This is a genomic window from Desemzia sp. AGC72 (assembly GCF_057334175.1).
Genome location: NZ_JBHFIG010000002.1, coordinates 115,344 through 173,014, shown reverse-complemented (window position 1 = coordinate 173,014; position 57,671 = coordinate 115,344). Strand labels below are relative to the sequence as shown.

Annotated in this window: 60 protein-coding genes (2 of these 60 cut by a window edge); 4 read left to right on the top strand and 56 right to left on the bottom strand. The window is 36.8% G+C overall.

Going from position 1 to position 57,671, the window contains the following annotated elements; translation table 11 throughout:
• The 15 genes from mutS to ACE025_RS02345 all read right to left on the bottom strand — a co-directional run.
• Positions 1-178, bottom strand: the 5' portion of a protein-coding gene (mutS, locus tag ACE025_RS02415; RefSeq protein ID WP_485937100.1) for a DNA mismatch repair protein MutS. The gene continues 2,462 nt to the left of window position 1, outside the view; the window shows 178 of its 2,640 coding nt (coding positions 1-178); its start codon is at positions 176-178; its stop codon lies beyond the left edge, outside the window.
• Positions 179-219: 41 nt separating this feature from the next.
• Entirely contained in the window at positions 220-1,026 is an 807-nt protein-coding gene (locus tag ACE025_RS02410) for a TIGR00282 family metallophosphoesterase (RefSeq protein WP_485937098.1), read from the bottom strand.
• Positions 1,027-1,197: 171 nt separating this feature from the next.
• Positions 1,198-2,757, bottom strand: coding sequence for a ribonuclease Y (gene rny, locus ACE025_RS02405; protein WP_485937096.1), 1,560 nt, complete (start codon positions 2,755-2,757; stop codon positions 1,198-1,200).
• A 374-nt stretch (positions 2,758-3,131) separates the two neighbouring features.
• Complete coding sequence (recA, locus tag ACE025_RS02400) at positions 3,132-4,199, bottom strand: recombinase RecA (protein WP_485937094.1); 1,068 nt, start codon at positions 4,197-4,199, stop codon at positions 3,132-3,134.
• A gap of 137 nt (positions 4,200-4,336) precedes the next feature.
• Entirely contained in the window at positions 4,337-5,596 is a 1,260-nt protein-coding gene (locus ACE025_RS02395; RefSeq protein ID WP_485937092.1) for a competence/damage-inducible protein A, read from the bottom strand.
• A gap of 141 nt (positions 5,597-5,737) precedes the next feature.
• Positions 5,738-6,319: a CDP-diacylglycerol--glycerol-3-phosphate 3-phosphatidyltransferase gene (gene pgsA, locus ACE025_RS02390; protein WP_485937091.1), complete on the bottom strand. Its 582-nt coding sequence runs from the start codon at positions 6,317-6,319 to the stop codon at positions 5,738-5,740.
• Between the two features lie 79 nt (positions 6,320-6,398).
• Positions 6,399-7,304 carry a helix-turn-helix domain-containing protein gene (locus tag ACE025_RS02385; protein ID WP_485937089.1) on the bottom strand — a complete coding sequence of 302 codons (906 nt, stop codon included), beginning with the start codon at positions 7,302-7,304 and terminating at the stop codon, positions 6,399-6,401.
• A gap of 160 nt (positions 7,305-7,464) precedes the next feature.
• Positions 7,465-8,190, bottom strand: coding sequence for an elongation factor P 5-aminopentanone reductase (gene ymfI, locus ACE025_RS02380; RefSeq protein ID WP_485937087.1), 726 nt, complete (start codon positions 8,188-8,190; stop codon positions 7,465-7,467).
• 4 nt (positions 8,191-8,194) lie between these two features.
• Positions 8,195-9,487 carry an EF-P 5-aminopentanol modification-associated protein YfmH gene (gene yfmH / locus ACE025_RS02375; protein ID WP_485937085.1) on the bottom strand — a complete coding sequence of 431 codons (1,293 nt, stop codon included), beginning with the start codon at positions 9,485-9,487 and terminating at the stop codon, positions 8,195-8,197.
• A complete protein-coding gene (yfmF, locus tag ACE025_RS02370; protein WP_485937083.1) occupies positions 9,484-10,749 on the bottom strand; it encodes an EF-P 5-aminopentanol modification-associated protein YfmF in 1,266 nt (421 codons plus the stop codon). The genes yfmH and yfmF overlap by 4 nt, the downstream gene beginning before the upstream one ends.
• Positions 10,750-10,983: 234 nt before the next feature.
• Positions 10,984-11,943 (bottom strand): ABC transporter permease, encoded by a 960-nt coding sequence (locus ACE025_RS02365; protein WP_485937081.1) that lies wholly within the window; start codon positions 11,941-11,943, stop codon positions 10,984-10,986.
• 1 nt (position 11,944) lies between these two features.
• Positions 11,945-13,021 carry an ABC transporter permease gene (locus ACE025_RS02360; RefSeq protein WP_485937079.1) on the bottom strand — a complete coding sequence of 359 codons (1,077 nt, stop codon included), beginning with the start codon at positions 13,019-13,021 and terminating at the stop codon, positions 11,945-11,947.
• Positions 13,011-14,576: an ABC transporter ATP-binding protein gene (locus tag ACE025_RS02355; protein WP_485937077.1), complete on the bottom strand. Its 1,566-nt coding sequence runs from the start codon at positions 14,574-14,576 to the stop codon at positions 13,011-13,013. The genes ACE025_RS02360 and ACE025_RS02355 overlap by 11 nt, the downstream gene beginning before the upstream one ends.
• Positions 14,577-14,946: 370 nt before the next feature.
• Positions 14,947-16,023, bottom strand: a complete 1,077-nt coding sequence (locus ACE025_RS02350; protein ID WP_485937075.1) for a BMP family lipoprotein — start codon at positions 16,021-16,023, stop codon at positions 14,947-14,949.
• A 222-nt stretch (positions 16,024-16,245) separates the two neighbouring features.
• The gene (locus tag ACE025_RS02345) at positions 16,246-18,648 is read right to left on the bottom strand and encodes a DNA translocase FtsK (protein ID WP_485937073.1); all 2,403 of its coding nucleotides are present in this window, start codon (positions 18,646-18,648) and stop codon (positions 16,246-16,248) included.
• 319 nt (positions 18,649-18,967) lie between these two features.
• On the opposite strand from ACE025_RS02345, the gene ACE025_RS02340 reads away from it, so the two are divergent.
• Both ACE025_RS02340 and yidC read left to right on the top strand, forming a co-directional pair.
• Positions 18,968-19,243, top strand: coding sequence for an acylphosphatase (locus tag ACE025_RS02340; protein ID WP_485937195.1), 276 nt, complete (start codon positions 18,968-18,970; stop codon positions 19,241-19,243).
• 69 nt (positions 19,244-19,312) lie between these two features.
• A complete protein-coding gene (yidC, locus tag ACE025_RS02335; protein ID WP_485937071.1) occupies positions 19,313-20,242 on the top strand; it encodes a membrane protein insertase YidC in 930 nt (309 codons plus the stop codon).
• Between the two features lie 81 nt (positions 20,243-20,323).
• Here the strand turns inward: yidC and ACE025_RS02330 are convergent, their stop codons facing one another.
• The 3 genes from ACE025_RS02330 to gndA all read right to left on the bottom strand — a co-directional run bounded on the left by ACE025_RS02330 (position 20,324) and on the right by gndA (position 24,292).
• Positions 20,324-21,862: a HAMP domain-containing sensor histidine kinase gene (locus tag ACE025_RS02330; protein ID WP_485937069.1), complete on the bottom strand. Its 1,539-nt coding sequence runs from the start codon at positions 21,860-21,862 to the stop codon at positions 20,324-20,326.
• Positions 21,859-22,551: a response regulator transcription factor gene (locus tag ACE025_RS02325; RefSeq protein ID WP_092479794.1), complete on the bottom strand. Its 693-nt coding sequence runs from the start codon at positions 22,549-22,551 to the stop codon at positions 21,859-21,861. Before ACE025_RS02325 ends, ACE025_RS02330 begins: the two co-directional genes overlap by 4 nt.
• 304 nt (positions 22,552-22,855) lie before the next feature.
• Positions 22,856-24,292 carry an NADP-dependent phosphogluconate dehydrogenase gene (gene gndA / locus ACE025_RS02320; RefSeq protein WP_485937066.1) on the bottom strand — a complete coding sequence of 479 codons (1,437 nt, stop codon included), beginning with the start codon at positions 24,290-24,292 and terminating at the stop codon, positions 22,856-22,858.
• Between the two features lie 218 nt (positions 24,293-24,510).
• Here gndA and ACE025_RS02315 point away from each other — a divergent pair, with 218 nt between their 5' ends.
• Complete coding sequence (locus ACE025_RS02315) at positions 24,511-25,473, top strand: magnesium transporter CorA family protein (RefSeq protein ID WP_485937064.1); 963 nt, start codon at positions 24,511-24,513, stop codon at positions 25,471-25,473.
• A gap of 284 nt (positions 25,474-25,757) precedes the next feature.
• On the opposite strand, the gene recN is transcribed toward ACE025_RS02315, so the two are convergent.
• From recN to ACE025_RS02130, 37 genes are all read right to left on the bottom strand, one after another.
• Positions 25,758-27,470, bottom strand: a complete 1,713-nt coding sequence (gene recN, locus ACE025_RS02310; RefSeq protein WP_485937062.1) for a DNA repair protein RecN — start codon at positions 27,468-27,470, stop codon at positions 25,758-25,760.
• Positions 27,471-27,501: 31 nt separating this feature from the next.
• A complete protein-coding gene (gene argR, locus ACE025_RS02305; protein WP_485937060.1) occupies positions 27,502-27,951 on the bottom strand; it encodes an arginine repressor in 450 nt (149 codons plus the stop codon).
• 247 nt (positions 27,952-28,198) lie between these two features.
• Entirely contained in the window at positions 28,199-29,014 is an 816-nt protein-coding gene (locus ACE025_RS02300) for a TlyA family RNA methyltransferase (RefSeq protein ID WP_485937058.1), read from the bottom strand.
• Positions 29,011-29,928, bottom strand: a complete 918-nt coding sequence (locus ACE025_RS02295) for a polyprenyl synthetase family protein (RefSeq protein WP_485937056.1) — start codon at positions 29,926-29,928, stop codon at positions 29,011-29,013. Before ACE025_RS02295 ends, ACE025_RS02300 begins: the two co-directional genes overlap by 4 nt.
• 17 nt (positions 29,929-29,945) lie before the next feature.
• Entirely contained in the window at positions 29,946-30,200 is a 255-nt protein-coding gene (locus ACE025_RS02290; protein WP_188204386.1) for an exodeoxyribonuclease VII small subunit, read from the bottom strand.
• Positions 30,193-31,533, bottom strand: coding sequence for an exodeoxyribonuclease VII large subunit (gene xseA, locus ACE025_RS02285; protein WP_485937054.1), 1,341 nt, complete (start codon positions 31,531-31,533; stop codon positions 30,193-30,195). The genes ACE025_RS02290 and xseA overlap by 8 nt, the downstream gene beginning before the upstream one ends.
• 16 nt (positions 31,534-31,549) lie before the next feature.
• On the bottom strand, positions 31,550-32,401 hold the full coding sequence (locus ACE025_RS02280) for a bifunctional methylenetetrahydrofolate dehydrogenase/methenyltetrahydrofolate cyclohydrolase (protein ID WP_485937052.1): 852 nt from the start codon (positions 32,399-32,401) through the stop codon (positions 31,550-31,552).
• Between the two features lie 205 nt (positions 32,402-32,606).
• Positions 32,607-34,067: an FAD/NAD(P)-binding protein gene (locus ACE025_RS02275; protein WP_485937050.1), complete on the bottom strand. Its 1,461-nt coding sequence runs from the start codon at positions 34,065-34,067 to the stop codon at positions 32,607-32,609.
• A gap of 120 nt (positions 34,068-34,187) precedes the next feature.
• Positions 34,188-34,622, bottom strand: coding sequence for a transcription antitermination factor NusB (nusB, locus tag ACE025_RS02270; RefSeq protein ID WP_485937048.1), 435 nt, complete (start codon positions 34,620-34,622; stop codon positions 34,188-34,190).
• Positions 34,619-35,044 (bottom strand): Asp23/Gls24 family envelope stress response protein, encoded by a 426-nt coding sequence (locus ACE025_RS02265; protein ID WP_485937046.1) that lies wholly within the window; start codon positions 35,042-35,044, stop codon positions 34,619-34,621. The genes nusB and ACE025_RS02265 overlap by 4 nt, the downstream gene beginning before the upstream one ends.
• Positions 35,045-35,105: 61 nt before the next feature.
• Entirely contained in the window at positions 35,106-35,663 is a 558-nt protein-coding gene (gene efp / locus ACE025_RS02260; RefSeq protein ID WP_485937044.1) for an elongation factor P, read from the bottom strand.
• Positions 35,664-35,746: 83 nt separating this feature from the next.
• Positions 35,747-36,808: a M24 family metallopeptidase gene (locus ACE025_RS02255; protein ID WP_485937042.1), complete on the bottom strand. Its 1,062-nt coding sequence runs from the start codon at positions 36,806-36,808 to the stop codon at positions 35,747-35,749.
• Between the two features lie 186 nt (positions 36,809-36,994).
• The gene (locus tag ACE025_RS02250) at positions 36,995-37,366 is read right to left on the bottom strand and encodes a hypothetical protein (protein ID WP_485937040.1); all 372 of its coding nucleotides are present in this window, start codon (positions 37,364-37,366) and stop codon (positions 36,995-36,997) included.
• On the bottom strand, positions 37,359-37,868 hold the full coding sequence (gene comGF, locus ACE025_RS02245; RefSeq protein ID WP_485937038.1) for a competence type IV pilus minor pilin ComGF: 510 nt from the start codon (positions 37,866-37,868) through the stop codon (positions 37,359-37,361). The genes ACE025_RS02250 and comGF overlap by 8 nt, the downstream gene beginning before the upstream one ends.
• Positions 37,804-38,151 carry a hypothetical protein gene (locus ACE025_RS02240; protein WP_485937036.1) on the bottom strand — a complete coding sequence of 116 codons (348 nt, stop codon included), beginning with the start codon at positions 38,149-38,151 and terminating at the stop codon, positions 37,804-37,806. The genes comGF and ACE025_RS02240 overlap by 65 nt, the downstream gene beginning before the upstream one ends.
• Positions 38,138-38,575: a competence type IV pilus minor pilin ComGD gene (gene comGD / locus ACE025_RS02235; RefSeq protein ID WP_485937035.1), complete on the bottom strand. Its 438-nt coding sequence runs from the start codon at positions 38,573-38,575 to the stop codon at positions 38,138-38,140. Before comGD ends, ACE025_RS02240 begins: the two co-directional genes overlap by 14 nt.
• Positions 38,576-38,590: 15 nt before the next feature.
• Positions 38,591-38,920, bottom strand: coding sequence for a competence type IV pilus major pilin ComGC (comGC, locus tag ACE025_RS02230; RefSeq protein WP_485937033.1), 330 nt, complete (start codon positions 38,918-38,920; stop codon positions 38,591-38,593).
• Entirely contained in the window at positions 38,917-39,987 is a 1,071-nt protein-coding gene (comGB, locus tag ACE025_RS02225; RefSeq protein WP_485937031.1) for a competence type IV pilus assembly protein ComGB, read from the bottom strand. The genes comGC and comGB overlap by 4 nt, the downstream gene beginning before the upstream one ends.
• Complete coding sequence (locus tag ACE025_RS02220; protein ID WP_485937193.1) at positions 39,941-40,486, bottom strand: ATPase, T2SS/T4P/T4SS family; 546 nt, start codon at positions 40,484-40,486, stop codon at positions 39,941-39,943. Before ACE025_RS02220 ends, comGB begins: the two co-directional genes overlap by 47 nt.
• Positions 40,487-40,898: 412 nt before the next feature.
• Positions 40,899-41,909, bottom strand: coding sequence for a peptidoglycan-binding protein (locus ACE025_RS02215; RefSeq protein ID WP_485937029.1), 1,011 nt, complete (start codon positions 41,907-41,909; stop codon positions 40,899-40,901).
• Positions 41,910-41,911: 2 nt separating this feature from the next.
• Positions 41,912-42,193 carry a phage holin gene (locus ACE025_RS02210; RefSeq protein ID WP_485937027.1) on the bottom strand — a complete coding sequence of 94 codons (282 nt, stop codon included), beginning with the start codon at positions 42,191-42,193 and terminating at the stop codon, positions 41,912-41,914.
• Positions 42,183-42,521: a hypothetical protein gene (locus ACE025_RS02205; RefSeq protein ID WP_485937025.1), complete on the bottom strand. Its 339-nt coding sequence runs from the start codon at positions 42,519-42,521 to the stop codon at positions 42,183-42,185. Before ACE025_RS02205 ends, ACE025_RS02210 begins: the two co-directional genes overlap by 11 nt.
• A gap of 62 nt (positions 42,522-42,583) precedes the next feature.
• The gene (locus ACE025_RS02200) at positions 42,584-43,066 is read right to left on the bottom strand and encodes a hypothetical protein (RefSeq protein WP_485937023.1); all 483 of its coding nucleotides are present in this window, start codon (positions 43,064-43,066) and stop codon (positions 42,584-42,586) included.
• Between the two features lie 69 nt (positions 43,067-43,135).
• On the bottom strand, positions 43,136-44,890 hold the full coding sequence (locus tag ACE025_RS02195) for an SGNH/GDSL hydrolase family protein (RefSeq protein ID WP_485937021.1): 1,755 nt from the start codon (positions 44,888-44,890) through the stop codon (positions 43,136-43,138).
• 35 nt (positions 44,891-44,925) lie between these two features.
• Positions 44,926-46,521, bottom strand: a complete 1,596-nt coding sequence (locus ACE025_RS02190; RefSeq protein WP_485937019.1) for a phage tail spike protein — start codon at positions 46,519-46,521, stop codon at positions 44,926-44,928.
• A 1-nt stretch (position 46,522) separates the two neighbouring features.
• Entirely contained in the window at positions 46,523-47,242 is a 720-nt protein-coding gene (locus ACE025_RS02185; protein WP_485937017.1) for a phage tail protein, read from the bottom strand.
• Positions 47,235-50,159 (bottom strand): phage tail tape measure protein, encoded by a 2,925-nt coding sequence (locus tag ACE025_RS02180; protein WP_485937015.1) that lies wholly within the window; start codon positions 50,157-50,159, stop codon positions 47,235-47,237. The genes ACE025_RS02185 and ACE025_RS02180 overlap by 8 nt, the downstream gene beginning before the upstream one ends.
• A gap of 49 nt (positions 50,160-50,208) precedes the next feature.
• Positions 50,209-50,430, bottom strand: a complete 222-nt coding sequence (locus ACE025_RS02175; protein ID WP_485937013.1) for a hypothetical protein — start codon at positions 50,428-50,430, stop codon at positions 50,209-50,211.
• Between the two features lie 11 nt (positions 50,431-50,441).
• Positions 50,442-50,834, bottom strand: coding sequence for a hypothetical protein (locus tag ACE025_RS02170; protein WP_485937011.1), 393 nt, complete (start codon positions 50,832-50,834; stop codon positions 50,442-50,444).
• A gap of 3 nt (positions 50,835-50,837) precedes the next feature.
• Positions 50,838-51,497, bottom strand: a complete 660-nt coding sequence (locus tag ACE025_RS02165) for a hypothetical protein (protein WP_485937009.1) — start codon at positions 51,495-51,497, stop codon at positions 50,838-50,840.
• A 2-nt stretch (positions 51,498-51,499) separates the two neighbouring features.
• Positions 51,500-51,877 carry an HK97-gp10 family putative phage morphogenesis protein gene (locus ACE025_RS02160; RefSeq protein ID WP_485937007.1) on the bottom strand — a complete coding sequence of 126 codons (378 nt, stop codon included), beginning with the start codon at positions 51,875-51,877 and terminating at the stop codon, positions 51,500-51,502.
• Entirely contained in the window at positions 51,870-52,211 is a 342-nt protein-coding gene (locus tag ACE025_RS02155) for a hypothetical protein (RefSeq protein WP_485937006.1), read from the bottom strand. Before ACE025_RS02155 ends, ACE025_RS02160 begins: the two co-directional genes overlap by 8 nt.
• Entirely contained in the window at positions 52,201-52,533 is a 333-nt protein-coding gene (locus ACE025_RS02150) for a hypothetical protein (RefSeq protein ID WP_485937004.1), read from the bottom strand. Before ACE025_RS02150 ends, ACE025_RS02155 begins: the two co-directional genes overlap by 11 nt.
• On the bottom strand, positions 52,505-52,786 hold the full coding sequence (locus ACE025_RS02145) for a head-tail connector protein (RefSeq protein ID WP_485937003.1): 282 nt from the start codon (positions 52,784-52,786) through the stop codon (positions 52,505-52,507). The genes ACE025_RS02150 and ACE025_RS02145 overlap by 29 nt, the downstream gene beginning before the upstream one ends.
• A 6-nt stretch (positions 52,787-52,792) precedes the next feature.
• Positions 52,793-54,163 (bottom strand): phage major capsid protein, encoded by a 1,371-nt coding sequence (locus tag ACE025_RS02140; protein WP_485937001.1) that lies wholly within the window; start codon positions 54,161-54,163, stop codon positions 52,793-52,795.
• A 2-nt stretch (positions 54,164-54,165) separates the two neighbouring features.
• Positions 54,166-54,738, bottom strand: a complete 573-nt coding sequence (locus ACE025_RS02135) for an HK97 family phage prohead protease (RefSeq protein ID WP_485936999.1) — start codon at positions 54,736-54,738, stop codon at positions 54,166-54,168.
• The gene (locus ACE025_RS02130) at positions 54,710-55,933 is read right to left on the bottom strand and encodes a phage portal protein (protein ID WP_485936997.1); all 1,224 of its coding nucleotides are present in this window, start codon (positions 55,931-55,933) and stop codon (positions 54,710-54,712) included. The genes ACE025_RS02135 and ACE025_RS02130 overlap by 29 nt, the downstream gene beginning before the upstream one ends.
• A gap of 65 nt (positions 55,934-55,998) precedes the next feature.
• Between ACE025_RS02130 and ACE025_RS02125 the strand changes: the two genes are divergently transcribed.
• On the top strand, positions 55,999-56,187 hold the full coding sequence (locus ACE025_RS02125) for a hypothetical protein (protein ID WP_485936995.1): 189 nt from the start codon (positions 55,999-56,001) through the stop codon (positions 56,185-56,187).
• Between the two features lie 56 nt (positions 56,188-56,243).
• Here the strand turns inward: ACE025_RS02125 and ACE025_RS02120 are convergent, their stop codons facing one another.
• Positions 56,244-57,671, bottom strand: the 3' portion of a protein-coding gene (locus ACE025_RS02120) for a terminase large subunit (protein ID WP_485936993.1). It continues 300 nt past the right edge of the window; the window shows 1,428 of its 1,728 coding nt (coding positions 301-1,728); the start codon falls outside the window, past its right edge; it ends in the stop codon at positions 56,244-56,246.

Here is a 57,671-nt window from a genome sequence, read left to right as displayed (position 1 = left end):
CAGCGTTTTTATTTCGACTAGTCAATGTTACTTCCAGTACTTGAGAAGCTTTTACAGCATCTTCATTAAACATTTCATAAAAATCGCCTAAACGATAAAAAAGAAATGCATCAGGATATTGTGCTTTGATATGCAAATACTGTTCCATCATTGGGGTATTTTTTGTTTTTTGCGGCATGTTGATTATTCCCCCTATTTCTTTTCATTCTATATTAACTGTTAACGGTCCAATCCAAAAGGACGATCTTCATTGATCATAATGGGCTCGATTTTTTTAGCTTTTCCTGTCACATCATCTATTTCAATGTAACAAGCAGATAAGATTTGTCGTCCCTCATTGGGCACTTCGAATCGTGTCGGCATTTGCGTTAAAAATTTGCGCAATACTTGTTCTTTTTTCATCCCTAAGACCGCATCATAAGGACCGGTCATCCCTGCATCTGTCAGATAAGCGGTTCCTTCCGGCAAAATACGTGCATCGTTGGTTTGCACATGGGTATGTGTACCTACCATAGCAGATGCTCGACCATCCAAGTACCATCCCATAGCTTGCTTTTCACTCGTCGTCTCTGCATGGAAATCAACGAAAATTTTATTGGTGCGCTCTTGAGCTATTTCAATCAATTCATCAACTTTTCTAAAAGGATCATCTACATCATTCATAAACACTCTACCGTGAAGATTGATAACCGCCAGCTCTTGTGTATTTACTTTTACAAATGTCATTCCCTCTCCTGGAGTCAGTCCTTCAGGATAATTAGCTGGCCGAATCATTTTTTTAGCATCATCTATAAATTCAAATATTTCTCGATTATCCCAAGTATGGTTTCCCATCGTCACAACATCTACACCATCTTGTAAAAATCCTTTGTATATTTTTTCAGTGATTCCACGACCAGACGCTGCGTTTTCACCATTTAAAATGGTTACTTGTGGTTTATATATTTTTTTTATTTTTGGCAAGTACTCATGAACCATATCTCTTCCAAGTGAACCTACGACATCTCCAACAAAAATTAACCTCATTAAAAATCCTCTTCTCTCATATCTTATGTATCGTAAGATAACCGATATCCTAGTTTTTACTTCTTTTACTATCCCTCTAATTTTAACAAGAATTCTATCGAAAAGAAAGGCTCTCTAAAAGCAGCAAAAAAAAAGGAGCTGGGAATGCATCCCTGCTCCTTTTATCATCTTTTATTTTGCGTACTCAACAGCTCTCGTTTCACGAATAACCGTTATCTTGATATGTCCAGGATAATCTAATTCTTCTTCGATCTGTTTACGTACTTCTCGCGCTAAGGTTACAGCCGTCAAATCATCAACCACTTCTGGTTTAACCATGATTCTAACTTCACGACCTGCTTGAATAGCATAACTTTGCTCCACCCCTTCGAAATCTTTAGCGATAGATTCTAACTTCTCAAGTCTGTGGATGTAGTGCTCTAATGATTCGCTTCTTGCACCTGGTCTAGCGGCAGATAGGGCATCTGCTGCAGCTACCAATACAGAAATAACGGATGTTGCTTCGATATCTCCGTGATGAGAAGCAATAGCATTGATCACTGTTTCGTTTTCTTTGTATTTTCGGGCGATTTCTGCACCGATTTCAACGTGAGAACCTTCTACTTCATGATCTAAAGCTTTACCGATGTCATGCAATAGTCCAGCTCGTTTTGCCAATGTGATATCTTCTCCTAATTCAGCAGCCATAACACCTGCTAATTTTGCTACTTCAAGAGAATGAGATAACGCATTTTGACCATAACTTGTTCTAAATTGTAAACGACCTACAATTTTGATCAAATCCGGATGTAATGAATGTACCCCTACATCAAATGTAGCTTTTTCCCCAATTTCGCGAATATGGTCATCCATTTCTTTACGAGATTTCTCAACCATTTCCTCTATGCGTGCTGGGTGTATTCTTCCATCTTGAATCAGTTTTTCTAAGGTCATTTTAGCAATTTCTCTACGAATTGGATCAAATCCACTAAGTACAACAGCATTAGGCGTATCATCGATGATCAGATCCATACCAGTTAATGACTCAATCGTACGGATGTTTCGACCTTCACGTCCAATGATGCGGCCCTTCATATCGTCATTCGGCAACGTTACAACAGAAACTGTTGTTTCAGACACTTGATCAGCAGCACTACGTTGAATAGCTGTAGCAATCAAATTCTTCGCTCTGCGATCTGCTTCTTTCTTAGCTTCATCCTCAAGATTCTTGATCATTACAGCTGTTTCATTAGACAATTCTTCTCGAGTTTCTGCCATAATGATTTCTTTGGCTTCTTCTCTGGTAAGAGCTGCAATACGCTCTAGTGTTTCTTGTTGATCTGTAATCAAATCTTTTGCCTTGTGCTCTAAATCGTTAATTTGTTGTTGTCTCGAACTTAGTCGATTCTCGTTCGCTTCAATATCGCGTTCACGTTTTTCCAACCCGCTACTTTTACGATCGAGTTTATCTTCTCGTTGAACTAATCGATTCTCTTGTCTAGAGATTTCTGCTCTTCTCTCTTTCAGTTCAGCTTCAATTTCAGTTCTATATTTGTGGCTCTCATCCTTCGCTTCTAACAACGCTTCCTTTTTCATGGTTTCTGCTTCTTTTTTTGCATTCTCCAAAATACCAGTTGCAGTGTTTCTAGCATCATCCAATTCTTTTTCGTAAGTTGTTTTGCGGATGATGTATCCAACAAACAGACCGACAACTAAAGTAACGATAGCGAAGGCTATATTTAAAAAGTCCAATTTAACACCTCCGTATCCATTATTTAATTTGTCTTCATCATTTTCATTTTACCAGCAAATCCCTATTTTTTGCTGAATTTATATCTATTTAGATTATCTTTTAATAGATAACCTAATTTTAATTGTAGAAAGTTGACATGTCAACTCAAATAAAGAAATGCCGAGTAATTCTTATGCATATAGTAAAGGAAATGGTCAATTTTTATCCATTTGTTTGTGTCTGGGGAAGTTTATTGGAAATATAAAACTTATTTACATTTAAAAACACTAGGTTTCATATACCTTTAAGTGCAAAAACATCCATTGGAACGAATGGATTATTCGCTCTAATGGATGTTGACTAACGGACTATAATGTATAAATATTCAATTGGATTAATCTTCTAATAATTCAATTTCTTTACTTTCTGTTACTTCTTCACTCGATACTTTACTTTTATCAGCAGGTACGTATTCACCAAAACCGTATGCAGCGCGAACTTGTTGTTCCACTTCTGCTCTTAATTCTGGGTGGTCAAGGAAGTATTGTTTCGCATTTTCACGGCCTTGTCCAATTCTTTGATCCCCATATGAATACCAAGCTCCTGCTTTATCAATAATTTCTTTTTCGGCTGCCAAGTCTACCAGCTCGCCTACTTGAGAAACTCCTTTTCCATACATAATATCTACTTCTGCGACTTTGAATGGAGGTGCAACTTTGTTTTTTACAACTTTGATACGAGTACGGTTACCTAAAATATCTTGCCCTTGTTTGATTTGTTCAGCTCTTCTAACATCCAAGCGAATAGTACTGTAGAACTTCAATGCTCTACCTCCTGGAGTTGTTTCAGGGTTTCCGAACATGATCCCAATTTTTTCACGGATTTGGTTGATAAAAATAACTGTTGTTTTAGTTTTATTGATTGAACCGGATAATTTACGCAATGCTTGAGACATCAAACGAGCTTGTAATCCCATATGAGAATCGCCCATCTCACCTTCGATTTCCGCTCTCGGTACTAAAGCTGCAACAGAGTCGACGATTACAATATCAACAGCTCCACTAGAAACTAGTGCATCTGCGATTTCTAATCCTTGTTCACCTGTGTCTGGCTGAGACAGCAATAATTCGTCGATGTTTACACCTAAAGCTGCTGCATACTGAGGATCCAATGCGTTCTCTGCATCGATAAACGCTGCAGTTCCGCCTGCTTTTTGTGCTTCAGCAACAGCGTGCAATGCAACTGTTGTTTTACCTGAGCTCTCTGGTCCGTATATTTCGATAATTCTACCTTTAGGGTAGCCGCCGACGCCAAGTGCGACATCAAGTGATAATGATCCTGAAGAAACAGTAGAGATTTGTGTATCTACTTTATCCCCCATTTTCATTACTGAACCTTTTCCATAATTTTTCTCAATTTTTTTCAACGCTGCGTCTAATGCTTTTTTACGATCTTCTGACATGTAATGTCCTCCCTGATATCTTTTTTTCTTTAGAATTCAATTTTTAAGTGGTTTATAAGTTATTTGCTACTTCACTAATTATACCTTTTTAAAGAATAATAAGCAAGGAAAAAGCGAACAAACATTCGGTTAATTTGTTATTTTTCGCGGCTAGGCAATTCTAATAATAAGCGTCTGACAAGGTCAAATCCTGTCAAAACTGATCGTTTTCTATTGCCATTCCGGTCTTTTCCAAAATGATAATAGTAAGTTTGGGTTTCTCTTCCAGTAACGGCAAGTCCGATCCAAACAATACCAGCTTTTTCTCCGTCAACTTCTTTTGGACCGGCATATCCTGTAAACGAAATTCCGATATCTGCATCGAACATTTCTTTGACTTTATCTGCCATTTCTTCAGCACACTCAGAGCTGACCACACCATATTGTTCAATTGTTTCTTCTGATACTCCTAAGACACTTTCTTTTATACCCTCACTATAGGATACTAATCCCCCAATAAAGTTCAAGCTCAGTCCTGGTATATTAACTAGGGAACTTTGGAATAATCCGCCTGTTAAACTTTCGGCAGCAGTTAAGCGATAATCTTTATTCACTAACAAATCCCTTACTACTTGCGCTAAAGAGGTCTCACTGCCTATACCGTAAATATAGTCCCCCACAATATCACGTACTTGATTTTCCATTTTATCAATCAATTGGTTGCATTGCTCTTCGTTCTTTCCTTTAGCAGTGATTCGAATAGACACTTCATTTTCCTCTGCATAAGTCGCAATAGTAGGATTCGTTTGACTATCGATGATGTCTTCTAATTTTGCGGCTAACTGGGATTCTCCTATCCCAAACAAACGCAACACTCGAGATACAAGTTGATCACTATTTTCTGTCAACTTAGCCAGAATAGGCTGCACTTCCTGTTCAAACATTGGGTGAAGTTCATTAGGAGGACCAGGTAAGAGAATATATTTTTTCCCTTTATATTCTATATACATTCCTGCAGCTAACCCTGTCTCATTTTTCAGAATCGTTGATCCATCAATAATCACTGCTTGTAATCGATTATTTTCTGACATTTCTCTTTTCATATCTGCGTGATATTGAACAACTTTTTGTTCCGTATCTTTATCCATAATCAAAGGCAGCCCTAGATGATCTGCTACTACTTGCTTTGTCATGTCATCTTTTGTAGGACCTAAGCCTCCTGAAAATATCAAAATATCCGCTCTTCCCTCAGCTATTTTGATAGCTTCTTTCATTCGCTTGTCGTTATCCCCCACTACAGTATGGTTAAAAACATCGATTCCTAATAATGCCAACTCTTTAGATAAATAGCTTGCATTGCTGTTCACGATTTGTCCTAATAGCAGTTCAGTTCCGACTGCAATAATTTCTGCATTCATATACATTTGTCTCCTCCCTAAACTTACTGTACGCATTGAAGCTTTTACATTTTTAATTTTATCATACTTCCTTAAAATAACATGCAAAAGAAGCTGTACTGAAACACAATGGTTTCAGTACAGCTTCTTTTATTCATTTATTTACATTGACCCTTTGAAAACTTGACTGTTTTTGATAAAATAATCTGCTCCTGAATAAATCGTAAAGAACAAACAGATATACAGCATAACCGTTCCAATAGAAAACGGTAAAAATCCTAATGGGAAGTCGTTTAACAACAAGAAGATGATCGCAAACATTTGCGTATTGGTTTTTATTTTACCTGGCCAAGCAGCAGCTAGTACTGTGCCGCCCTGCTCAACAAGAAGCAATCGCAACCCTGTTACAGCTAGTTCCCGCATAATAATCACAGCTACTACCCAAGAAGGCGCTAAATTTTGTCCTACTAAAACGATCATAGCGGTAGCGACAAGCAACTTGTCTGCTAAAGGATCAGCAAACTTCCCGAAATTGGTGATTAAATTTCTTTTACGAGCTATTTGACCATCCAACCAATCTGTCAAACTTGCTACAATAAAAATGATCGTTCCCACCAATTGCGTAACTTCAATAGTAGATCCTAAGACCGTTAGTTGTCCCCAATCAAAAGGAGCTAAAACCACCAGCATAAAAACTGGGATCAAAATAATCCGAATGACGGTTAATTTATTTGGTAAATTCAAGAAAGACCCTCCTTAAAATAACAAGAAAGTCCCGGGCACAATACCACAGGACTCCTTACTGTTGGTTTAGTTTTTATCTTTATTCTTCAGAACTTGTGTCAGATTCTGAAGCATCTGCTTCGAATTGCAATTCAATCTCTTGACGCACATTTTCAGAAGCTTCTGGTGCATAAGGTACTTCATTGCCGTTCAATTGAATAACAGTGTTCGGCGCACTTCCGATAACCATTTCGACAGAAGAAGTTCCAGTTGGAATTTCAGCTTCCAATGTCTCACCATCACTTACCAACCCTTGTTCAAGTGTGGTACCATCAGCTGCAATACTCACCCATGTGTCTCCACCATCAGCTATTAAAGCCACTGTATTCGTCTCAGATTGACTGGAAACTGCATAAACAGAAGATGACCCCGTTGAAGAGACGATCTCAACACTGTCTTCAGTCTCAGTTTCTTCTGATTCACTTTCACTGCTTTCTTCTGATGCGGACTCTTCCGTCTTCTCAGCCGAGCTTTCGTTTTCACTAGAAACAACCGTACTGGAGGAATCTACCGAGATCATGTCTTCATCAGCATTATTTCCTGCTGAATTAGCAACGGCTAAATAGATAGCTACAATAATCGCTAAAACTAATAAAACGATTAAGATCGTTGGTAAATTGTCTTGGATTTTTTCAATAAAAGAATTTTGCTTTTTACTGCCTGACCTTGTTTGACTGGAAGATACTTTTTCTACAAATTCTTCATCATGTGTATGTGGAACAGTATCATCGTATTCTTCTAATAATTGATCTCCGTTTAATCCTACAGTGTCAGCATATTGTTTAATAAAGGCGCGTGCATAAAATTTGCCCGGCATCACATTGTAATTGCCTTCTTCAATAGCGATAAGATAACGTTTTTGGATTTTAGTAATTTGTTGTAAATCGTCTAACGTATATCCTTTAGCTTTTCGCGCTTCTTGTAATTTTTCTCCTACTTCTGCCACAGAGTTTCTCACCTTCCTATTCTGCGAAATTAGTGAGCATACAAATCTCATTCATTTAAGAGTATAACATAACGCTATATCGAGAAACATCTTTTTTGATGTTTTTTTAGAAATTACTTAACATTTAAAAAGACATTCTCTTTGAAAAAAATTCATTTGCTTATTTCAACCAGCCGCCGCTTATATTGATCGTTTGACCAGTTATATACCCACTTCTTTGATCTAATAATTGTTTCACCCAAAAACTGACATCTCTGGGTGTACCTAATCGACCTGCTGGAATCTCTTCCAGTAAGCTTTCTCGTTCTTCTTGTGAAAAGTCTGAAATCATTTTTGTGTCCACTGCACCAGGAGCTACTACATTCGCTGTGATATCAAGACTAGCCACTTCTTTGCTGTAAGCTTTGACAAAAGCTGATTGAGCTCCTTTAGCTGTGCTATAAACAACTTCCATTGCACTTCCTGCTTCGCCGTAAACAGAACCGACAAACACGATTCTGCCTAAAGCTGAACGGGCCAATTTATCTTGAAGCAATTGAATTAGTCGTATCGGAGTCGTAACATGAACAGCAAATAAGTCGTGCATTTCTGTTGCGCTGACTTCTGTGAGCAAGTGGTATGTCGCAAATCCACTTGAAAAGACCACAGCATCTACTTGGAACAGATTGGAGGCTAACTCGTCAGTTTTCCCTTCTTTTGTCATATCCATCTGTATGCTGAAAAAATCTTGTTTAGGATACTTTCCCTGCAGGTAGACCAACAGTTCTTCAATGCTTTGTTTTCCTTTATGATAGTGTAAATAAAGAGACCAGCCATCCTCTGCCAATTCATTGGCGATCGCTTTCCCGATATCTCCACTAGCTCCCATAACTAATGCAAATTTCACTACTTTATTCCCCTTTTGGCCAAATCGTAAAAGTACTCATATGTTCTTCAACCATGAACTCATCTGCCAACTGTTTCAATTCTTCCAATTGTATATTTTCAATGATCGGCACCATATCAAATAAAGCAGCCTCTCCAAACAATTGCTGACTGTATTGATTGGCAATGTATTCTAACGAATTCAACGATTGCAGATGTTGTCCGATCATCCTTTTTTTGATCAACAATAGATGGTCTTCTGTCAATTCTTTGCTGTCTTTAGCTGTCAACAACAACTCTTTTATTGTTTGATTGAAGGTCTCAGGATCTTTCGTATCGCTTCCCACCTCTAAGAAATGGAAGGAACGATCTACATTGAATTCAAACGAAAAACTATCATCAATTAACCCATTGTCATATAATTCCAAATAATTTCGAGAAGTCGAACCAAACAGCAATCGCAAGAGAACATTCATTTTTGTTTTGAATACTAGCCCTTCTCGTCCGGAAGGAACTTCACTGATCCCTTTGACGCCTAGAATACTTTTTGAACGATTCACAGGCATCGAGATAGAGCTTTCTTTTACAATATCGGCAACTGTTTCTTCTGGAAAATGGCGAATGATCTTCTCAGGTTCTGCAAAGGTTTTTGCTACTTGATTGTCTTTTATAAGCTGCATCATTTCTTCTGGATTTAAGTTCCCTACCACAAAAAGATTCATATTGCTTGGATGATAAAAAGTATTGTAGCACTGATATAAATATTCAGGTGTAATATCCATGATGCTGTCCACAGTACCGGCAATATCAATATGCAGCGGATGATTTGGATACAGGTTGGATAAAATACCAAAGAATAATCGCCAATCAGGCTCATCTTCATACATTTGTATCTCTTGTGCGATGATGCCTTTTTCTTTATTGACTGTTTCTTCCGTAAAATAAGGATCTTGTACGAAATCAATCAATGTCAATAAGCTTTCTTTTATATTTTCTGTACTGGAAAATAAATAACTGGTTTGAGTAAAACTGGTAAATGCATTTGCTGAAGCTCCCAGTTTGCCGAATAGTTGAAAAACATCGCCATCTTCTTTTTCAAATAGTTTATGTTCTAAGAAATGAGCAATTCCGTCTGGTACGGTTATCAGCTCTTCGCCGCCTAAAGGAATAAAAGTGTTATCGATAGAACCATAATCAGTCGTAAATAAAGCATACGTTTTGTAGAAATCATTCTTTGGCAGTAAAGTTACTGTTAATCCATTTGCAAGTGTTTCGGTATAAAGCGTTTCTTGTAATTGGTCATAGTCGATTCGTTTCATTCTGTAGCGCCTCCTGTCAAAAAGAATGTTGCTTTCAACTGTACTTGTTCAGCAACAGCTATTACCTCTTCTTTAGTGACTTGGTCAATATTTGTGATCCAGTATCGGATTTCGATAACTTCTCCTAAAGCTAAATGATTTGCATATATCCGTTCAATGATGGAACTAGGATTATCTTCAGACTGCATAACACTATTTTTCAACATACTTTTTGTTTGTTCAAAATCTTCTTGGGAGAAGTTCCCTTCTTGTATCTCTTTTAACTGTTGAGCTACAATATTTTTAACCTTATCCACTGCTTTACTGTCTATACCCGTTTGGACAACCATTGTTCCATCAAATGTATTTAAAGAACTGGATGCGTAATAAGCTAAACTTTCTTTTTCACGAACATTCACAAACAATTTAGAATGCGGATATCCGCCAAACAAACCATTGAAAATTTGACCAGCATAATACTGTTTCCCATGATATAAGACAGGAGACGTGTAACCAAGATTGTATTTGGCTTGGGTAACTTCTTGACGCTCAATTTGTTCATTAACTGATGAAGCTGCTTCTTCCTGGTAAAAAACAGGTATCTTATTAACTTCACGATCCCTAAAACTTAATACTTTAAGTACTTCCGCAACTTTTTCTTCTTTCACATCGCCTAATACGTAGATATCTATTTCATCCTCTTTTATCATCTCTTGATAATCTTTTAAAAGAGTTTCATTCGTCATCGACATCAACTCTTCTTTCGTTCCGATGCTAGGGAGTTGTTGGTTTCTATCTTCAAACATTAATCGCTGCAAAGCTAATTTAGCATAGGTTTGTTTGTCATCAAATAAACTATCATAATCATCAGCAAGCTTTTCTTTTTCTCGATTGAAAGTTGCTTCGTCGAATCCTGTATCAGTTGCATTAGGATGAAACAGGATCTCGTTTAAAAAATCAACAGCTTCTTTTAATAAATTGGATTCCATGTTGATAAACTTATCATTCACAATATTAATGCCTATAGATAAAATATGATAATTCCCTTTTTTGGAAACATTCGTACCGAATCCCGCTCCATATAATTCAGACAGTTTGGTTCTTAATGCCGTTTGAGTAGGATAATGTTTACTGTTGATTTCTAATAAATTGGCTACCATTGTTCTTTTAGTAGCTGTACCATTTTTTAAAGGTGTTTTAAATTTCATGCTCAATTGAATCGTTTTATATTTTGTGGTTGGTAATACATGTAAATGCACACCTTTGGCCAAATTGATCGCCATGTGTTTTCCTCCTCTACCAAATAAACTGCACCTCTTCATCTTAGTAGAAAAACCCTTAAAAATAAAGGGAAAGTTCCTTTATTCCGCTTTTATTTCCCGCTTAAGGTATAAGCTTGTTCATCGTCCAATACTTCTTTCAGCTTTATGAGCACGGACAAAAAAAGTCCTGCCGATTTTAACAAATGGCAGGACTGAGTTGAATGCTTTATTCGGTTAATATCTATAACAGTACTTTTATTTCGATTTGATGTATGTGACACCATTGGCCGCAGGACCTTCGGACTTTCCGATGACTCCTACAAGCACTACAATTGTGATGACATAAGGGGCAATGTCTAAGAATACGCTAGGCACTGTATTGATAACAGGAATGTAGGCACCTGTAACAGCTAAACTTTGAGCTAATCCAAAGAAGATAGCAGCTCCCATAGCACCTAATGGATTCCATTTACCGAAGATCATTGCTGCCATAGCCATGAACCCTTGTCCAGCAATTGTTGTAGCAGCGAATTGAGAAGAAATCAATTGAGCTTGGATAGCTCCACCCATTCCGCCTAATAAACCAGACATCAATACTCCTGCATACTTAATCCCATAAACACTGATACCTAAAGTGTCTGCTGCTTGAGGGTGTTCACCAACCGCACGTAATCTCAATCCAAAACGAGTCTTGAATAAAATGAACCAACTTAGAATAGCCACAAAGATACCAAAGAAGGCTGGTAAATATGTGTTATCGAAGAATATATCTCCAATAATCGGAATATCTACTAGTAATGGAACATCAGCAATACCGAAGTTTTCAGCGATAAAGTCTGTTTGTCCTCTGCCTTCATACATGACACGCGTTAAAAAGATTGCTAACGCTGGAGCAAGCAAGTTGATTACTGTACCAGAGATGATGTGGTCAGCTCTTAAATTGACAGTAGCTACTGCATGAATGATTGAAAAGATTAATCCAAACAATCCACCAACAATCATACCGATCCAAGGTGTCCAGTTACCGAATTGTCCAGCAAAAGTAAGGTTGAATACAACTGAAGAAAAAGCACCAATAACCATGATACCTTCCAACCCAACGTTTACGATTCCACTTCTTTCGGAGAAAGTTCCGCCTAATGCTGTTAGAATTAGAGGAGCAGAATACATTAAAGCTGAGGAAACTACTAGTTGTAATAATGAGATAATATCCATTTTACTCAACTCCTCCTTTTACATCTTTTCCACGTGAGAATTTTTCTATAAAGAAACGAATCAAGTAGTTTGCTCCGACAAAGAAAATAATAGATGCAATAACAATATCTACTACTTCAGTTGGTACGCCAGATCCAAGAGGCATACTTGCTCCACCTATTTTCAACATAGCAAACAATAGTCCGGAAAATACGATTCCGATAGGGTGGCTTAATCCTAATAAGGCAACAGCTAATCCATCAAAACCGATATTCGGGATCCCAGCTTGTACAAAGATGTTGCTGAACGTTCCTAAACCTTCTAAAACTCCACCTAGACCAGCTAATCCTCCACTGATAAGCATAGATAGAATGATATTTCTTTTAGCGTTCATCCCTGCATATTGAGCAGCAAAAGAGTTTAGCCCAACCGCTCGGATTTCATATCCCATTGTTGTTTTAGTCATAAATACCCAAACTAAAATAGTAACTGCGATAGCGATAAATACTCCAGCATTGATTCTTGATCCTCCAGCCAATTGAGAAAGCCAGTCCATTCGCAGACTTGCTTGTTCTGGAATACGAGAAGTTGCATCCGAAGAATCTGTCAATACATTACGAATCAAATAGTTTGTTAAATGTAACGCTGTGTAGTTCAACATGATTGTAATGATAACTTCACTTGTTCCAAAGTAAGCTCTTAGAACACCGGCAATACCGGCCCAAATCGCTCCAGCTAGAATACCAGCCAGAACACTTAGAGGAATCAATATGAAACCAGACACATTAGGCAAACTGATGGCTACCCATACAGACACCAGCCAGCCCATCAACGCTTGTCCAGAAAGCCCGATATTAAAGAATCCAGCTGAATTAGCCACTGAGAAACCTAAACCGATAATAATCAAAGGACTAGCGTAGCGTAACGTTTCTCCAATATAAAACGGACTACCTAACGCGCCTTTTAACATAGATTGGTATCCTGCTATAGGATCATAACCAAATCCCAGCATAATAACAGCTCCTAAGACCAGTCCTAATACAACTGATAATAGAGGAACCATTAAATTGGTTAATGTTTTTTTATTCTCACTTAACATGCGCTGACTCCTTTCCGTCTTGACTTCCCAAAGCTTTTTCCAAAGAAGAACCAGCCATTAAAAGTCCTAATTCTTGTTCAGTAACTTTAGCAGGGTCAACGATTCCTACGACCTTACCTTCATACATAACTGCGATACGATCCGAAACATTCATGACTTCATCTAATTCAAAACTCATTAATAGTACAGCTTTCCCATTATCTCTTTGTTCTACTAAACGTTTATGAATGTACTCGATTGCTCCAACGTCTAACCCACGAGTCGGCTGAGCTGCAATCAAGAATTTCGGTCCTCGAGAGATCTCACGAGCAATGATAGCCTTTTGCTGATTTCCACCAGATAAAGATTCTGCTGTATTGTTTTCATCTTGAGTTCTTACATCATATTCTTCAATCAAATGACGAGCACTTTCTTTCATAGCCTCTTTGTTCAAAAAACCATTTTTACTGAATGGTTGTTTATAATAAGTTTGCAACGCCATATTTTCATAAAGGGTCATCGGCAAAATAAGTCCGTATTTATGTCTATCTTCAGGTATGTGTCCTAAACCAGTTTCAGTGATATCTCTTGGAGGCAGATTTTGAATTTCTTTTCCTTCCAATGTGATCGTTCCTGATTCTACTTTAGTCAACCCAGCAATAGCATGGATCAATTCGCTTTGTCCATTTCCATCGATTCCTGCAATTCCTAAAATTTCTCCTGCTCGAATCTCTAAACTCAAATCTTTTACAGCTTCAAGACCGCGGTGTTCTTTAACGACCAGATTTTTTATCGTTAAAACTGGTTCTTTCGGGTGAGCTGGTTTTTTGTCTACTTTAAAAGATACTGAACGTCCGACCATCAAATCAGCCAATTCTTGCTGTGATGTTTGTTTTACGTCAACTGTATCGATACTTTTTCCGCGGCGAATAACTGTACAACGGTCTGCTACTTGTTTGATTTCTTCAATCTTGTGAGTGATGATAATAATTGATTTACCTTCGTCTGTTAATGATTTCAAAATATTCATCAATTCAGTAATTTCTTGAGGAGTTAACACAGCAGTCGGTTCATCCAAGATCAAAATATCATTTCCACGGTACAAAGTTTTCAAGATTTCTGCACGTTGCTGCATACCTACTGAAACAGACCCTACCCTAGCTGAAGGATCTACAAATAGTCCATAACGCTCAGAAAGTTCTTTAATTTCTTTTTGTGCAGCTCTTCTTTCTAAAAAGCCTAATTTAGTCTTTTCAGTTCCTAGTATGATGTTTTCCGTAATCGTAAATTTATCGACCAACATGAAATGTTGATGAACCATTCCGATACCTAATCTAGAAGCTGCACTTGGAGAAGTGATGTTAACTTTCTTTCCATTAACGATGATTTCACCTGAAGACGGTTCTAACAGCCCAGATAAAATATTCATCAAAGTAGATTTTCCTGCCCCATTTTCTCCTAATAAGGCATGAACTTCTCCTTTTCTTATTGTCAAATTGATATTATCATTTGCTTTAAAACTGCCGAACTGTTTTGTAATGCCATGCATCTCAATAACATTTGCTGTGTCGGGCATGTTGATTGCACTCCTTTGTTATTTATGTACTTTGGTCAAGTTTACAAACAGTAATTTTCTGCTGCGGATCCCAAAAGAGATACCCTAAACGTTAACTCTAGTACTGCTTTGACTAATGAATAAATTCTTATTCTTTGCATTATTAAAGGGGGGTATCCTTTGGTTCCCACGGGTCCCCCCCATAAAGTTTGTTTATTTAAATTTTTTACGGGTATAAAAGTAAAAACAACGCTCTTTTAAAATAAGTGAAAACCCGAACCTTCTTATAGATGCACTGAATATTGTGACATAAATGCACTTGTACAATATAGCAACTATAGAATTTACGGGTTTTACACTTGGTTAATGCAAGATACTTTTAGGAAAGATGTTATTCAGCTTTAACGTCAGCTGGATTTTCAGGAACTACAATCTCTCCATCAATGATTTGTTGTCTGTAGTCTTCTACGACAGTCCAAACATCTTCAGAAAGGTTTCCTTCAGTTAAGTCGACTCCATCTTCAGCTAAACCAAAGTTGCTTACTTCGCCGCCTTTGAAGTTTCCTTCCATTGATTCATTAGAAATATCTTGAACAACTTGGCCTACACCTTTAAGAGTAGATGTAAGTGTTAAGTTTCCACCATCATAGTTACCTTCGTCAGTTTGGTCACGGTCAACACCGATTACCCAAATTTGTTCATCCGGATTTGCATTCATACGGTCTTTAGCTTCTGTAAATACTCCATTACCAGTATCTCCTGAAGCATGATAGATGACGTCAGCGCCATTTGAGTACATAGCTGCAGCTAATTGTTTCCCTTTAGCAGCATCACCAAATGATCCGGCATATTCTACATCCACTTGGATATCAGGGTTTACAGCATAAACACCTGCTAAGAAACCAGCTTCAAAACGGTCGATAACTGCACTTTCTTGTCCTCCAACAAATCCAACGTGATCTGTTTCAGTAGTTGATGCAGCTGCCACACCTGCTAAGAATGCAGCTTCATGGTCTTTAAACAAAACAGATGCAACGTTATCTGCTTCAATAACATCATCAATAATTACAAAATGTTGATCTGGATTTGAACTTGCTACATCTTCCATAGCTGGTTTTAATTTATAACCGATTCCATAGATCAAATCAAAGTCGGCGTTAAGCGCTTGGTTCAAGTTAGGTACAAATTCTGAATCCTCATTAGATTGGATGTATGCATATCCTTGATTTTCTTCTTTGCTATTTTCTTCTCCCCAAGCTTTCATGCCTTCCCAAGCTGATTGGTTGAAAGATCCATCGTCTACCCCACCGATGTCTGTTACCATAACGATCGAGAAATCGTCGCTAGATGCAGCTTCTTCCGTTCCAGCACTTGACTCTTCAGTGTCTCCACCGTTTCCGCAAGCTGCTAATATCAATCCTGTTGTTAATCCTAAACCTAATAATTTCTTAAGATTACGATTTTTCACTATATTTTACCCCCGTAAAGTATTTTGTAGTTTGAATTAATATTCTAATTCATCCTCGAATCAATATTACCACCAATATCTTAAAAAATAAATAACAAAACGATAATTGAAACCGTTTTTAGAATAAATTGTTCATTTTTTTATCATTTTCTAATCTTTAAGGACTTTTGTCCTGTCCTTAAAGATCAAACTATCATTTTATTACATATTCTTTTTGATTATTTATTCATTTGGAAGTGAATTTTCTTCTAAAAATTCCGTATCTTTAGCCAAGTTAACTTTTCTCGGTTTGCTTCCTTCAGAGGGTCCTACAATTCCTCTCATTTCCATTTCATCCATTAGTCTTGCAGCCCTGTTGTAGCCAATACGAAAACGGCGTTGAAGCATTGATATACTAGCAGTTTCCATGTCTACTACCAAGTCAACTGCCTCTTCAAAAAGTTCATCTTCTGCTTCTGCATTCGTACTGTTTTCTGGCTCATCAGAAGGCATCATTTCTTCCACATAATTAGCTTCTTGCTGATCGGTAACAAAGGAAACGATTTTTTCTACTTCAGAATCCGATAAGAAAGCACCTTGAACACGAGTAGGTTTGTTTTGACCCATCGGCAAATACAACATATCTCCTCTTCCGAGTAATTTTTCTGCTCCATTGCTGTCTATAATCGTTCGGGAATCGGTTCCGCTTGAAACAGCAAATGCAATTCTTGAAGGGACGTTCGCTTTAATAATTCCGGTGATAACGTCCACACTAGGTCGTTGAGTAGCTAAAATCATATGGATTCCTGCTGCTCGCGCCATTTGAGCTAACCTGGTGATTGCATCTTCCACTGCATTACTGGCGACCATCATTAAATCAGCCAATTCATCTACTATTACAACAATAAAAGGAAGTGTCGGCTGATTCTCCCCGTTTTCTGCATTTTTTTCATGAACATATTCGTTGTAACCCGTAATATTTCTCATACCGGTCGTGGCAAATAATTCGTAACGACGTTCCATTTCCTCTACAGCTTTTTGCAAAGCCTGAGCAGCTTTTTTAGGATTCGTCACAACTGGTGTCAACAAATGTGGAATGCCGTTGTACACATTCAATTCGACTTTCTTAGGATCAATCATCATCAACTTGACTTCATTTGGTTTGGCTTTCATCAGCAGACTAGTAATGATTCCGTTAATACAAACAGACTTACCGCTTCCTGTTGATCCAGCAATCAACAAATGAGGCATTTTCGTTAAATCCGCTACAGCAACATTACCTGAAATATCTCTGCCTAATGGCACTTCAAGCATTTTTTCTTTGTTTTCTACATAACTTTCCATCACATCTCTAAAAGATACGACATTTACTTCGCTGTTTGGAACTTCGATTCCAATGAAGGGTTTTCCAGGTATAGGCGCTTCCATTCGAATATCTTTAGCAGCCAAAGATAAAGCAATATCATCACTCAAATTGACGATTTTACTCACTTTTACTCCTACAGCTGGTTTTACCTCGTACTTTGTAACAGCTGGGCCTAATCTAGCTTTAACAACTTTGGCATCTACGCCAAAACTATTGAAAGTTTCTTCTAGTTTTTTTACATTTTTCTCAACAATTTTGTATTCGCCAGATTGATCTTGCGGTTTAATCTCATTTAGTAACGTAAATGGCGGCAATTGATAATCTTCATTTTCTGCTTCTGCAGCAATTTCAAATTCAAGAGGTGTGGCATCATTTTTTTCTTCTCCAGCATCATTGCTTTTCTCCGCTTTAGCAGCCGCGGGATTTATTCTGTCCCTTTCTGGCGGCGTTTTAGCTTGCAGATTTTTTTGGTAACTATCTATTTCAAGACCTGCAGGTTCCAGCTCTTTTCGTGTTTTGTTTTCTACCATATTTTTTGCTGTCTCAACAGGAAGAACTTTGGTTGATTCTGTCTGTTTAATATTTGATCTCGTTTTTTTCTCGATTGGTTGTTTCTCTTTTTCTTTTCGTTGTTTTTTATGTTCAGCGGTTTTAGCTTTTGTTTGTTTGACCATAAAATCAGCCAATTCTTTACTCTTATTTAAAACAAATTTCAAACCGGAACGGATGAGGTTAAGAGCTTCTTTGAATGACAGTTGGAAGATGAAAAATATTCCTACTATACAAAGAACGAATGCTGACAAATAACTCCCCCACTGTGCGCCTAGGAAATAACTGGCCGCATAAAGTAATGAACCAATCATTCCACCGCCTAAAGGTTGAGTCAACTCGCTATTGCTCACATCCACTTTAAAAAATCGATAAGTTGCGCTGATCACACTTGTTTCTGGTTTCATGACATCTGCAAAAAGAAGGGCATGAAGCCATAATAAAATACCTAAGTATAATATAAACAACCCGATCAATCGCTGGTTTTTGAATGGAGGTTCCGTTCCTTTCAATAACAAATATAAACCATATAAACCTAACAATACTGAAGCTCCTATATAAGTATCCCCGACAAAAAATCGAAATGCATTTGCACTCAATACACCGATGAAGCCAACACTTGTAAGGGAAAATAAACTTAAAATAATAAAAATAAATCCGATAATTTCAATTGAAACGCTTTGTTTCTTTTGAACACTTCTTTTAGTTGTCTTTTTTCTTTTTGTAGCCAAGGGTATGCTCCTTTCAATGTCTTTCTAATATATTATACACAAAATCAAGGAACTAAGGAATCTAAGAAAGTATTTGTTCTAGAGTTTTACAGCGGTATTGTTTGACCATTCTCCCATATTTTCTATAAAATGAGTTTAAACTAAGTTGAAGATTTTCTTTTGTCCCATTACATATTTTTTATAATCAGGAGGTTTTATGATGAACAAGTTTTTTTATCAACTAAAAAATTTATTGAATGGAGATCCTAATTCAGAAAAAGAGGTTGCACCAATCTCTTCTTCCACCACCACTCCAATGAATGAACCAAATAATTTAAACATAAAAAAAATCCGCCTGATCGTGGAAGGTCGCGTACAAGGAGTCGGCTTCCGTTATACCACAAAACAAGTCGCTGATCGTATTGGAGTATTCGGAATCGTCCGAAATGAGAATGACGGGTCTGTCTACATTGAAGTTAATGGTGATCCTCAAAAAGTGGATAGTTTTATTGAAGAAATCAGACACTCTCCATCCCCTAGCGGAAAGGTGGCTCATGTTACATTAGAAGAAGATGCAAGTATTGAAGAACGTGTTAAATTTTCTATAACTAATTGAAAACCTGCATCGATTCCTGTATAGTTAGCCTTAGTATTAATTTTTAAACTATACGAAGGATTGTGAAAAATGATAAAAAACAAAAAATTGCAATTAACAGCAACACTTATGGGACTTATGCTTTTCCTTTCAGGATGTATGAGTTACGACACTAATGGAAATCCAACCGGCGTCATTTACGAATATTTAGTTGTTCCTTTACAACAATTGATCATTCGATTAGCTGATTTATTCGGCGGAAACTACGGTTTAGCGATCATCGCTATTACGATCATTGTCCGAATCATCATTCTGCCTATGAACTTAAGCCAATCTAAAAAAGCTATGGTCCAACAAGAAAAAATGGCCTTGGTCAAACCGGAAATGGATGAAATACAAGCAGCATTGAAAAATGCTGAAACGAATGAAGATAAAGCGGCTATCCAACAAGAAATGATGGAATTTTATAAAGCTAACGATATCAACATGCTTGGCGGAATCGGTTGTTTGCCACTATTGATCCAATTACCTGTCTTTACTGCGATGTACCAAGCGATCAATTTATCAAATGAAATCGCCAGCAGTACTTTCTTGGGCATCAACTTAGGACAACCTTATATTTTATTTGCTATCGTGGCAGGTGTGATTTATTTAGGACAAGCTTATGTTTCAATGCTGGGTATGAGTCCTGAACAAAAGAAACAATCTCGTACGATGATGTTTATGAGTCCTATCATGATTACAATGATTTCTTTCACTTCTCCAGCAGGTTTAGCTTTATACTGGATCGCAGGCGGAATTTTTGCTGTCATCCAATCTTTAGTCACTAACATGATTTTTAAACCAAAATTGAAAGCTCAGTTAAAAGAAGAATTTAAAAACAAACCAAAAGTAGAAGTCACTAAAAGACGTCCTACAACTAAAGAGCCTATCAACAATCAAAGTACTACACAACTTTCTTACCGCAACCATAATGGTCAAGGAAGAAATGCTGGGAAACAACAAAGAAACGAACGTTAATACGTAAAAAATCGTCAGTTGAATTTCAACTGACGATTTTTTTGTCTTCGTGAATAAATAGAAAAAGTGAGTGTTTTGTTTTTAAAGCTCAGAATCAATCTCTTTATAGATTGGAAGTGTGATTCTAAAAATAGAACCGTGATTCAATACACTATCTACAGAGATATTCCCCTTATATCCATGCAACAACTCTTTAGCAATAGACAAACCTAACCCATTTCCACCTTTATGTCGGCTTCGTGCTTTGTCTACTCTATAGAATCGATTAAAAATTTTATCTGCATCTTCAGGCGTCATTCCTTCGCCGAAATCTTGTATAGCAACATGGACAAATTTATCATCAGAAGCAATCGAAATATGCACTTCATTTCTGTCAGTTGAATATTTAACGGCATTATCCAACAATATGATTAAAATTTGTTCTAAGTGATGACGATAAATACTTACATAAATTTCTTCATTCAAATCGTCGTCCAAGTTAAAAACAAAGTTTGGATACAGCATTTTAAAATTGTTGTAATTTTGATGCACCACCTGCTTAATAGGTGTTTTTTCATTTTTATAATGAATCTCCACCTGCTCAGCTCGTGATAAATCCAGCATTTCTTGTACAAGAGTCTTCATACGCTCAACTTCCTGTAAGGATGCTGATAAAGACTCATCCAATATTTCCGGATCTTCTTTCCCCCAACGGTTCAACAATTTCAAATGCCCCTCCATGACCGCTACAGGAGTTCTTAATTCATGCGAAACATCCTCAACAAATTGTTTTTGTTGTTCGATATAGAGCTGCATTTTGTCAAGCATGTCATTGAATACTGTAGACAAATGAGCTAGCTCATCATTCGTATTTCCTAATGGAATCCGAGATTGAGATTGAGTATCTTTTCGGATGTCGTTCATGGTCATAGTCATCGTTTTTAATGGTTTTAAAAATTTGCTGGCTAACAAGAAACCGGTTATCCCGCTAAACAAAAGAGCAAAAAAACCAATAGCAAAAACGGCTGAAACGATTTGATCTGACATATGATGATAATCTTCTAAAGCATTTGTCACATGCACATACCCGATCAAAATACCGTTTTGGCTAGAATAGACCGGAGCTATGCCGGATATCCCTTCTTTGCCGTTGATATCGATCAACTGTACAGTTAGTTTGGCTTCTGGATCAAAGGATACATCACTAGGTCTAGATTCAAACAATAAGCGTGAAGTTGGACTATAAACTCTTACGACTACGCCTTCTTCGCTCATTTCAGCATATAGCGTATCTTGGTAATTTCCATCTTGACCAATAATCAGATTGCGTTGATCAAAATTTTCTTCGATTTCAAGAGCTGAAGGTGTGTAGGTCGGACTCAACGACTGATAGACGGTTGCTTTTGTCAAAACTGCTGATTCCACGTTCAGCCGGTTGGTTACACCGGTGATGACTTCTTTAACATTTTCATCTTCTTGACTAAACATGATTTGTCTAAAACTGTAAAAAATAGTCACAGAAAAAATCATATAAGTAAGGAAAATAGCAATTGCAACGATCAGCGACCATTTCCATTTCAGCGACGAAACACGTTTCGGTTTATTGCCTTCTTTATTCCTAGTTTTTAGGAAATTTTTCACGAACGCATCACATAACCTGTTCCGCGAACTGTTTGAATATAGCTTTCGTTTCCTGGAACATCAAGTTTATTACGTAAATAACGGATATAAACATCTACGACATTCGTTTCTACTTCTGTTTCGTAGCCCCACACTTTATTCAATAAAACATCTCTTGATAAAACGATATTTACGTTTTCCATTAATTCTAATAACAATTCGTATTCACGTTTTGTTAATTCAATAACCTCTTCGCCTCTGCGAACAATACGGTTCTCTTTTTCCACCACTAAATCGCGATAATGTACTGTAGTTTGTTTTGTCATATTTTGTTCGCCTTCGATATCGATACGACGTAACAATGCGCGTAAACGAGCCAGCAATTCTTCGATTGCAAAAGGTTTTACAATATAATCGTCTGCCCCATGATCTAATCCCGAAACTCTGTCTATCACTGAATCACGTGCAGTCATCATGATAATAGGCACGTTGCTGACTTGACGAATACGACGACAAACATCGATTCCGTTCAATTCCGGCAACATCACGTCTAGTAAAATGACATCCCACGATTCTTTCTCATCTAATGCAGCTTCCAACCCATTACGACCATCATAACGAACGTCAGTTTCATAGCCTTCATGTTTCAGTTCTAATTCTACAAATCTTGCCAAGTTTTTTTCATCTTCAATAATCAGTACTCTACTCATAGAGATAATCTCGCTCCTTTTTTATCCGCATGTATAACACGCCTTTGTTACAATAGCACTATTTATTAAACTTCTCAATGGGATTTTTCATTTCTCTTTTATTATTTTACCATAAATTAGAATAAAATGAGAATAACAATTCTTTATTTCACACCTTTTCTTTCAAACATGGCGGAATTTTAAACAAATAAGTGAATCATGCGGAGTCAACTTATTCCTAAACATTCGTAAAGACAGGATTAGGAATAATGCCCTAATCCTGTCTTTACTATAATACTTGTCTAATTTGACCTTTTTGTACTGATTACAGTTCTTCTTGACCTTTATCTCCATACCAGTCAAAGTGGAATGTACCCTCTTTGTCTTTACGTTCATAAGTGTGTGCTCCGAAGTAATCGCGTTGAGCTTGAATAATATTAGCCGGCAAATCTGCACTACGATAAGAATCGTAGTAAGCAATTGCTGAAGAGAATGTTGGGATCGGAACACCAGATTTAACAGCGATACCGATGATATCACGAACAGAATCTTGATAGTTCTTAGTAATATCCATGAAATATTCATCTAAAACCAAGTTTTTCAATTCAGGATTGCGATCATATGCATTAGTGATTTCTTGTAAGAAACGAGCGCGAATAATACAACCCGCACGGAAAATCTTCGCGATTTCTCCATATTGCAAGTTCCAATCGTATTCTTCACTAGCTGTACGCATTTGTGCAAATCCTTGAGCATAGCTCATGATCTTGCTGAAGTACAATGCTTGACGAATTTTTTCGACCAATTCTTTTTTATCACCGTCAAATGAGTATGCAGCAGGTTTTGGCAATACTTTGCTCGCTTCTACACGTTCACTCTTCAAAGCAGAAATATAACGAGCAAATACAGATTCAGTGATCAATGGAAGTGGAACACCTAGATCTAATGCACTTTGAGAAGTCCATTTTCCAGTTCCTTTGTTTCCTGCACGGTCTAAAATGATTTCTACCATCGGTTTACCTGTTTCAGGATCTTTCTTAGTCAATGCATCTGCTGTGATTTCAATCAAGAAACTGTCTAACTCACCTTGGTTCCATTCTCTAAAGACTTCTGCGATCTCTTCGACAGATAACCCCACAACTTCTCGCAATAGATGATAAGATTCAGCAATCAATTGCATATCTCCGTATTCGATACCATTGTGGACCATTTTTACATAGTGCCCTGCACCGTTTGGTCCAATATAAGCCACACATGGCTCGCCATCGCTTGGTGCTTTAGCAGCGATTTGTTCTAAAATAGGTGCTACTAAATCGTAAGCTTCTTTTTGTCCACCTGGCATAATAGCCGGTCCTTTCAAAGCTCCTTCTTCCCCACCTGAAACTCCAGTTCCGATGAAATTGATGCCTGATTCAGCTAATTCTTCGCTGCGGCGAATCGTATCTTTGAAGAAAGTGTTTCCTCCATCAATCAAAACATCGCCTTTGTCTAAATGCGGTAATAAAGACTGGATCACTAAATCAGTACCTTTTCCAGCTTGAACCATCAAAACAATACGTCTTGGTGTTTCTAGTGAATCCACAAATTCTTCAATCGTTTCAGTCAAAACTAATTTTTTCCCTGGATTTTCTTCGATCACTGCTGTTGATTTTGCAGTCGTACGGTTGTAGATGGAAACAGAGTAACCTCTGCTTTCAATATTCAACGCTAAATTTTTTCCCATTACAGCCATACCTACAACACCGATTTGTTGTTTATTCATGTAATATATTCTCCCTTCAAAGCTATCAGTATCTTATTTATGAAGCTAAACATTCCTTCTTAATTCTAGCAGACAATCACTAAATATTAAAGCTACATTGTTTTTTTTATTTAACAGCTGCTAAACAAAAAAACGTTAAGCAATGCTGATACTAGTTTATCGTTTATAAGGTACAATAGCTATAAGGCTTTCAATATAAAATACGGCGGTGTATAAATATGATTCATTACTTAAATCGAGATGAAAAAGGCAGTTTCCTGCCTAATAATGATCCTGAAACAACTTCTTCCGATTGGATTCACATCAGTCAAGCAAATGAAGAAGATATCCTTCATTTAGCGAATATGTATCACTTTCCAAAAGACTACCTGACAGGAGCCTTTGATATCGACGAGATTTCACGTTACGAAAAATTAGGCAAACAATATGATGATACTCCTAGTTTAATCGTTCTCTTATACCCTTTAAAGACAAAAAGCCAATTAAATCTAACAGAATATGTTACTCGTCCTTTATCTATCATCACGGCGGAAGATACTCTGATCACAGCTACACATGACACGCCTGAATTTTTAAAAACCTTTATGCATTATGATGAAGACAACCTCAATAATTTTGAAACAGCTGATCAATTTGTCTTAAAAGCAGCTATGCATATTGCTTCTTTATTTATTACCTATTTAAAAGAAATCAATGAATCTACAAATAATTTAGAGATTCAATTACAATCTTCTTCTAAATCGCAATATTTATTTGATTTGATGGAGCTGCAAAAAAGTCTCGTGTTCATTGATACTGCTTTAAAAAGCAACCATCCTATTATTGATCGCTTAAAAGAGCTGGAAGACTTTACTGCAAATCCAAAAGATGACGAACTGCTGCGAGATGTCATGGTAGAAAACCGCCAAGCCGAAATGATGGCTTCTCAAACTTACCGTCTACTGAATCAATTAAGCAGCACTTTCTCGTCCGTTATTTCTAATAACTTAAATATGGTTGTAAAATTTCTAACTTCTATTACTTTCATTTTTACCATTCCTACACTGATTGGTTCACTTTGGGGAATGAACGTACCTGTTCCTTTTGAAGAATCCCCCTTTGGCTTTTGGATTCTTCTTTTTGGGACTTTAGTTATACTAGCTGTGACAGCTTATTGGATGAAAAAGAATGAGTTTTTCTAAAGTTTCTTTAAAGTCCCTTGTAAATATGCGAGCAGTTATTGTAAACTAATCAAAAGCGCGTATGGAAGTGAGGAGAATCTGCTTGAACAATCAAAAAAAATCAAAGAAAACAAATAAAGGCTTAAGAATTTTCATTCTAATCATCATATTTGCCATGTTAGGTTCTGGCCTTTTATCAGTCCTTTACACATTAATGAATTTTGTTTAGTCTATAAACCACTTAACAAACAGAAAAGTCGTACGAAAACCTTAATCGGTTTTTCGTACGACTTTTTTTATTTGATCTATTTTTGTCTTTTATTTTCACGTTTTTCTTTGTATGCCAATTCTTTTAGTTCTTTAGCATGTTCTATCGACAATTTAGTGATTTCTGTACCAGCCAACATGCGAGCCAATTCATTGATTTGTTCCGCACTTTTCAGTTTGTTCACACTGGTTTCTGTACGATCTTCCACGACAGCTTTTGATATATACAAATGATTATCGGCCATTGCGGCTACTTGAGGAAGATGAGTAATACAAAGCACTTGTGAATGCACAGCTACTTTATAAATCTTATTCGCTATTGCTTGTGCAACTCGTCCGCTCACTCCTGTATCCACCTCATCAAAAATAATACTGGTAATGCCTTGAGTTTTTGAGAAGACTGTTTTTAAAGCCAGCATTACACGGGATAATTCTCCTCCTGAAGCAACTCTTGCTAAAGGTTTTAAAGGTTCTCCCAAATTGGTAGCAATATAAAATTCAACATGATCCAGTCCAGACTCATAGATAGCCTTCTCGCCTTCTTTTGACGAAATAAACCGCGCTTCGAATTGGACTTTGTCCATATACAATTCTTTTAATTGTTCTTGGATAGCTGTTTGTAGTTGGTCGGCTGTTTCTTTTCTTTTGCGAGTCAACTGCTTCCCTTGATTGATCACTTCTTTTTTGATCGTATCAAGTTCTTCTGTTAATTTTGATAAATGAGTTTCACGGTTTAAAATATTTCCCAATTCAATCGAAATCTCTTCATAATAGTCCAAGATTTCTTTTATAGTTTCCCCATATTTACGTTTTAATTGTTGAATCGTTTCCAATCTTTTTTCGATTTCATTCAATCGATTTTCATCGTAAGCTAATTGATCTTGTTCTTTTAGAATGTCACTCGCTGCTTCTTGCAGTTGAAAGTAACTATTAGATACAACCTCTGAAATCCTTTTATAAGAAGGATCGATATCTTCTATTGATTCAAGCGATGACATAGCATTTCCTGCTAAATCGACGCCTCCATATTCTTCTCCTTGTAAAGCTTCATACGCTGTACTCAAAGATTCTACGATTTTTTGGTAATTGGTAAGCAGATTTTTTTCTTCTTCTAATGTAATGTCTTCTCCAACCGACAGTTCTGCCATTTCGATTTCATTGGTCTGGAATCGCAGCATATCTACTCGTTGAGCAAGTTCTTGTTCACTAGATTGGCTATTTAAAACCTTTTTTTCGATTTCTTTGTACTCTTGATAAATCTTACTGTAAGTTTTCTTTAATGCAATTAATTCTTCATCGCCAAATTGATCGAGCATATTCAAATGTCTTTCAGAATGCATCAATTCTTGATGTTCACTTTGTCCATGAATATCAATCAGGCTTTCACCGATCTCGCGTAAAGTAGCAATATTCACTAAGCGCCCATTCACTCGGCAAACGTTTCGACCACTTCGATGAATATCTCTTTGAATGATGAGAGTTTCTTCTTCGATATCGATTTGATATTTATCCAGTAAAGCATGAGTAGCAGGATTCCCCTCTACTGCAAATTGTCCTTCTAAGGTGCATTTTTCTGCGCCATGTCGAATAAACTCGCTGGATCCTCTGCCTCCAGCGATCAGTCCTACAGCGTCGATAATGATGGACTTCCCAGCACCTGTTTCACCTGTAAGTACGGTCATTCCTTTTTCAAAGCTCAAAGCTAAGTCGTGAATAATAGCAAAATTCCTAATAGCTAATTCTTGTAACACACTAACTACCTCCATTAAACTTCTCTAGCAGTTAAATCAATTGAATAATCTGTTCTTTTAAATTCAAGGCATCTGCTGAAGAACGACAAATCACCAACAACGTATCATCTCCGGCTATCGTTCCAAAAACTCCCTCAAAATTGGATGCGTCCATTAAAGCGCCTAAGGCAAATGAATTTCCAGGTATAGTATGAATAATCACAAAATAATCTTGGTAGTCTATTGAAATAAAAGCGTCATGCAACAATCGTTCTAACTTTTTTGAAGTATCATAATTCATGTCCGGAGGCATACTGTATCTGTATCCTCCAGCTGGAGCAGGTATTTTTATCAGGTGCAGTTCTTTGATATCACGAGATATTGTAGCTTGTGTCACTTCAATACCTTTCTCATGTAATATACGCACAAAATCCTCTTGTTTTTCAATGACATACTCTTCAATAATTTCTTTCAACAACCGATGACGATCCTTTTTCTTCATACTCCCCCACCTCATCTTATGCAAACTATGTATTGATTTTTTTCTTTATTCTATCCTACTTGTTTAAAATTAGAAAGATAAATTTAAAAAGAATCTTGATTTTGAGGTAAATGTGAGCATATTTCGGCCTTTTAGTGAACACTCGTTTTTTATTGAATACAATTTAGTACTTTGAAAAAAAGTAAAGGATTTTGCATATTAAAAAGCAAAATCCTTTATCGTAATTGATTGTATTTTATTATAGTTGCTAAATAAACCGTTGATGAGCTCTGTCGATGACTTTCGAGATATCTACCGACTCACTGGTTTCACCTGTATCCTTTTTTGAAGACCTCAAATGTGCCAAGAATTCGATGTTTCCTTCTCCACCTGTAATAGGCGAAAAATCCAATCCCAATACATCGTATCCTTCTTGAACTGCAAAATTTAAAATACTGTCTAAAACTTTTTTATGAATGTTTCTATCCTTGACAATTCCTTTAGGTCCGATTTCATCTCTGTCTGCTTCGAATTGAGGCTTGATTAACGCAAAAACATCTCCGTTTTCTTTTAGGATCTGTTTTAAAACCGGCAAAATCAGCTTCAGTGAAATAAAAGACACATCAATAGAAGCAATAGATGGTTTACCATGCGTAAAATCTTCCGGTTTACTGTAGCGAAAATTCGTTTGCTCCATAACGATTACTCTAGGATCTTGGCGTAATTTCCAGGCTAACTGATTGGTTCCAACATCCAAAGCATAACTTAACTGAGCTCCGTGTTGTAAAGCTGCATCTGTAAAGCCGCCTGTAGAAGATCCGATATCCAATAAGATTTTATTTTTTATGTCTACATCAAATAAATGGATAGCCTTTTCTAATTTATAACCGCCGCGACTAACATAGGGAGAAGATTTACCTTTAATTCTGAACATCGTTTCTAAAGAAAATAATTCTCCAGCGTGATCCACGCGTTCATTTTTATCGGTAATGACTTTTCCAGTCATGATAATTCGTTGAGCTTTGTCTATCGACTCAGCAAAACCTTGCTGCACCAACAACTTGTCTGCGCGTTCTTTTTTCATTTTTTCACCTGATCATCTGTGATTCTTAATAACGTTACCATATCTTTCAATAAACTCATATCGATGTGCTTGTTTTCAGGCTGGTATTCTTTTTCGATTTGAGAGGCAACAGCTGACGCCTCATCCAATTCTTTTTCTAACGCATTTTTAGCGCCCTCTAATGTCAATAGGTTAGGATAGGTACTCTTACTGTGCTGTTCATCTTGTCCGGTATTTTTCCCTAGTTCTTTTGCATCTCCGATAACATCCAAAATATCATCTTTGATTTGGAAAGCTAGACCAAAACATTCAGCAAATCGAATCAATTGCTGTTGTACATGCTCTGGTGCTTCGGCTAAAACACTTCCTGCATAAACGGCAAATTTGATCAACTCACCGGTTTTTTTGTCATGAACTTGTTTCAAAGCTTCTAAAGATAAAGATTGATTTTCGCCTTCAATATCTTCGATTTGACCTTCTACCATCCCATTCGCACCTGCAGCTTTTGCCAAAGCAATTATTAATGCTGCTTTTTGCTCAAGAGATATCTCGCTTCTTCCAACGATTTCAAACGCTTGAGTCAGAAGTGCGTCTCCTGCCAAAATGGCTACTGCTTCGCCATAGACGATATGATTAGTAGGCTTCCCGCGTCTTAATTCATCGTTGTCCATAGTTGGAAGATCGTCATGAATCAGTGAGTAAGTATGCACATATTCTAAAGCAGCTGCTGTATCATAACCCTTTTCTACTTCTCCGCCTAATGATTTGATTACAGCTAAAACAAGCAAAGGACGGATTCTTTTTCCTCCAGCTGATAACGAATAGTTCATCGCTTGATATAAGGTTCCTTTTGTATCTTGTGTTTTGTCTAACCACTCCAGCATTTTTTTTTCTACTTTAGGGAGTTCTTCTTTTCTAAATAAACTAAATTCCATAAGAGTTTCTCCTTTTCTTAGTTCGCATCTAACTCTTGATCGAATATAGTTTCTTCGCCGTTCTCATTAACAATCTTCGTCAAAGTCGTTTCTGCATTTTCTAATTTATCTTTACATAACTTGCTCAAAGCTACACCTTTTTGAAATTGGTTCAAGGCTTCTTCTAAAGGGACATCCCCTTGTTCTAATTGAGCCACGATTTGTTCCAATTGTTGCATAGCTTCTTCAAATTTCAAATTTTCTATTTCAGTTGCTGCATCTTTTTTAGCCATGTGTATCCTCCGTTTTTTCCGTAACTTTTGCGGTTAATTTTCCATCTGAGAGATGAATATCAATTGTGTCTCCCTCATTTACATCATTTGTTGATTTGATGATCGTTTCACCTTTTAACGCGTAACTGTATCCACGGTGCATGATCTTCAATGGACTTAAATAGTCCAAAGATTGGATACCATAGTCTAAGCGCTGTTGTTGAGCTTCCATATATCGATTGACTTGTACAGTTAGTTGAGCACTTAATTGATTCAAATTGTCTTCTTTCTGCCGAACTAGATGGAGTGGGTTTTGACTTTGCAACTGCATCTTGTAGACTCGTAGATCTTGTTGGTACGAAGTGATTTTCTCTGACATTTCGCGCTCTAACCGCTCAGTCAGCAAATCCAGATTTTGCGTATATCCTTCGTACAAACGTTGAGGTTGTCTGAACACATATGAATTTAAACTGTGTTTCAAACGTTCTTCAGCACGTTCGACTTTTCTTTGGTAACTTTTTAGTAAACGCAAATATACTTGGTCGATTTTCAAGATTTCTTCTGTCAGTTGCGGAACCGCCAACTCAGCCGCAGCTGTAGGCGTGGCTGCTCGAACATCGGCTACTAAGTCGGCAATCGTAATATCTGTTTCATGACCGACAGAAGAAATGACGGGTGTTTGAGCTGCGAAAATTGCCCGAGCTACTTTTTCTTCATTAAATGGCCAAAGATCTTCTATTGACCCCCCACCCCTGGCGATGATCAAAGTATCAAAATCGCCTTTTTCTTCTACTTGACGAATACTTTCTACTATAGTGTTCGCAGCTTGTTTGCCTTGTACTTTAGTAGGAAACAAGACTAATTCAGCAATCGGAAATCTTCTTTTAACGGTCGTCATAATGTCTCTTATGACTGCTCCGCTAGGACTTGTAACGACAGCTATCCTTTTTGGAAACGTCGGCAACAATTTCTTTGGTGCATCAAATAGCCCTTCGTTTTTCAACTTTTTCTTCATTTCTTCTAAAGCTTGGTATAAAGCTCCAACACCATCCGGCTCCATATGTTCGATATAAATTTGATATTTCCCTTGGTCTGAGTATACCGAAACACGCCCTATAACTAAGACTTTCATTCCTTCTTCTGGAGTGAACTTCAATCGTTGATAAGCGGATTTAAACATCGTTGCAGAAATGACTGCATTGTTATCCTTTAGACTGAAGTATTGGTGTCCTGGTCTGTTGCGGAAATTAGATATCTCTCCCGTCAAATAGACTCTTTCTAGATATGGATCTACATCAAATTTTCTTTTGATATATTTGGTTAGTGTGGAGACTGTTAAATACTCATTTGACATGCATACACTCCTATAACTAATTTAACAGCTCTTTGGCGCTCTCTATCGTTTGATACATCAGCATTGTTATTGTCATTGGACCTACCCCTTTTGGAACAGGCGTAAGGTAACCCGCAATTTCTTGCACTTCATCACTCTTTACATCGCCGATCAATTTCCCGTTTTCATCTCTGTTCATTCCAACATCTATAACTACTGCTCCTGGCTTCACAAAATCTTTCGTGATCATATGTCCTCGCCCAATAGCAACGATCAATATATCAGCCTCTTTGGCTACGGCGGCCAGATTTTTGGTTTTGGAATGAGCGATGGTAACAGTCGCATTTTTCATCAATAAAAGCTGTGCCATAGGCTTTCCAACAATATTGCTTCTGCCAATCACGACAGCATTCTTTCCTTCAATGTCGATCTCATAACGCTGAAGCAACTTCATGATTCCGTATGGTGTACAAGGAATTCGGTCAGGCTGACCAATAACTAATTTCCCCATGTTGATTGGATGAAAACCATCTACATCTTTTTCTGGACGAATAGCATTCAAGATTTTAGTAGAATCAATATGTTTCGGCAACGGTAATTGGACCAGTATTCCATGAAAATGATCATCTTTATTTAAACGATCGATCACTCGCAATAATTCCATTTCAGTGATTTTGTCAGGATACTTTTCCACCACAGAATGGATGCCCAACGTCTTTGCTCTTTTTTCTTTATTTTTCACATATGTTTGACTAGCAGAATCTTCTCCTACTAATACAACTGCTAATCCAGGGATAACATTCTTTTCTTTTAATTTGATGACGTCAATTTTCATTTCTTCATTCAGTTCATCTGACAATAGTTTCCCGCTCATTATCGTTGCTACCATTTCTATCACCTCATGTTCAAATTATCTATCTATAGTCTACCATAGTCTGTCTAGGATTTTTCTTATAAACATCATTTATTTAAGGTTCAAAGTCCTGAATTGTTCAGTCAAGAAGCAATGAAAGATAGCTTGAAATCATTTGATACAGCTTGAGAGATGCTTTTGAATTTTCCCCTAAAACGGACTTTTTTACGTCTGAACAAGATCAAACTATTTGAACGTCTTTTTGTGCCCAATCTTTTATAGACTCATCCACTACTAAGCGAGCCCTCAGCATGATAGCACGAGCACTATTCACATACTGAGTTCCTTTGATCAGTTGACCGTGCACATAAAAACCTTTCAACTGACCATAGCGAGGACTGATCACTTCTGCATTTGGCCAGCTTACTTGTATCCCACCAAAATTTGAACTTTGGATAATTTCCTCATCAATCAGCTGATTGATCAACTCCTTTTGATATAAGCTTGGTTTCATAGCTAAATCATGTCCTGTTGCATTGATAAGATAGTCTACTTGGATCACTTTTGCATTCTTTAAAAGCATGTTAAAACCCGACTTTGTAACTTCAACATTCTGTAAACCAGTCACAACATCCACTTCTCCACTATCCCACCATGCCAATAAAGACTGAAGAGACTCTTTAGGCATGGGAGTTCGGAAATGATTAAACTGGGATTCGTAAAGAGAAAAGAATATTTTTTTGTCTTCAACGGTTAAAGCTTGAAGAAATTCTGCTAAGTAAGGGTCGAATTTGTAAATAATCGTTTGCAATGCACTTAACTGATTCCCTTTTAAAAGCTGAGCTTTTAGTTGATCTTTCGTTCCTTTTCCATACAACATCTGCAACTCTTTAACATCTATTTCATTACTAAAGCATTCTAAATAAAACCATTCTTTTATCGTTTCTAACGGGACATGACCGTTATATTCTTTTTTTGCACGATTCAAATTTTCCATAGTCAAATAGTGCAAAGTCAATTCACTTTCCAACTCTCGGTATAAAGAAAATCTACCCGTTCGAGAAAAAAATTGGATCTTGTACTCTTTATTTCGAGATTTTAAAAACCTCATTATATCAATACTTGTCAGACCTGTTCCAATGATTCCGACACGAGCTCTAGAAGGAATCACTGATAGAGACTCTTGTAAGGGATAAGGGTGGTAATAATAATTATTTTCACCAATCAACTGGTAAGGATCTTGGTACGGCAAATGTCCTGTACACAAATGTACTATGTCGTATCTCTCTGATGTAGATGCCGTTTTAATGATATAGTTCCCATTCTTTTCTACTCTTACAGTGAGTACATACTCATAGATGATAGTAGGTTTGATCGCTTTTACAGCTTTCTTTAAATGTTCTTTGAGGTATTCTCCATACCAAGATCGAGGAAAATTTTCTTTAGCTCCATCAGCTATTCCTTTTTCCCTGTTAAGCCAGTTGACAAAATCAAGAGCATCTTCTGGAATCAAACTCATGGTGTCTGCTGTTTGATTGATCAATAACTGTTCATCATCATGTTGAAAAGGCAAGCCGGTCCCAAATGTCTTTTGCTGATCGTAAATCACTACTTCACAGTCTACATAATAAGAGTTCTTGAGCAGTGCATTCAGTACACTTACTCCAGCTACCCCTGCTCCTATAATCGCTATTTTCCTCATACACCTAGTTCTTCCTATTCTTTTACATACACTATTTTTTTCATCTTTCAGTGTAACATTGTGCTTTTATTTTTTTAAGCTTTCTTTTAGTTGCATTTTCAAAAAATAAAAAAAAGAGGACTAATCCTCTTTTTTCTCTTCGATCATATTAGATAAAATACCATTGACGAATTTGCTGGATTTTTCATCGCTGTAACGTTTGATAATTTCCAAGGCTTCGTTCAATGCTACTTTATTAGGTACCTCTTCTACAAAAAGCATTTCATATACAGCAATTCGCATTACTAAAAGATCTGTTTTTGCCAGACGATTGATAGACCAGTTTTTCAAATGACTGTTGATTTTGCTGTCAATCACTTGTTGCTGTTCAATAACGCCTGATACCAATTCATTCAGGTACGAGGGAATCTCAATATCTTCAAGCTCTTCCTTGTCTTCGGAATTGTTGGCTAATGCTTTTTGCATAGCTACTTCTTTAGACAAATCTTCATTCGCAGACAATTGAAAAAGTGATTGCAGCGCTTTTTCTCTTATATCTCGTCTTGTAAGACTCACTCTTCTTCACCGTCTTCATCCATTATATTTAACAAGTCGCTGATAGCTGACTTTTCAGGTACGATACCCACAATATGAATATTCACTTCGTTCAATTCAATATCTGTCATTTGCAGTAATTGATCTCGTACTTTGCTTTGAATCTCTAGTGCTACAGATGGGACTGAGACTCCATATTTGAAGTAACAGTAAATGTCTACTTTCAAACCTTCTTCATCTTGTGTCAAGTGTACCCCTTTTTTGTGGTTCACACGACCAAATAATTCGGTTACGCCTGAAGCTAATTTGCCTTGCATAGCGTAAACGCCATCAACTTCGTTGGCTGCAATACCAGAAATCACTTCAATAACTTCTGGAGCTACTTCTATCTCTCCAAGTGATCCTTTAGTATCATTTACAGCATATGTTGAATCTTGAGCCATAAAAACCCTCCTCCTTTTCTTCTATCACGATAATAAATCTTAGTTGAGCAGTATGGAATGCTTAAGCTCTAGAAACGTATGATCCATCTTGTGTATTGACGATCAACACATCATCCACATTGACAAAGAACGGTACGTTAACAGATGTTCCTGTTTCTAATACAGCTGGTTTTGTTCCGCCTGAAGAAGTATCTCCACGGATACCAGGTTCTGTTTCAACAACTTTTAATTCTACTGTATTAGGAAGCTCTACTCCCAATGTCTCTGAGCCAAACATGATGACGTGAACTTCCATATTTTCTTTCAAGTATTTTAGTTCGTCTGTAATAGAATCACCTGGTAATTCTATTTGCTCGTAATTTTCGGTATCCATGAATACGTATGAGCCGGAATTTTCATACAAATATTGCATGCGGCGGTTATCGATTTGTGCTTTTCCTACTTTTTCTCCCGCACGGAAAGTTTTTTCTTGCATTGCACCAGTACGTAAGTTTTTTAGCTTAGAGCGGACAAATGCTGCACCTTTTCCTGGTTTAACATGTTGGAAATCCACGACACGCCAAAGACCTCCGTCTACTTCAATGGTTAAACCCGTTTTAAAATCATTTACTGAAATCATTTAATTTCCTCCTACAATCCTTTATCATTCTTCTCCAGTTTACCATGTTTTAAGCGTTCTGACTATTAATAATCCTAATAGGATTAAAGAATAATCAACTCTTTAGGAGAATGTACAAGGACTTCGTTTCCAGTTTCAGTAATCACTAAATCATCTTCAATTCGAACCCCACCTAAGTCTGGGAAATAAAGACCAGGTTCATTCGTGATAACATTTCCTGGTACAAAAGCTTTTTCAGCTAGACGAGAAACATTTGGGCCTTCATGGATCTCAAGACCAATTCCATGTCCTGTAGAGTGACCAAACGCATCTGCAAACCCATATTTTGCAAAATAGTTACGAGCAACAGCGTCTAGTTCAACACCTGTAATTCCAGGTTTAGCCGCTTCATTGACCATCAACTGAGCATCTAAAACCAACTGATGAATGTCTTTCAATTTTTGACCTGGATCTCCAATGGCAAATGTACGTGTCATATCTGAAACATATCCTTGGTAGTAACAGCCAAAATCTAACGTGATCATGTCTCCCATTTCAATTCGTTTTTCGCTGGCTACTCCATGCGGCATAGCAGAACGAACTCCGCTAGCTACAATCGTATCAAATGAGACTCCTGTTGCGCCTAAGCTGCGCATATGAAAATCTAGCTTATTTGCTACTTCAATTTCCGTCAAACCTGTTTTTATTTCTCCAAGAATAAATTTAAATGCTGAATCAGCAATCTCACAAGCTTTTCTGATTGTTGCAATTTCATTTTCATCTTTTACTTCACGCAATTCTTCTACTAATCCAGCGACCGGGACCAGTTCACATGGAATAATTTCTTTTAATAATTCATAGATATTGAAAGTAATAAAATTTTCTTCAAATCCTAATTGGTCAATTGAATCTTTTGTTACGATTCTAGAAACTTCATCATAAATTGAACCAAAATTTTGAACAATTTCAAAATCAATCGCTTGAGTACTTGCTTGTTGAGTATATCTAAAGTCAGTTACAAAATAGGCCTTATTCAAAGTAATTACTGCTAGCCCTGTTGTTCCTGTAAAGTTAGAAACATAACGCAAATTGTAAGGACTAGTAATCAATAATGCGTCTAATCCTTTATTTCTCATTTCAGTTCGTAATCTATCTAATCGTGTCATTCCACTTCACTCCTTAATTTTACATCTACTTACAGTATACACCACTTGTATCGTCTTAAAAACCAATACTATGGCTAAAGTAAGACAAGCAAAAAAATAACTGCCTCTTAAAGAAAGAGACAATTATTTCTGGTTTCTATTTTTCACTCTAAACATTCAACTTGCCGCGCAGTTTCTATTTGTTTCTTATGGTAAATTTGAATTTTCTTCAGTTTCACCTGTTTTGCTTTCTAAAGTTGGGATAATCATCTGTTTGTCTAAAGAAAATTGATTAGTCGTCACTGCTTTCAATTGATAATGCGTCGAATCTAGTTTTGTAATATAGACTTTTCCGTTGTTAAATGTAACCGTGCCTGTTTGAAGCATTTCTGTATCCATTGAGCTGAACAGCAATTCTCTTTCTGTATAAGACAACATACTTTTAGCTTCGTAAGCTTCTGTTGTTGCGAGCAGTTGATACATTTGATTTCGATAAACTTGAACACTTCCCAACATGACTACAATTAATAAAAACACAAAGACAATTATAGAAGGCAATATTGCTCCTTTTTCATTCATCATTAGTCCCCTTTATATGATCAGTAAGATCAATTTGAGATTGGTATGATTCTCCATTTATGAATTCTACTTTGATCGTTAAAAATGACTGGTCTAAATGAAAATAAACCTCTTTCAATTTCATCAACATAGGCTGGTATCCTTCATTACCCACTTTTCGAAGAAGTTTTTGGAGTCTTCTTTCATAGGACACTATTTCTACTCCGTCAGTTTTTGGAACCGGCCGGTTAAAAGTGATTTTCTCACTTTGTACTTCTTTTAATTGGCTTTCTTTTAAATCAAATTCAAATTGATTTAAAAATAAGTGCCATTCTAATTGCCTATCTGATAATTGTGCATCTTGGATAGAACTCAATTGTTTAGCAGCTACAGAAAATAAAGACAAACAAAGCGTAAAAATAAATAAAGCGGCTACAGCTTCAATAAGTGTGAATCCTTTAGGGTTTAGAGGACACAATGTTGAAGTTTTCCAATTGCAGAGTCCATACTTGTTCTTCTTCATAGACCCATATTCCTTTTCGGCCACTAACTGTTTTTTCGCTAATGTTATATATCTTGCCATTTGTTTTCCATTCCTCATCCATTGTCTCTTCCACTACTGATTTTTGAATTTGCTCACAACCGATTCTAGCCATTTCCAACTCATTCCTAGCTAAATGAAGAGTGGTTAGCAGATTGACCAGCATAGGTAAGTAAATCATCAAGCACGTTGTGATCAATACCCAAGACAAGACCGCTTCGAAAAGCAAGAAGCCTTTTTCGTTCATCCTGTTATTCCCATTCATAACGGCCACTTCCCATTTGGAACTTGAATACAGCTCTTTTTCCGTCAATAACAAAAGACATAGAATCTAGGTTTCTGATATTGCCGCTTCCTCCGAGAAAGTGAAAGACTTTTGTTGTACTCAGAGCTGAGACAGAAGCAGGGAAAATCAATGTATGATTAAAAGAGTGCTCCGGACTATTTAACAAACTAAATTGTATTTTTTTGTTTTGACGAGACAATTCCATCTTTGTCATTTTACCTGACAGTACAGCATAATTTTGTGTAGCTGTAATACTGCTTTCCAATTGGTGTTTGAAAAGTTCCCCTTCTGTTGCAGAAATTACTTTTCTAGAAAGTAAAGGTGGGATCAAGAGTAAGCTGGCAGCAATTGCTAAAGCCAACAAGCTTTCCAGTAATAAAAAACCTTTTTGATTGTTGAGCATAACCTCTACCTCCACCTATTTGCCTTTTAATGCCACTTGTCCATTAGTGACTGTTAAAATAGATTTGGCTTGTTCGAATTGATTTTCACTTAAATATTTGTCTTCGTGTAGAGAACTGAACGTATTTTCATTTGTCAATCCAGCTTCTCCTTCATTCATCGTGTACAGATCCAATTGCGTTTGGACTACTGTAACAAACGCTTCATTCCCTTTTGTATCAATCGATTCTTTATTTTTGGAAATATTAGGAATAATCAGCAGCATGATCACTGAAATAACAAAAAGAACAATGATCATTTCAATTAATGTGAACCCTTTATCAGATAATTTTGGGACTTTTTTCAAAACGTTTCCCCCTCAAATAAACTATACATAGGCAACAACAAAGCTAAGTAAACACATAAAATAATGAGCGCTATCAAAACAAACATGATTGGTTGAATATATGATAGATTCTTTTCTATTTTTTCAGTCAATTGCTGCTTGCAATCCTCTGAATAAACTGCTAATTCGCTACCTAATTGACTGGTAGCTTCTCCATGGAGGACGATCAACCCTAACTCTTCATTAAAAAAAGTGAATTCCTCCATTGATTGTTTAAAATTCTTTCCTTCCATCAAAGATTTCTCTATTCCCGATGCTACTTCTTGCATTAATTTTGTGGCCGAATTCGTCTGCATCAACTGAATCATCTCATTCAATTGCAAGCCGCTTTTAAATAATTGACTCCATTCATAACTAAAATAGCTTGTATAATATAATCGCATCATCCTTCCAAAATAAGGAATTGTTGTTAATGTGACTGCTTTTTTTATGGCAGATTGCTGATTAAGACGGTAGTAAAAAAAGCTTCCTATACTCCCAAGAAACAATACACAGAAAACTAGCAAATATGGGAAATATTGGACAAAAGATACGGCTAAAAACGTAATCACGGAGTTGTTTTTAGTATCTCCTATGCCTAACGATAATAAATTTGGCAGCAAGATCATTCGAATAGCCAACACGACTCCAGACATGAATCCTAATAAAAGAATAGGATACTGCAACAACTTAGAAAGCTGTCTTTCCTGTCGACTTTTTTCGCTCAGATATTTTCCGCTAGACTGTAGAGCTTCTGCAAAACGGCCGTGGATCAATGACAAATATATCTGTGCGGTAATACGTTCTGGAAACCCTACTTTTTTCAGCATCTCATCAAATCTTTTCCCGCCTTCCAGACCTGTTACAATAGTTCTTATCCACTCTTTTTCTTTTGGCATGATCGTTGCTAAAAATTGCAGCGCTTCTTTTAAAACAAATCCTTCTGCAGTCAATTTTGACAATTTCAATAAAAAAGAAGCTTGAACATTGTCTCGTTTGGCTTTATGGAATTTGGTATTTTTGACAATTTCCTTCGCTGATATATCCATATGAAGTCGCCTTTCTCAACAAACTATTAAATGTACGATTCAACGGGTAAGTTTCTTTATGACGTCCAACTTGCTCTAATTGCTCTTTGGATAAAACTTCATATAAGGCAGCTCTTTTGTCTGCAATGTCATAGTGTGGGCAAGATAAGTGGCAATCCCCTTGGCACAGCGGACAGAATCGCGGAATCAGTTTTTGATAAATGATTCCTAATAAAGACTGATGCAGCTGTTCTTTGGAGACTCCCAGTTCCTCAAGTCTAGAAAGGACGCCTAACGTGTTTTTAGCGTGTATGCTCGCCATGATCAAATGTCCAGTCAATGCTCCACGTATCGCCATTTTGGCTGTTTCTTCATCTCTGATTTCCCCAATGATCAATACATCTGGATGATGGCGTAAACTTGAACGCAGCAAAGTCGAATAGGAGATGCCAGCTTTTTCATTTACTTGGCATTGTAAAAAACTGGGTTCTTCTATTTCGACCGGATCTTCGACGGTGATAACTTGTATTTTTGACTAAAGAAGTACACAGAAGATAAAAGTTGATTTATAAGCGTTTGTTAAAAATAATTTGGATAACTAAAGATGAGAGATGATAAAAAGGGGCGCGTTCTGCCCCTTTTTTGCCCCTTTTATAAACTTAAAAATGAATATCTGTTTTTATGCGTATATTAAAAATAAAAAGGGAAGTTAGCAATGGATGAATTAATTTACGAGATTACCTCAGAAGATTCTTGTATTAAATTAGAGAGAAAAATGCATCTTTATTGTTTGTATGTATTTATGGATGAAAGTTTTTATTTTTATTATGATCAGTGTTTAACCACAACACTAGATAAAATGACGGTTTGGTTAAATCGTTTCCCCTTTTAAACTAAAAAAGCCCCTACCGATTATGGTAGAGGCTTTTGTTTTACTTATTCACTTTCTTATCCAACACTTTTTTAGTTGCTGGACCATAATCTCCATCAGCTTTAAGACCATTGACTGATTGGAACCTCTTAACTGCATCGGCAGTCTTAGTACCGTAGTAACCATCTATTCCATTATTCTTCGCACCTTTTTCAGGATAGAAGTAAATGCTTGCTAACGCTTCTTGAACCTGTCTGACGCCTGTACCGCTGAACTGTGGTTTCTTAACCCAATAAGTTGCATCTGGCAACGGGTACTTTTTAGCTGCAGGTTTAGCTGGTACTGCTTTTTTAGGATAGATACCATTTTTCTTCACTGATTTTAGTAATTGTTCGTTTTGAGCAGCAGTTCCGGTATAGTTTTTAATAGTGTGCAATTCAGCGATTTTTTTTCGATTCTTAAATGAGCTATCTTCTTTTTTTAGATCCAAATAGTCAACGATTGATTCCGGATTTTTAGCAACTGGTTTAGCTGCAGGTTTCGGAGCTGGTTTGCTCACTCCAGGAGTTGTCGCTTTAGAAATCTTTGAAACTAATCTAGGACGACTACCGGATCTTAATTGTGCAGTGGACAAACCACCAGTCATTTCTAAATGAGGATAGTCTGGAAATGACTTCCAATCTCCTCCCCAGCTGAAGCCTAAACTTTTTGCGATATTAGCTACTTCAATCCAGTCAGCTACCTGGTTAGCGTTCATGTCTTTTCTAATGTCCCAGTGTGCTATTTTGCCTTCTTTGTCCGTCAAGAAGTAATCAACCGCTAAACCGAAATTATGATTTGAATAACCACCACGCGCATTGGTCACTACGCTACCTGGTTTAGTTCTTCCTTTTGCGTACAGTGCATTCTGTTCTGCGTATGATCTGAAACCTGCAGATAATTGTACATAGATCCCTTTTTCATAGGCACGTCGAATGACTTCCAAAGCTGACTCTTTCACCACTGAATTCATTCCTGAACCCATATTTTTTGTTGACCGATCTAATAGTGTTTGCAACTCTACTACTGCCATGATTATTTTCCTCCTTTTTTAGGTGCGCTATAAGTTAAAGCTTGTTGACTGTCTGACAAACCAGTCGTCGTTGGATCAACTACTGCGTTATAGACTGAGACAGCTACCATCACCAAAACGTAAGGGTTAGATATAGCATCGACCATTAAGTCCAATAAAATAGCCCAAGACGTGATGTCCTGAGCTGTGATACCTGCATAAGTTAGTATTGGGATAAAGATGGCCACAATCAATTGAGCAATAAATTGCGGGTTTTTAAATCTGATTTTCCAGTTAATCTTCATGTTGTTTTCTCTCCTTTTTCCAGTCTTCCAATACAGAAATTCTGGTCTCGTGGTTGTATAAAAAAGTATTGTGCTTATTCATTTTTTCGTTCAGTTGCAATCTATCTCTAGCGCTTTCAGCTAAATTACTATTCAAAAGTTCTATTGATTTAGTCAATGGTTCCACCGTCTGTTTCAAAACTTCTGAATTCTCCCTTTGAATAATCTCTGCTATTTTTTTATCAGGATCGGACACCAACTTTTTATAAATCCAAATCAGTGCACTACCAATTATGATGATTCCTGAAATAATCGTAGCTGTCTCGGTAATGTATTTTAACCACTCCAATTTCTCACTCTCCTTTTTTCAATATAAAAAGGCAGCCGATTTCTCGACTACCTTTGTCACTATTATCTTCTTAAATCTTGTATCAAAACCTTGTTCGTTTTATATTTTTTACCATTAATATCTGTTACATAAAACCTAACTTTTTTATTTAGAATACTAGTCATAATTTCTTCTTCTACTACTATCTTTACAATGTTATTGCTTGAAAATTCATACGGCAACCCACGTCCCACAGTCTTATTTTCAGTATTCAAGACTCGAAAATAATCTTCACCATTTAGTTGGATAGTTTTCTTCCTAAAGTAATGATAATATCCAACACTTATAATAGTAAATGTACTCAAATTTTCTTTAGTTAAAATTATTTGATAAAATCTCCTCATTTTTTTCCCAATTGATAGTTGTGCATTCATTTTAGGTTTTGAATCTCTAGACGCTAAAACCAACGAGACCATCACCGCTCCTACTGTACCCACCCCACTTAACATATCCCATATATTCCCTAAATCATAAGTTACATTATCAATAATAGTTACCACTCCCATTTTTTATAATAAGTATATCAATACTATTTAAAAAAATGGGAATTATTTAACGCGCAGTTTGGTTCTATATTAATAAACATATCTGATAGTGCTCGCTATCTTTTGCCCTAATAGTTGTCTCCCTATAGCATTTGGATGGGTACCGTCATTTGCAGGGAAGTAGAACGATTCATTCCATGCGTTTAATCCTAAACCGAAAAATGTATCGGCTATAGGAATAAAAAGTTCTTTCCCAACTATGTTTAAACCTTCAACATAACCGCTCATCAACAATCCACTTCCATTTTTCCAGTTCGTAGAGTTTTCTGTACGGTCGTTTGTGGATCTAAAAATAGGAGCAGTAACCAATATTTTTAAGTTAGGATAGGCTTGCAATAATTTTCTGATGCTGTATCTTAATGCGCCTAGGTACGAAGCTTTGTCGTATTTGTCACTCGAATTATCTAAAGGATTGCTATTCAACCAATCGTTAGTACCGTAGCTAATAACGACGCAATAAACTTGAGTCCAATCAACTGCTTTCAGTCTGGCCACAGTGTTCTTAAAAGCAGCTGGAACTCCTGTTGCATTCTCCTGTATTGACCAGTTTCCAGTGGCAATAGCCTCTGCAACAGCTGTCATACTAAATTTAGCATATTCCGCATTAGGATGCGGACACATCATACAGCCACCGAAGCCTCCATTTATTGTGGTAGAACCCAATTCATCCGCTACAACATCGGATATGCTTGGATTCGTAGCTTCAATGATGCTATCACCTAAATTGACAACAATTTTACCTGCGTATTTACCTTGTTTTTCTTTTTCAATAGTAGCTTTAATTTCTTCAGATAAATTTTCATCCTCTATAATTAAATCTTTTATATTGTATTTTCGATTTGTTTTTACAATAGTAGCAGTCGCTACCCCTTTTGGATAAGGGCTTCTATTAGGATCGTTAACTGGAAAGTAAAAATCTTTTATATTTCCAATTACATAAGCAGTGTCTGTTGGAAAAGCTAGTTCTGTAACGACATCAGGATTCAATTCTTGAGAACTTATGCGAATATTTGCGCTCGTGAAAAAGATCCATGATTGGACTCCGAAACTTTTCATCGTAGCAAAATCGCCTTTAGTTATTTTTCCAGTAGCCTTATATGTCATAGTCTGATCATTCGTGACAGGTTTCCCTGTTGATGGGTCATAGTATACTCCCAACGTCCCTAATACATCTGGGATTAAATTAACTGTCACATCTTTCTCATCCGACACTTCCATAAAAGTCGTCTTTAGTTCGGAGACAGTTTTATCGGCAATTTCAGCGGGTTCGTAAGGACCTATGCTGACCCATTTACGTTTGTTTACATCCCAGATGTATCTGTTACTATTCTCATTGACTAAAAAAGGACCTGTGTCTATACCATTGGGATAGGCAGTCGTTAATTCAAGATAAGTTGTAAAACTCCCCTTTATAGCCCCATTAGTCGTTTGTGAGATAAGAGTCTCTACATACGTCACATCGGCTTTTTTCTTTTCTGTTTGTGCCAACTGTCGGTTAGTTTCATTCTGTTCAGCATCAATTCTCGCTTTAGCGTTAGGATAAACAGTCCCATCTACTCCTATTCTTGCTGCTAATAATTCTGGAGCACTGATAACATCTTTTCCTGTGGTTTCATCTAGAACTACTTGGAATTGCTGTTCAACTTTTGACTGTCTAGTCTCATTTTCGACAACATCTTCAGACATACTTTCTAATCCACTAGAGATACTCTCTCGGACATCTCTCGCTTTTCTTTTTGATCGAATATATTCAGCTAATTGCTTAATTTTTGGATTAACGGCCAAAAAACTCACTCCTTTACAAAACAAAAGAGCCTCGACTAAGGCTCTAATGCTATTAATTTTGTATTTATTTCATTGATAGCTGCGACTAAATCACTTTTAGCAACAGTGTTTAACAACGCGGTGTTTCCGATATCGATGATTGATTTATTTAAAGCTGCTTTATCTTCTTTGCTCATCAATCCATTTGTAGAAATTGTAGCCACATTATATTTTTTTAGATCATCTAATTTATTCTTGTCTTCAGAACTCATTAATCCGGCTATTTCAGACGTGGCCAAATCGTAAATAGGTAACTCTTCAATTGATTCCTGTATACCTTCCAGAACATCATTAATACTTTTTAGTTCTTGGGGAAGATTCTCAGCATTAATATTTGTTAAGGTTAACTGTACCTTTTCAATATTTTGACTGATCGCCACATAGTCCTTAGCCAACGTCACGAGTCTTGTACTCTGGTTTTCAACCAACTCTTGTAATTCTACTACTTTCTGATTTGATTTATTTAAATCAGACTGATATTCATTAGCGGTCTTAAACTTATCACCGATCGTCAATTTATCTTCTTCAGGGGCATTTATGTCGATAGTTTTACCGATGATTCGAAGACGTTCGTTAATAGTCATAACTGGATTGATTGTTTGATGAGTATTCCCTACATCGAACCCTTCGATATCTAATCCGATTTTAGATAAATCCAAAGCCCCAACTGTGTATTGACTTAGAATAGTCTTTTGTTTGTTCAACCAGTCAAGTCCTTTGCTTTTAACTAACGTTGCACTGTTGACGTCATCAAATACTTGTGTTCCTCCTCTAATACCAAATTCATCAATTAAATCTTGTCTATCAATATATGGTAGACCATTATTTACTGAGTCAATAGTTATTCTAGCTTGACTGGCATCTGTTGCAGATTCGTCTTCTGACGCAATTCTCGCCCCCAAGGGTTTTAATCGAGATACCACGTTTGTAGGGTCTACCTTCCGAGATATAGATAATAAATTTTTAGCCAATCTAATCTCAACTGGCGAGTCATAGCCAATTCTCTCCAGATAATCTAAATACCTAACCCCATTTACTTTTCTTATTTGTAATTCTCCGCCGTATCTATTAATTAATGTATCTTGGATGGAGTCAAATGTACTTTTTTCATCAGACAAATACAAATACACAAAATCATTTGGATCTTCAACAGTAACATTTCCAATATAAAACCTTTTATAAGGTTCTACCTGGCTATTGTAGCAATCCAGCTGAATTTTTAATAAATTATAGACGTTTCCCCTGTACTCTACATGCTGTTGTGGTGCGTCATGTAAATACCCTAACTCACCTTCACAAATAAAAGATCTGGAGAATTCTTCAGAGGTGCTCATCTCATCTGAAGGAGTAAGCACCCTGCCTTCGAATTCATATTTATTGGTCTTTGTATTAAAGACATTCAAAAGAGTTAAAATCGGCTTTATTTTCCCGTATCCAGGATTGTAAGGATTGAAAGAAAAGTCGAAGCTATCAATTTTGTTAATCGCTTTTTGTATACTTCCTTCGTCTAACTTCAATTCATTAAGTTTAGGCGAATGTATGATGGTACCTTTTTCATCTTCTGGACCATCAAATATTTTTACTCGATACAAATTAAATCAACTCCTTATAAAATTCAAAGGAGATGGATCCATTACCAACCAGAGTGAATTTATTCTCTCCACTCTCGAAGCTGAAGTCTAAAGATTTTGTAACACCCGGCAGCACTTCATAGGAACCATTTGAGGCAATAATCGTAAACTTAGAATCTGCGGTGATTTCCGGAAAAACATCTGGAACTCCTGCGTTTTCAATTAGAACTTCTAAGCTCCCGGCAACTTCAAAACTAACAGGCTGTAAAATATCGAACTCAAAATCAATTTCATCCCAATCATCGTTTCCTTCGGCAATCTCACAAATCATAAAAGGGTAAGCATCAAAAGTAACAGTAACAATCCCTGTTTCCCAATCATCTTGGAAAGCTGCTTTATCAACTACTTCTGCTAAGAAATAATAACCAGGATATTCATCATCGTACAACTTTTGTTTTCCATCGCTGTTCATCAACCAATTAATCAATTTTGTTTTTTCTACCAACATTTTTTCACGAGATAGATTTTTCTTGTCTAACACATGAAATGGATATTTCAAAGATCGGTTTGTGTATTTTTGATCTCCGTAAATTCCTGAAAAATCTAAATCTAGGTTGGAGAAAGCTGCCCGTCTAATAAGTTTAATTTTAGACGGATCACCTATGTCTTTATCTTCACTATTAATATGGTAACCCCTGTCTGCTAAAGACTTTTCTCCTAAAAAGGTTATTTGATTAATCACGCGCTAACCCCCTATCGATTACTCTAATTTCCTGGCCATTATAATTACTAAAAAAAGGACCAGCAATTTTAGCAAATGTTTGCCCGTTAATCTGTAGGTACACATCTCCGCTTTGTTGCTGATTTACGTTCATTGTTGATGCGATCCCGCGACCAATTGCACCTAGTGTTTCATCATTAAGTGGTAAGGCTGCTTCAGGACCTGCATCTCCAGCACCTTGTAATCTTCCACCAGTTGCTCCGAAAATTGTTGGTTGTGTAAAAATAGCTCCTTTAGCTCGCCAATCTACCTTAATCTTGGGAACTCCATCAGATAACCATGTCATTGGATTTGCTGATCCACTAACACTAAAATGAGGTAGCTTTATTTTCGGCAATGACCAATCAAAATCCATAAATCCTTTTATTGCATTTATTGCTTTCTTTACAGTTTCTCTCGCTTTTTCAATAGGGTTCATGATGGCGTTGCCTATTTTCCCCCAGATTGACTTTCCGATAGAAAGTATATTTCCAAAAATGTTTGTCGCGCTAGAAAGTATCGAGTTAAATGTCGAGGTCACGGTATTGATGATATTTTTTAAAATTCCACCTAAAATTGTCCAGAGCGAAGTCCATGCGCCACGCCAGTCTCCTGTCAAGATTTGCATGACCATTTTTACAATCCCTAATACTGCATTTATTCCAGTAGTCACAACACCTTTTATTAGCGACCATGCTACGGAGGTTGCTCCAGAAATTACAGACCACGCCAAACGAACAATTGGTACTAAAATGTTAAAAGCATTTTGGATAGTGGATATAATTGTTGACCAAATTACCTGCGCCGTTTGCAAAATGAGTCTGTTATTTTGAGTCCACCAAGATACTAAAGTCCCCCAAACACTCATTACGAACCCAGATACTGATTGTATTACATTGCTTATGATCGATTGAATTGATGAAAAAATACTGCCAGTGTCTACTCCTAAAGAAGACAACTTTTCTTTCATCCAATCAACTATCGTGCCGAAATTTTGAATCACAACTATGACGGCTGTAATAGCTGCAATCACACCAACAATGATTCCAACAATTGGTAATGCAGAAAGTATCAGTCCAGCTATAGACGTGCCGGCGAATGCTGCAGTTGCTGCTAATCCAGCAAGTATCGGAAGTATTGCTGCTACACCTGTAGTTACTAAACCTATTATTACGATGACTTCTCTCATACCTGGGCTTAAATTGCTGAACCATCCTGTAACGGATTGGATAACTAGACTAAGAGCTCTAAGTATTGGCTCGAGCGTTTCGGCAATCGCTCCTCCTAAATCAGCCATACCTAACTTCGCATCGTTAGCTGTTATAGTCATTTGATCAATTGGATCCAAAGTATTTTCGAAAGTTGTTTCAGTAATGCCTGCGATATTTTCAATATTCGCGCCTAGCCCTTCGAAAGAAATCGCTCCACGCTGAATAGCATCTAACATACGTACTGAGCCTTTTGTGCCGAATACTTCACTGGCAATAGTAAGTGCTTCAGTTTCATCCTTTGCACTAAGAATTGCTTTTACTGTTCCGTTCAAACCTTCTTCTAACGACTTTCCATCTTTTGCGTAGACTACACTAGCTTTTGATAAACTCGCTAACGCTGCACTAGAATCGACACCAGATTTTTCGAATTTACCCATAAGTTCAACGCCTTGATCAAACTCAAGTCCTAGAGCTTTAATTTGAGGAGCTCCCTCAACAGCTTTTTTGAATAAATCTTGAGTTGCTTGACCGGTTGCTTGAGCAGTTGATGTGACTGAATCTAAAACGTACTCTAAATCTTCGTTAGAGAGACTATATGCTTCAATCGCTTGTTTTGCTTGTATAGTACTATCTGTTACATCATGGCCGTTTATCTCAGAGAATTTTAACAACAATGCAGATTGTTTCTCTAACTCTTCACCCATCGATCCAAATTGAGTATTAACTTCACCTACAGCTTCACCAACTAAACTTAAATCTTCAATAGGTAATGAAGACGCTATGTTTTTGAATGCTGTCTCCATTACAGCCATGTCTTTTCCGGAAGCACCTGTTTTAGTAACGATGATGTCTAAACCTTCATCGACAATACCGAACGCTTCAAGCGCTGATTGCCCGATTTCAATTAATTTGTCTCTTATTTCACCTAGCTTTTCACTGGCATTCATGAAAGCTTCTGCATTCAAAGTGTTTTGGATTCCTTCTAACTGACCATTAGTGTTATCAGCTGCATTCCCGGCATCTTTCATCTCATCACCAAGATTATTGAAAGCAGCTTTAGCCTCATTCAACTTTGTTTCCATCTTGATAGCTTCTTCTGAACTTTCGCCAAATTCTGATTTCGTTATTTCTAACTGCTTTTCCATGTTAGAAATTTGTTTTTCAGCTATTTCTGTTTGTTTACCTAGATGCTCTTGCGCTAATGCATTCTTCTCTGCTTCACTAGCATTTTCGCCTAGTTCTGCAGATTGCAACTTATATTCAGAAGTTAATTTTTTAGACTGAGCTTCAAGCAAACTTTGTTCTGTAGTCAATTGCTCTATTTCATCTTTGTTATTTCTAGATTCCACGGCTTGCTCAGATAAACCTTCATTTACTCTTTCAAGTGATTTTTCTAATGAAGTTTCTGCACGTTCAGAGTCTAATACTTTCCCATACATTTTAGTTAACTGATCAGTAGTAGTATTAGTATCTTTAGCCATTTCTTCATATTCAGCACGCAACATTTTAGTTCTTTTTTGTGCGCCTTCCATTTGGATTTCAAGTTTTTTCTTCTCAGCAGCTAACTTGTCCGTTGCTGATGCATCATTCCCCATTGCAGCAACATGGTTTTTATATTCCTTAGCTGCAGTATTCATTACTGAATTAATTTGCTTCAGTGTCTGGGCGTATTGAACCTGTCCATCCATTTTAAAATTGAGGACTACACTACTTGCTTTTTCTATCAACTACTCTCACCTACTTTCTTTTGAAAAATGGTGTTTGATCAAGTGTGTAAATAACTTTTTCCTTATTCAGTGCGTCAGGATTTGTGTATTCTAGATGTTTTATATACTGTCTTAACAAACCGTTAGGCGTTACTTCCCAAAAGTATTCGTCACTGTAACCTAATAAAGTCCGTCCAATATACAAATAAAAATCCCAAGGAAGCTCATAATCTTCTTCTTGGGATTTACTCATAAATTTATTTTTTACTTTTTTTCAGTTTTCAACCGATCCATATCTTTCTTTTGAAAGTTTTGATTAGCGAATATATTTAAAACCACTTGAAAAACTCCCTGTAAATCGTGAATACTTATAGCCCCTTCTACCTCGGCCATTGTACAATCCACATCTGCTGTCCTCATCATTGTATAGATGAGAGCGTTCATCAATCGAACTTCCTTTGTTCCTAGAGATACTTTGCCGTTGTTTTTTGTCATCATCTGATTCATTTCAGCTTCAAATATGGCGTAAGGTTTGCCATAAGCTTTTTCTAAAATCGGAAATGACTTCATTGAAAATGAAACAGGGATCGGTGTTCCTTGGATCATCACTGTTTCTCTGTTGAGTTTCGTATTAACTAATGAAGACAATTTAGGCATTTGTTATTCACCTACTCCTTCAATATTTTCAGTAGTTGTACCTTCAGTTGTTCCAGGAAATAGTGTTTCAAGTTGTTCTTCATCAGTAATTACTTGATTTAAAAATTGTTCTGCAGTAATTGCACCTGTTCTGCCGGTGTCTAATTCCGCTTGGGTAACATCATTAGTTAACAAAGGATCTGCAGTAATAGTGTAAGTAATATCATCTACAGTCATTTCTTCATTCTGCGTTGCCCAACTTTCTTCCACCGGAGCTACAGAACATTTTGGATACCATCTAATAACTTTTTCGTCGTCGCTTAACGGGAAAATAGCCCCAACTGCAAATTTAGGATAGCTAATTGCTTTGGCTTTTTCGAAAGTAATACCTTTTTCTGGTACTTTCCCGAAAATTTCATCTTTCACTTCTCTATTTAAACCAGCTAAAGCAAAAGTTAAACCGAAAGATGTGTTTTTTGTGATGCTAATAATCTTTTTATTACTTGCCCACTTAACAAAGTTAGTGGTTGCTGCTGAAATACCTAATGAAACGATATTAGATTGAGAATAAATCGTATCTGAGTAAGTTGGTAATGTATCAGCCGTGTCTTCTTCTTCCATCATGCAAATCAATAGGTCTTCAATCCCAACTGAGTATTGGATTTCTTTTTGTACTTTTGGCATTATTAGCCCTCCATTTTATCAATAATTTTTTTAGTCATAATTTCTCCGAGTCTTTCAGCATTCTTGTCAAAAGTATTTCTTATAGCATGAGTACCTTTGACTCTACCTTTTCCACCTCGTTTTTTATGTCCATTTTCATCTAAAAACCAATACCAGGCATCTTTCTCAAAATAGACAACAAACTTATCACCTTCAAATTTAACTTTTAATTGATCAACCTGATGAGTTTTGCTCATATTTGATTTTCTTAGCGCTGGTTTTAGCTGATCGACAAAATAATTTGCAGCTTCTTCTAGCGCATCTTTCGAAACTGAGTCGCTAACTTTTAATAGAGTATTTATTTTGTTCATAGCATCTGCAAAACCGTTGTTGTTAGCCATTAATACACCTCACATACGTAATGTATTGAGTGACCCTAGAGTCGTTCTCTTCTTCAAAAGGACCGGCTGTAAAATCTTCATAGGGAACGTTTGCTTTTTCCAACGCCTCTTGTAAAGGTAAATAATCGCTCTCAGTGCCATCAGAAATTACCGCGATAAAATACAAGGGTTTACGATAAAGGACAGAATTACTAGCTGTTTTTTTACCCTCATTGACAAATTCATAGATAATGTATGGGTAGACTGCGCTTGTTGGTGCTTCATCTCTATATGCTTTTATACCCGGCTCCAAAGATTTCAATATTTTTCTGAGTTGTTGAAAGTTAATTGGCATAGGACAACGACACCTCCATCACTTGATCTTCCTCACGCGTATAGATGCGCTCAATCTGATAGACTCTATCGCCAATCTGAATACGATAACCTTTTTGATTATTCTCAATCTCACGATCAATTCTTGTTTCAATTTTTTTGATCACTTCATTTGAATCTTTAGTAGTGAATTTGTCAGTTGCAGTAACGCCAAGATTCTCATAGCGAATATTTCTTTGTTTTTCGTAACCAACTTTCACTCGATCAGTATCAGGATCAATAGTCTCGGTTAATTTCATCAAATCAGCTAACCATTTAAGTTTGTTGGTCTGTCTCTTGGCCATCAGAAAACACCTCCTGGACAAAAAAAGGAGTCATAGCATCTAAGGCCTCTCCTAGCTCTTTTTCAGCTACACGATACTCATACATGATTCCCGCAACCATAATGACCAGGTATTCTTTCTGACCACCAGTTGCATTTTTGACGTAATCTTTTGCAGATTCAATATAAAAAGAGAGCATAGATTTATCCATGCCCTCTTCCCATAATATGTGCTTTTTAAGTTTTTCTTCTAAGGTTAATTCAGTTTCAGCCATAAGCTATTACCCCTCTGTTGGTGCTGTAGCTCCTACTTCGTAACGGAATACAGACGGCTCGAATGGAGAATAAACCAATTGTCCATCTACTAAATTGTAAATTTGGAACCCAATACGGTTCGTATCTGAGTATTTCTCTACTAATTTTTGGATTTGTAATACGCCGATTACGTCTTGAACATGGAAGGACTTGAAATCTCCAAAATAAAATACCGGAGTAGTTGCATCAGATTCAGATTTGTTTGCATCATCTGTGAAATCAAGTGGAAAACCATCGTATTCAAAAATACCGTTCGGACCTCTAGTTAATAGTTTGCGGCCGTTAGAATCTGTCATTCGATTCAACAAGTTATATGCTGCGCGATTTACAATCCACATAGATTTTTTAATGACATCTGTGACTGGTTCACCCGTTAGAATAGTCAATTCATCTTGTAATCTTTGTGACCAATTTTCTTCTCCTACGTTTACAGGGACTGCCTCGTAATATGCACGTGCTTTTTTAGATAATGCTCCAGCATTAATAGCCTTAGGATCATCACCGTTGAACATGTAATCAGCTTCTTTACGAACATATGCCTTTTTAAGTTCTTCAATTACGATATCCTCAACTTTATAACCAGGATCAGCCATATTAACTAATTTTTTGGAGATAGTTGCTAATGCATCAAACTCTGTTGGTTCTAACCAGATTTCATCGAATTCGATGTCCGTTTCTGTAATTGGATTAGGAACGATATGACGTTCTTGTTTAACTGCATTAGCTTTTGCTTTTTTGACTAATACCGGATATTTAACATTCCCGTTTGTTTTTACTGACGTACCATATTTACGTAATAAGTTTTCTTCTTGAGCATATGTGATAATCTCTTTAGCAACAACCTCTGGAACTAAAACAGAACCGTTATTTGTTTCAACGCCTAAAGCACGAGCTTCTGTCTCGTCAATTTGACCAACTACAAATTTTGCAAAAGCAGAACGTTGCTCTAATTCTTTTTTAGCTGATGATTTATGCCCACGAGTTGATAATGCATTTGCAATTGCGTTTTGTGCAGCTGACCGATTTTCAGGATCTGCTAAAGGAAATTTAGAACGATTTTCGCCCTCTTCCGAACCTTCATCTGCTTCGTCTCCAGAACGTCCTTCTGAACCTTCTCCGCCTTCTGCTGATCCATCGACTTCAGAACCTTCTTCACCTTCGCCACCTTCAGCAAGTTCATCAGCAATCTCTTGCAATTGTTTAGAGATTTCTTTGATTTCTTCTTCAATTGCTGGTAAATCTGCAGCACGTAATTCAGGATCTTTAACTCTCGCTTCTAATTCCCCTAGACGCTCTTTGTTTCTCTTTTGTAGTGCCAATAATAATGTTTTATTCATGATTAATTTTCCTCCAATAGGGTTCTTATATTTTTTAGAATTGCTTTTCTTTGTTCAACTTCTTTGTCTAATTCTTTAGAACGGACAATCGCTACTTCAGTCTCATCATAAGCTGGTAACGAAACTACTGACACTTCAAATAATTCAACTTCATTGATCGTTCTTAATGCAGGTTCGCTTGAATAATCCCAGGATTCTTCGGTAGGGATAAATCCAAAAGAACATTGATTGATATCACCGCGTTGCATGCTCTCTTTCAGATCACGAGCTACTGTTGTGTTTGGTAACTCAACTTCAAACTTTAACCCTCGTTCATCTTCTTCGAGTTTCAGCGTACCGCTCTTAGTTCGACCAAGAACGTTTCCCCAATCATGATTGAATAGAGCTCTTACATCTCCGCTTGCGATTGCTTTTGAAAAGGCTCCTGGATTAATGATTTCTTCGAACCAATCACCTATGATGGTTTTCGAATTAAATACAGCAGCATAACCGCTAATAACATTCGAGCTTCCTTCATCTCCATCACGAGCTGTTAGATTAGTGATATCAAATGTTCTCATTTCCTTTTTCGACATTTTCTTCATCACCACCCTTCAATGAATCATCTGTAGCTTTCTTTTCTCCGATTTTAGATAAGTCATTCGAAATATAGATTGCTTGAGTCTCCGGAGTATTTTGTTTATCAAACCCGAGCATGTTTGCAACATTATCAGGACTAGTGATTCCCGTTCTAACAATGTTGTACCCAATATTTGTCTTCGTACTATATGGCACAAAATCCAAAATATTGATTTTGAACTTAACCCTTAATTTAGAATTTTGACCGAAAAAAAGAAGACTCAGATGGTCTTCGAAATTTTTCATGATTGGACGGACCGCTTTGTTATGCAGGTACATCATGGCTTTTTCTAAGTCGGACTTCATCAACGCTGTATAAGTATCAACATTGATTCCTAGAAATTTACCTAAATCTTTTTTATAAACATTGAGGTACGCCAACGTTTTATCATCATCTATTGGACTCTTCATGGTTTCAATCGAGTAACCTTTTCCCAATGGAATCATCTTGACTGATCTTGATTCGTCAATTTGTTCAAGTTGGTCCAATACTGCATTGATCAATTTAGATTGAGCTCCATTATTTGGGTTGATATGAGCATCCAACTTTAGCAAGAAAGCCATCAATCCACCTTTAGCATACTTATCAGTTAGAACCTTTTCTGCTGACATAACACCTTCTAGTGTGTTTTTTCCCAGCTCTTTCAACCCCACACCTTTGAGGTGATCATTTCCCATGTTTTTAATATGTCTAATCATCCCTTGAGGAATCTCAGTACCACCAATTTTAAAATGTTCAATTAAACGATCATCAATTTTTGTTTCTACACCGCTAGCCAAATGAATTTGTTCTCCATCATAAGTGGGGTATACTTCTCCATCTAGCAAATAAACGTTTGTCATTAATTTGATCAATTCAGATTGTGTTAAATAAAAATTGGGTCTTTTCAAATGTTTCAGTACTTTATGTTCTTTAAGTTCATTTCCATGTTCATCCTCAATGACTAAATCAGCTAACATAACTTGGTTGCTGATATCTTGCATCAATTCATAAACATCACTTGATTTTAAAATATTTTCATTTGTAACATATACGCCACCGAATCGAACTGATCCGGAAACTATGTCTTCAATGAGTCCGCGCTTTTCAATTTGTCTCATTACATAATTAGAAAATATATCTCGTAATCCCAATGTCTCACCGCCTTTCATTTAAAAATTTATTTGTTATTTATTTGCATAAAGATTAAAATGTAATAAGAAAAGAGGTGATATAAATGGCTAACGATGTTTCATTGAGTACATTTCCAAGCAACAGAACTGAAGCTTTAGCAATGCTTTATTTAAATAACCAAGATTTATCCAATAAAACAGTCGAAGAAATTACTTTTTTATACATGGATACTGTTTTGGAAGTAAGAGAATCAATAAAAAATTACAGGGCTAATTACCAAAATAAACGATAATTTTATAATAAAGCCCGATCACTGATGGTGTAGGGCTTTATTAGTTTTTTGTATTATTATCTATATATCCTCTCTAATAAATCATCCATTCCATCTTCATCCAAGTCATCCATTTGCATCATCGTTTCTTTATGAGCAACTAAAAAAGCCACAAATCCATCAATTTTCTTTTTGGATTGTCGCTTTGAAGGACCTTTCATTCCGTTTATGTTTGTTATCACTACCATGTTCAATGCACAATAAATAAACAATGGATTATCTGTGAATAATCGTTGTTCATAAACCAATCTTTCTGCATCATCAATCATTGCATTCATGACATTTGGATACTGATTGACGACTACACACTCAAGACCTAAGTTCTCGCATTTCTCAATTAATTTTTGAGACATAGCAGGGTCATAATTTAATTGCTGGACGTCATAAAGGTCCATACATTCTACTATAAATTCGAGCACTTGATCCTGGTCAATCATCTTACCATCACAAAATGTTACAAATCCTTTTTCAGCTAAATCTTGATATGGAACATTATCTTCTTGCTCCCTATGTTCAATGTCTTCATTTGGAATGAAGTACATTTGCTTCACTTTCAAGATTGCTTTTCCTTCATCATCGAACGTTGGGAAGTTTAAACTCACACAGGTCAAGTCGGTTGTCTTGGATAGGTCTAACCCTAGATAGCAAGTTTCTCCTTCCAGGTTTCCTAATTCTTCCGATGAGACTAAAGTATGTTCGACTTGCCCTTGCTCGAAGAAGTTTTCTGCACCATTCACGAATACATTTAAATGCTTCGATAAAAACTCTGCTTTCTTATGTGCTGATCTTGCTGCAGTAATGAATTCCGTTTCTAACGCTGACATCGTAACGGAGATACCAATATTAGGATTGACCATTTCCCAAACTTTTCTGTCGGTCCAGTCATAACCTTTGTTAGGTTCCCAAATCATTACAAAGCTTGAATCATTATCATCATTTTTAAGCACTGCTTTAGCTTCTCGGTAGACACGCATTCCAACTGAAGAAGAACCTTTACCTGCAGTTGAGATATTAAACATAATAGGTTCATCACGCGAGATTTGAGCAGACTTGAAGTTGTCATATTGTTCCATGTTTTCTTGTGCATGGAGTTCATCATTCAATACAAAATGAGGGTTGGAGCCCTCGATAGATTGAATATTTTTAGACATTACTATGAATTGGTTAATATAAGCTAAATCTTCGAAAATGTATTCATACGTGATTGAAGAAATTGTTCCTTTTGCACCTTTATATATATGAGAACTATCCAATAAAGCATCATGATTTAAAATAGTAGCGGCGAATGGTTTGGCTGCATACTGCGCTTGATTAAAATCACTAGCACAACAGTAACAATCCGCTCCAAGAACGCCTTCGCCATACATGGAATAACCTAATGCACCGACACCGACTAACGTTTTTCCGTTCTTTTTGGGTATCTGTATATAAGCCTCACGAATGAC

What these genes read in the sequence shown, in the direction of transcription:
- ACE025_RS02410 (WP_485937098.1), bottom strand. Translation starts at nt 1,026, where the DNA reads ATGAGGTTAATTTTTGTTGGAGATGTCGTAGGTTCACTTGGAAGAGAT.
- recA (WP_485937094.1), bottom strand. Translation starts at nt 4,199, where the DNA reads ATGTCAGAAGATCGTAAAAAAGCATTAGACGCAGCGTTGAAAAAAATT.
- ACE025_RS02395 (WP_485937092.1), bottom strand. Translation starts at nt 5,596, where the DNA reads ATGAATGCAGAAATTATTGCAGTCGGAACTGAACTGCTATTAGGACAA.
- yfmH (WP_485937085.1), bottom strand. Translation starts at nt 9,487, where the DNA reads ATGAAACGAATCGACTATGACCAATTACAAGAAACGCTTTATACCGAA.
- yfmF (WP_485937083.1), bottom strand. Translation starts at nt 10,749, where the DNA reads ATGGCGATCAATTTGGCCAAAGGTGTGCATTTACATGTATTACCAACC.
- ACE025_RS02365 (WP_485937081.1), bottom strand. Translation starts at nt 11,943, where the DNA reads ATGGATATTATCTCATTATTACAACTAGTAGTTTCCTCAGCTTTAATG.
- ACE025_RS02360 (WP_485937079.1), bottom strand. Translation starts at nt 13,021, where the DNA reads ATGTTAAGTGAGAATAAAAAAACATTAACCAATTTAATGGTTCCTCTA.
- ACE025_RS02355 (WP_485937077.1), bottom strand. Translation starts at nt 14,576, where the DNA reads ATGCCCGACACAGCAAATGTTATTGAGATGCATGGCATTACAAAACAG.
- yidC (WP_485937071.1), top strand. Translation starts at nt 19,313, where the DNA reads ATGATAAAAAACAAAAAATTGCAATTAACAGCAACACTTATGGGACTT.
- ACE025_RS02325 (WP_092479794.1), bottom strand. Translation starts at nt 22,551, where the DNA reads ATGAGTAGAGTACTGATTATTGAAGATGAAAAAAACTTGGCAAGATTT.
- gndA (WP_485937066.1), bottom strand. Translation starts at nt 24,292, where the DNA reads ATGAATAAACAACAAATCGGTGTTGTAGGTATGGCTGTAATGGGAAAA.
- ACE025_RS02315 (WP_485937064.1), top strand. Translation starts at nt 24,511, where the DNA reads ATGATTCATTACTTAAATCGAGATGAAAAAGGCAGTTTCCTGCCTAAT.
- argR (WP_485937060.1), bottom strand. Translation starts at nt 27,951, where the DNA reads ATGAAGAAAAAGGATCGTCATCGGTTGTTGAAAGAAATTATTGAAGAG.
- ACE025_RS02300 (WP_485937058.1), bottom strand. Translation starts at nt 29,014, where the DNA reads ATGAAAAAAGAACGCGCAGACAAGTTGTTGGTGCAGCAAGGTTTTGCT.
- ACE025_RS02295 (WP_485937056.1), bottom strand. Translation starts at nt 29,928, where the DNA reads ATGGAATTTAGTTTATTTAGAAAAGAAGAACTCCCTAAAGTAGAAAAA.
- ACE025_RS02290 (WP_188204386.1), bottom strand. Translation starts at nt 30,200, where the DNA reads ATGGCTAAAAAAGATGCAGCAACTGAAATAGAAAATTTGAAATTTGAA.
- xseA (WP_485937054.1), bottom strand. Translation starts at nt 31,533, where the DNA reads ATGTCAAATGAGTATTTAACAGTCTCCACACTAACCAAATATATCAAA.
- ACE025_RS02280 (WP_485937052.1), bottom strand. Translation starts at nt 32,401, where the DNA reads ATGGTAGCAACGATAATGAGCGGGAAACTATTGTCAGATGAACTGAAT.
- ACE025_RS02275 (WP_485937050.1), bottom strand. Translation starts at nt 34,067, where the DNA reads ATGAGGAAAATAGCGATTATAGGAGCAGGGGTAGCTGGAGTAAGTGTA.
- ACE025_RS02265 (WP_485937046.1), bottom strand. Translation starts at nt 35,044, where the DNA reads ATGGCTCAAGATTCAACATATGCTGTAAATGATACTAAAGGATCACTT.
- efp (WP_485937044.1), bottom strand. Translation starts at nt 35,663, where the DNA reads ATGATTTCAGTAAATGATTTTAAAACGGGTTTAACCATTGAAGTAGAC.
- ACE025_RS02255 (WP_485937042.1), bottom strand. Translation starts at nt 36,808, where the DNA reads ATGACACGATTAGATAGATTACGAACTGAAATGAGAAATAAAGGATTA.
- ACE025_RS02250 (WP_485937040.1), bottom strand. Translation starts at nt 37,366, where the DNA reads ATGAATGAAAAAGGAGCAATATTGCCTTCTATAATTGTCTTTGTGTTT.
- comGF (WP_485937038.1), bottom strand. Translation starts at nt 37,868, where the DNA reads ATGAAGAAGAACAAGTATGGACTCTGCAATTGGAAAACTTCAACATTG.
- ACE025_RS02240 (WP_485937036.1), bottom strand. Translation starts at nt 38,151, where the DNA reads ATGAATGGGAATAACAGGATGAACGAAAAAGGCTTCTTGCTTTTCGAA.
- comGD (WP_485937035.1), bottom strand. Translation starts at nt 38,575, where the DNA reads ATGCTCAACAATCAAAAAGGTTTTTTATTACTGGAAAGCTTGTTGGCT.
- comGB (WP_485937031.1), bottom strand. Translation starts at nt 39,987, where the DNA reads ATGGATATATCAGCGAAGGAAATTGTCAAAAATACCAAATTCCATAAA.
- ACE025_RS02215 (WP_485937029.1), bottom strand. Translation starts at nt 41,909, where the DNA reads ATGGCAGTAGTAGAGTTGCAAACACTATTAGATCGGTCAACAAAAAAT.
- ACE025_RS02210 (WP_485937027.1), bottom strand. Translation starts at nt 42,193, where the DNA reads ATGAAGATTAACTGGAAAATCAGATTTAAAAACCCGCAATTTATTGCT.
- ACE025_RS02200 (WP_485937023.1), bottom strand. Translation starts at nt 43,066, where the DNA reads ATGGGAGTGGTAACTATTATTGATAATGTAACTTATGATTTAGGGAAT.
- ACE025_RS02180 (WP_485937015.1), bottom strand. Translation starts at nt 50,159, where the DNA reads ATGGATGGACAGGTTCAATACGCCCAGACACTGAAGCAAATTAATTCA.
- ACE025_RS02175 (WP_485937013.1), bottom strand. Translation starts at nt 50,430, where the DNA reads ATGAGTAAATCCCAAGAAGAAGATTATGAGCTTCCTTGGGATTTTTAT.
- ACE025_RS02170 (WP_485937011.1), bottom strand. Translation starts at nt 50,834, where the DNA reads ATGCCTAAATTGTCTTCATTAGTTAATACGAAACTCAACAGAGAAACA.
- ACE025_RS02165 (WP_485937009.1), bottom strand. Translation starts at nt 51,497, where the DNA reads ATGCCAAAAGTACAAAAAGAAATCCAATACTCAGTTGGGATTGAAGAC.
- ACE025_RS02160 (WP_485937007.1), bottom strand. Translation starts at nt 51,877, where the DNA reads ATGGCTAACAACAACGGTTTTGCAGATGCTATGAACAAAATAAATACT.
- ACE025_RS02155 (WP_485937006.1), bottom strand. Translation starts at nt 52,211, where the DNA reads ATGCCAATTAACTTTCAACAACTCAGAAAAATATTGAAATCTTTGGAG.
- ACE025_RS02150 (WP_485937004.1), bottom strand. Translation starts at nt 52,533, where the DNA reads ATGGCCAAGAGACAGACCAACAAACTTAAATGGTTAGCTGATTTGATG.
- ACE025_RS02145 (WP_485937003.1), bottom strand. Translation starts at nt 52,786, where the DNA reads ATGGCTGAAACTGAATTAACCTTAGAAGAAAAACTTAAAAAGCACATA.
- ACE025_RS02140 (WP_485937001.1), bottom strand. Translation starts at nt 54,163, where the DNA reads ATGAATAAAACATTATTATTGGCACTACAAAAGAGAAACAAAGAGCGT.
- ACE025_RS02135 (WP_485936999.1), bottom strand. Translation starts at nt 54,738, where the DNA reads ATGTCGAAAAAGGAAATGAGAACATTTGATATCACTAATCTAACAGCT.
- ACE025_RS02130 (WP_485936997.1), bottom strand. Translation starts at nt 55,933, where the DNA reads ATGAAAGGCGGTGAGACATTGGGATTACGAGATATATTTTCTAATTAT.
- ACE025_RS02125 (WP_485936995.1), top strand. Translation starts at nt 55,999, where the DNA reads ATGGCTAACGATGTTTCATTGAGTACATTTCCAAGCAACAGAACTGAA.